This window comes from Nocardia sp. NPDC051833 (assembly GCF_040681225.1).
Taxonomy (GTDB): Bacteria; Actinomycetota; Actinomycetes; order Mycobacteriales; family Mycobacteriaceae; genus Nocardia.
On sequence record NZ_JBFAYK010000001.1, the window covers coordinates 3,032,139 to 3,089,809 of the forward strand.

At 70.6% G+C, this 57,671-nt stretch carries 50 protein-coding genes, 1 tRNA gene and 1 riboswitch (1 of these 52 only partly in view); of the genes, 27 read left to right on the forward strand and 24 right to left on the reverse strand.

Annotated features, from left to right (window positions below; translation table 11 throughout):
• Positions 1-781: 781 nt before the first annotated feature.
• The 5 genes from AB0L91_RS13720 (at position 782) to AB0L91_RS13740 (ending at position 3,413) form a co-directional block, all read left to right on the forward strand.
• Complete coding sequence (locus AB0L91_RS13720) at positions 782-1,570, forward strand: type II secretion system F family protein (RefSeq protein WP_365009858.1); 789 nt, start codon at positions 782-784, stop codon at positions 1,568-1,570.
• 210 nt (positions 1,571-1,780) lie between these two features.
• Positions 1,781-2,401: a type II secretion system F family protein gene (locus AB0L91_RS13725; protein ID WP_365011296.1), complete on the forward strand. Its 621-nt coding sequence runs from the start codon at positions 1,781-1,783 to the stop codon at positions 2,399-2,401.
• A gap of 72 nt (positions 2,402-2,473) precedes the next feature.
• A complete protein-coding gene (locus AB0L91_RS13730; protein WP_365009859.1) occupies positions 2,474-2,683 on the forward strand; it encodes a DUF4244 domain-containing protein in 210 nt (69 codons plus the stop codon).
• 41 nt (positions 2,684-2,724) lie between these two features.
• On the forward strand, positions 2,725-3,039 hold the full coding sequence (locus AB0L91_RS13735) for a TadE family type IV pilus minor pilin (protein ID WP_357346032.1): 315 nt from the start codon (positions 2,725-2,727) through the stop codon (positions 3,037-3,039).
• On the forward strand, positions 3,036-3,413 hold the full coding sequence (locus AB0L91_RS13740; RefSeq protein WP_365009861.1) for an Rv3654c family TadE-like protein: 378 nt from the start codon (positions 3,036-3,038) through the stop codon (positions 3,411-3,413). Before AB0L91_RS13735 ends, AB0L91_RS13740 begins: the two co-directional genes overlap by 4 nt.
• A gap of 299 nt (positions 3,414-3,712) precedes the next feature.
• Here the strand turns inward: AB0L91_RS13740 and AB0L91_RS13745 are convergent, their stop codons facing one another.
• Positions 3,713-6,103: a DEAD/DEAH box helicase gene (locus tag AB0L91_RS13745; RefSeq protein WP_365009863.1), complete on the reverse strand. Its 2,391-nt coding sequence runs from the start codon at positions 6,101-6,103 to the stop codon at positions 3,713-3,715.
• A 434-nt stretch (positions 6,104-6,537) separates the two neighbouring features.
• On the opposite strand from AB0L91_RS13745, the gene AB0L91_RS13750 reads away from it, so the two are divergent.
• The 4 genes from AB0L91_RS13750 (at position 6,538) to AB0L91_RS13765 (ending at position 11,522) form a co-directional block, all read left to right on the forward strand.
• Positions 6,538-6,744, forward strand: coding sequence for a cold-shock protein (locus AB0L91_RS13750; RefSeq protein WP_019044597.1), 207 nt, complete (start codon positions 6,538-6,540; stop codon positions 6,742-6,744).
• A 312-nt stretch (positions 6,745-7,056) separates the two neighbouring features.
• Entirely contained in the window at positions 7,057-9,942 is a 2,886-nt protein-coding gene (gene topA / locus AB0L91_RS13755; RefSeq protein ID WP_357346606.1) for a type I DNA topoisomerase, read from the forward strand.
• Between the two features lie 247 nt (positions 9,943-10,189).
• Entirely contained in the window at positions 10,190-11,389 is a 1,200-nt protein-coding gene (locus AB0L91_RS13760; RefSeq protein ID WP_357346038.1) for a DNA polymerase III subunit delta', read from the forward strand.
• Between the two features lie 57 nt (positions 11,390-11,446).
• Positions 11,447-11,522: transfer RNA gene (locus AB0L91_RS13765), tRNA-Thr, on the forward strand.
• Between the two features lie 49 nt (positions 11,523-11,571).
• Here AB0L91_RS13765 and AB0L91_RS13770 read toward each other — a convergent pair.
• Positions 11,572-12,936, reverse strand: a complete 1,365-nt coding sequence (locus tag AB0L91_RS13770; protein WP_365009865.1) for a DUF1214 domain-containing protein — start codon at positions 12,934-12,936, stop codon at positions 11,572-11,574.
• A gap of 88 nt (positions 12,937-13,024) precedes the next feature.
• A complete protein-coding gene (locus tag AB0L91_RS13775) occupies positions 13,025-13,927 on the reverse strand; it encodes a hypothetical protein (protein ID WP_365009867.1) in 903 nt (300 codons plus the stop codon).
• A gap of 118 nt (positions 13,928-14,045) precedes the next feature.
• Between AB0L91_RS13775 and AB0L91_RS13780 the strand changes: the two genes are divergently transcribed.
• The gene (locus AB0L91_RS13780) at positions 14,046-14,627 is read left to right on the forward strand and encodes a helix-turn-helix domain-containing protein (protein WP_365009870.1); all 582 of its coding nucleotides are present in this window, start codon (positions 14,046-14,048) and stop codon (positions 14,625-14,627) included.
• A gap of 9 nt (positions 14,628-14,636) precedes the next feature.
• Positions 14,637-16,001 carry a prolyl oligopeptidase family serine peptidase gene (locus tag AB0L91_RS13785; RefSeq protein WP_365009871.1) on the forward strand — a complete coding sequence of 455 codons (1,365 nt, stop codon included), beginning with the start codon at positions 14,637-14,639 and terminating at the stop codon, positions 15,999-16,001.
• A gap of 49 nt (positions 16,002-16,050) precedes the next feature.
• Here the strand turns inward: AB0L91_RS13785 and AB0L91_RS13790 are convergent, their stop codons facing one another.
• The 5 genes from AB0L91_RS13790 to AB0L91_RS13810 form a co-directional block, all read right to left on the reverse strand.
• Entirely contained in the window at positions 16,051-16,413 is a 363-nt protein-coding gene (locus AB0L91_RS13790) for a DUF1036 domain-containing protein (protein WP_355280876.1), read from the reverse strand.
• Positions 16,414-16,417: 4 nt separating this feature from the next.
• Entirely contained in the window at positions 16,418-16,603 is a 186-nt protein-coding gene (locus tag AB0L91_RS13795; protein WP_365009873.1) for a hypothetical protein, read from the reverse strand.
• A gap of 5 nt (positions 16,604-16,608) precedes the next feature.
• Positions 16,609-16,878: a hypothetical protein gene (locus AB0L91_RS13800; RefSeq protein WP_365009876.1), complete on the reverse strand. Its 270-nt coding sequence runs from the start codon at positions 16,876-16,878 to the stop codon at positions 16,609-16,611.
• 28 nt (positions 16,879-16,906) lie between these two features.
• On the reverse strand, positions 16,907-17,812 hold the full coding sequence (locus AB0L91_RS13805) for a peptidase M12 (RefSeq protein WP_365009878.1): 906 nt from the start codon (positions 17,810-17,812) through the stop codon (positions 16,907-16,909).
• 185 nt (positions 17,813-17,997) lie between these two features.
• Complete coding sequence (locus AB0L91_RS13810) at positions 17,998-19,050, reverse strand: alpha/beta fold hydrolase (RefSeq protein WP_365009880.1); 1,053 nt, start codon at positions 19,048-19,050, stop codon at positions 17,998-18,000.
• 208 nt (positions 19,051-19,258) lie between these two features.
• Between AB0L91_RS13810 and AB0L91_RS13815 the strand changes: the two genes are divergently transcribed.
• Both AB0L91_RS13815 and AB0L91_RS13820 read left to right on the forward strand, forming a co-directional pair.
• Positions 19,259-19,720, forward strand: a complete 462-nt coding sequence (locus AB0L91_RS13815) for a DUF2752 domain-containing protein (protein WP_355280870.1) — start codon at positions 19,259-19,261, stop codon at positions 19,718-19,720.
• A gap of 38 nt (positions 19,721-19,758) precedes the next feature.
• A complete protein-coding gene (locus tag AB0L91_RS13820; protein WP_365009882.1) occupies positions 19,759-19,944 on the forward strand; it encodes a hypothetical protein in 186 nt (61 codons plus the stop codon).
• On the opposite strand, the gene AB0L91_RS13825 is transcribed toward AB0L91_RS13820, so the two are convergent.
• From AB0L91_RS13825 to AB0L91_RS13855, 7 genes are all read right to left on the reverse strand, one after another.
• Complete coding sequence (locus AB0L91_RS13825) at positions 19,929-21,284, reverse strand: M1 family metallopeptidase (protein ID WP_357346089.1); 1,356 nt, start codon at positions 21,282-21,284, stop codon at positions 19,929-19,931. The genes AB0L91_RS13820 and AB0L91_RS13825 overlap by 16 nt on opposite strands.
• On the reverse strand, positions 21,284-25,210 hold the full coding sequence (locus AB0L91_RS13830; protein WP_365009883.1) for a Pls/PosA family non-ribosomal peptide synthetase: 3,927 nt from the start codon (positions 25,208-25,210) through the stop codon (positions 21,284-21,286). Before AB0L91_RS13830 ends, AB0L91_RS13825 begins: the two co-directional genes overlap by 1 nt.
• Before the next feature lie 156 nt (positions 25,211-25,366).
• Positions 25,367-25,801 carry a MarR family transcriptional regulator gene (locus AB0L91_RS13835; protein ID WP_355280866.1) on the reverse strand — a complete coding sequence of 145 codons (435 nt, stop codon included), beginning with the start codon at positions 25,799-25,801 and terminating at the stop codon, positions 25,367-25,369.
• 199 nt (positions 25,802-26,000) lie between these two features.
• The gene (locus tag AB0L91_RS13840) at positions 26,001-27,374 is read right to left on the reverse strand and encodes a hypothetical protein (protein WP_365009886.1); all 1,374 of its coding nucleotides are present in this window, start codon (positions 27,372-27,374) and stop codon (positions 26,001-26,003) included.
• Entirely contained in the window at positions 27,367-29,304 is a 1,938-nt protein-coding gene (locus AB0L91_RS13845) for a S8 family peptidase (protein ID WP_365009888.1), read from the reverse strand. Before AB0L91_RS13845 ends, AB0L91_RS13840 begins: the two co-directional genes overlap by 8 nt.
• 39 nt (positions 29,305-29,343) lie before the next feature.
• The gene (locus AB0L91_RS13850) at positions 29,344-29,565 is read right to left on the reverse strand and encodes a hypothetical protein (protein WP_365009891.1); all 222 of its coding nucleotides are present in this window, start codon (positions 29,563-29,565) and stop codon (positions 29,344-29,346) included.
• 23 nt (positions 29,566-29,588) lie between these two features.
• Positions 29,589-30,779 (reverse strand): ATP-binding protein, encoded by a 1,191-nt coding sequence (locus tag AB0L91_RS13855; RefSeq protein WP_365009892.1) that lies wholly within the window; start codon positions 30,777-30,779, stop codon positions 29,589-29,591.
• 206 nt (positions 30,780-30,985) lie between these two features.
• A riboswitch (SAM riboswitch) is annotated at positions 30,986-31,100 on the forward strand.
• Positions 31,101-31,147: 47 nt separating this feature from the next.
• Between AB0L91_RS13855 and AB0L91_RS13860 the strand changes: the two genes are divergently transcribed.
• Together AB0L91_RS13860 and AB0L91_RS13865 are read left to right on the forward strand one after the other, a co-directional pair.
• Positions 31,148-32,464, forward strand: a complete 1,317-nt coding sequence (locus AB0L91_RS13860; protein ID WP_365009895.1) for an aminotransferase class V-fold PLP-dependent enzyme — start codon at positions 31,148-31,150, stop codon at positions 32,462-32,464.
• Between the two features lie 180 nt (positions 32,465-32,644).
• Complete coding sequence (locus AB0L91_RS13865) at positions 32,645-33,175, forward strand: excalibur calcium-binding domain-containing protein (RefSeq protein WP_365009897.1); 531 nt, start codon at positions 32,645-32,647, stop codon at positions 33,173-33,175.
• Positions 33,176-33,431: 256 nt separating this feature from the next.
• Here AB0L91_RS13865 and AB0L91_RS13870 read toward each other — a convergent pair whose 3' ends face one another.
• Positions 33,432-33,983: a flavin reductase family protein gene (locus tag AB0L91_RS13870; RefSeq protein WP_355280863.1), complete on the reverse strand. Its 552-nt coding sequence runs from the start codon at positions 33,981-33,983 to the stop codon at positions 33,432-33,434.
• Positions 33,984-34,062: 79 nt separating this feature from the next.
• Entirely contained in the window at positions 34,063-34,539 is a 477-nt protein-coding gene (locus AB0L91_RS13875; RefSeq protein ID WP_355280861.1) for a YbaK/EbsC family protein, read from the reverse strand.
• A gap of 107 nt (positions 34,540-34,646) precedes the next feature.
• Here AB0L91_RS13875 and AB0L91_RS13880 point away from each other — a divergent pair, with 107 nt between their 5' ends.
• From AB0L91_RS13880 to AB0L91_RS13900, 5 genes are all read left to right on the forward strand, one after another.
• On the forward strand, positions 34,647-35,468 hold the full coding sequence (locus AB0L91_RS13880; RefSeq protein ID WP_355280860.1) for a crotonase/enoyl-CoA hydratase family protein: 822 nt from the start codon (positions 34,647-34,649) through the stop codon (positions 35,466-35,468).
• Positions 35,469-35,558: 90 nt separating this feature from the next.
• A complete protein-coding gene (locus AB0L91_RS13885) occupies positions 35,559-36,056 on the forward strand; it encodes a MarR family transcriptional regulator (RefSeq protein WP_365009902.1) in 498 nt (165 codons plus the stop codon).
• Positions 36,053-37,822, forward strand: a complete 1,770-nt coding sequence (locus AB0L91_RS13890) for an MDR family MFS transporter (protein WP_365009904.1) — start codon at positions 36,053-36,055, stop codon at positions 37,820-37,822. Before AB0L91_RS13885 ends, AB0L91_RS13890 begins: the two co-directional genes overlap by 4 nt.
• Before the next feature lie 7 nt (positions 37,823-37,829).
• Entirely contained in the window at positions 37,830-39,080 is a 1,251-nt protein-coding gene (locus tag AB0L91_RS13895; protein WP_365009906.1) for a sensor domain-containing protein, read from the forward strand.
• Positions 39,068-39,727 carry a response regulator transcription factor gene (locus tag AB0L91_RS13900; protein ID WP_365009907.1) on the forward strand — a complete coding sequence of 220 codons (660 nt, stop codon included), beginning with the start codon at positions 39,068-39,070 and terminating at the stop codon, positions 39,725-39,727. Before AB0L91_RS13895 ends, AB0L91_RS13900 begins: the two co-directional genes overlap by 13 nt.
• Positions 39,728-39,731: 4 nt before the next feature.
• Here AB0L91_RS13900 and AB0L91_RS13905 read toward each other — a convergent pair whose 3' ends face one another.
• Together AB0L91_RS13905 and AB0L91_RS13910 are read right to left on the reverse strand one after the other, a co-directional pair.
• Complete coding sequence (locus AB0L91_RS13905; protein ID WP_365009910.1) at positions 39,732-41,237, reverse strand: alpha/beta hydrolase; 1,506 nt, start codon at positions 41,235-41,237, stop codon at positions 39,732-39,734.
• Positions 41,234-42,406 carry a serine hydrolase domain-containing protein gene (locus AB0L91_RS13910; RefSeq protein ID WP_365009912.1) on the reverse strand — a complete coding sequence of 391 codons (1,173 nt, stop codon included), beginning with the start codon at positions 42,404-42,406 and terminating at the stop codon, positions 41,234-41,236. Before AB0L91_RS13910 ends, AB0L91_RS13905 begins: the two co-directional genes overlap by 4 nt.
• Positions 42,407-42,649: 243 nt before the next feature.
• On the opposite strand from AB0L91_RS13910, the gene AB0L91_RS13915 reads away from it, so the two are divergent.
• The gene (locus AB0L91_RS13915; RefSeq protein ID WP_218720726.1) at positions 42,650-42,877 is read left to right on the forward strand and encodes a hypothetical protein; all 228 of its coding nucleotides are present in this window, start codon (positions 42,650-42,652) and stop codon (positions 42,875-42,877) included.
• Between the two features lie 108 nt (positions 42,878-42,985).
• The gene (locus AB0L91_RS13920; RefSeq protein WP_365009913.1) at positions 42,986-45,955 is read left to right on the forward strand and encodes a BTAD domain-containing putative transcriptional regulator; all 2,970 of its coding nucleotides are present in this window, start codon (positions 42,986-42,988) and stop codon (positions 45,953-45,955) included.
• 192 nt (positions 45,956-46,147) lie between these two features.
• Here AB0L91_RS13920 and AB0L91_RS13925 read toward each other — a convergent pair whose 3' ends face one another.
• Positions 46,148-46,636 (reverse strand): inorganic diphosphatase, encoded by a 489-nt coding sequence (locus AB0L91_RS13925; protein WP_355280848.1) that lies wholly within the window; start codon positions 46,634-46,636, stop codon positions 46,148-46,150.
• 205 nt (positions 46,637-46,841) lie between these two features.
• On the opposite strand from AB0L91_RS13925, the gene dacB reads away from it, so the two are divergent.
• From dacB to hpt, 4 genes are all read left to right on the forward strand, one after another.
• Positions 46,842-48,368: a D-alanyl-D-alanine carboxypeptidase/D-alanyl-D-alanine-endopeptidase gene (gene dacB / locus AB0L91_RS13930; RefSeq protein WP_365009917.1), complete on the forward strand. Its 1,527-nt coding sequence runs from the start codon at positions 46,842-46,844 to the stop codon at positions 48,366-48,368.
• A 12-nt stretch (positions 48,369-48,380) separates the two neighbouring features.
• A complete protein-coding gene (locus AB0L91_RS13935) occupies positions 48,381-49,445 on the forward strand; it encodes a zinc-dependent metalloprotease (protein ID WP_365009920.1) in 1,065 nt (354 codons plus the stop codon).
• Between the two features lie 61 nt (positions 49,446-49,506).
• Complete coding sequence (gene tilS / locus AB0L91_RS13940; RefSeq protein ID WP_365009923.1) at positions 49,507-50,577, forward strand: tRNA lysidine(34) synthetase TilS; 1,071 nt, start codon at positions 49,507-49,509, stop codon at positions 50,575-50,577.
• A gap of 48 nt (positions 50,578-50,625) precedes the next feature.
• The gene (hpt, locus tag AB0L91_RS13945) at positions 50,626-51,177 is read left to right on the forward strand and encodes a hypoxanthine phosphoribosyltransferase (protein ID WP_218720732.1); all 552 of its coding nucleotides are present in this window, start codon (positions 50,626-50,628) and stop codon (positions 51,175-51,177) included.
• Here the strand turns inward: hpt and AB0L91_RS13950 are convergent.
• The gene (locus AB0L91_RS13950; RefSeq protein WP_355280841.1) at positions 51,174-51,773 is read right to left on the reverse strand and encodes a TetR/AcrR family transcriptional regulator; all 600 of its coding nucleotides are present in this window, start codon (positions 51,771-51,773) and stop codon (positions 51,174-51,176) included. The genes hpt and AB0L91_RS13950 overlap by 4 nt on opposite strands.
• A gap of 120 nt (positions 51,774-51,893) precedes the next feature.
• On the opposite strand from AB0L91_RS13950, the gene AB0L91_RS13955 reads away from it, so the two are divergent.
• Complete coding sequence (locus tag AB0L91_RS13955) at positions 51,894-52,724, forward strand: SDR family NAD(P)-dependent oxidoreductase (protein WP_365009925.1); 831 nt, start codon at positions 51,894-51,896, stop codon at positions 52,722-52,724.
• On the opposite strand, the gene AB0L91_RS13960 is transcribed toward AB0L91_RS13955, so the two are convergent.
• The 3 genes in view from AB0L91_RS13960 to AB0L91_RS13970 are tightly spaced (at most 45 nt apart) and all read right to left on the reverse strand, a layout consistent with a single transcriptional unit that may run on beyond the window.
• Complete coding sequence (locus tag AB0L91_RS13960) at positions 52,712-54,610, reverse strand: serine/threonine-protein kinase (RefSeq protein ID WP_365009928.1); 1,899 nt, start codon at positions 54,608-54,610, stop codon at positions 52,712-52,714. The two genes, AB0L91_RS13955 and AB0L91_RS13960, sit on opposite strands and share 13 nt — an antisense overlap.
• A 31-nt stretch (positions 54,611-54,641) precedes the next feature.
• Positions 54,642-56,540: a serine/threonine-protein kinase gene (locus AB0L91_RS13965; protein WP_365009930.1), complete on the reverse strand. Its 1,899-nt coding sequence runs from the start codon at positions 56,538-56,540 to the stop codon at positions 54,642-54,644.
• Positions 56,541-56,585: 45 nt separating this feature from the next.
• Positions 56,586-57,671 carry the 3' portion of a serine/threonine-protein kinase gene (locus tag AB0L91_RS13970; protein ID WP_357346128.1) on the reverse strand. 1,320 nt of this gene lie beyond the right edge of the window, so only the last 1,086 of its 2,406 coding nucleotides appear in the window; its start codon lies off the right edge, out of view; its stop codon occupies positions 56,586-56,588.

Below are 57,671 nucleotides of genomic sequence, written 5' to 3' on the forward strand. Positions count from 1 at the left end.
GATCGCGGCGGTGCCTGGTCTCGCTGTGAGCCTGGATTGTCGGCTACGACTACGGGCGTGTGGCCGGTTCGTACCGATACCGCCTTCGCGGTGGATGGCAAGCGAAGTCGGGTGCGGGCCAGGAGGGAGCGGGGTAGTGGCGCACGCAGTACACATCGGTCGAGGCGATCGGTTCACCTGAGCGGTGCGGTGAAGCGTGGGGTGCGGACGTTGAGAGTGTCACTGCAGGAATTACTTTCGAGTCGCGGGCGACAGGGCGGCAGGGAATCTGCTGTCGGGGTCCCTGTCGATGATGTGTGCCCGCCGCCGGCGGTACCGAGCCTGGAACTGTGTGCGACACCGTTGGCTCGGCGTATGCGAGTAGACCCAGGTGATACGTCGCGGCGGTATCACACTGCGTCGCACACGTTCCTCGTCGCTGCGGACGCGAGCCCTCGCCATCGCGGGCGCCGCTGCGGCCTACGCGCCCTTCGTGGCGCAGCGTCGGGATCGCCGATCGAAGGCGGACCGGATCCCTTAGGGGAGTTGGCTTTCGATGTCGCGTTCACGGTGGCAGGAGCGGTGCGGTCCGGCGGGACTACGCGGGGGAGGCTCCCGGCGCGGACAACCCCGCTCGCTCCGCCCCCGACCTGGATGCTTGCCGGTTCGGCCGGTTCGGCCGCGCTGCCGTCGCCGACCGGACCCCTGCCCGTGGCGTCGCGCGATTCACCGCCCTCGTCGGCTGGGGAGGTGACTTCGGTACCGGACGTGGAATCGACGACAGAACGGCACGGAGGTGGCGATGGCGGTCGTACTGCTCTGTTGTGCGGTGGCGGTGCTGCTGCTTCCCGCCGCTGGCGGTCGGCGGCGTTTTCGGCGGTTGTTCGATGCGGGCGGGACGCGCGCGATACGGCGGATACCGGTGGTGTTGGTTGCGGGAATCGGCTTGGGGTGCACGGCATTCGCGCTGGGGATCGGGACGGGGCTGGCGGTGCTCATGGTGGGCGTCACCGTCGCGGTGCGGAATCGGCGCGGTCATGGTGAGCGTGTGCGCCGGACGGAGTGCGGCCATCTCCTGGCCGGTCTGGAGGCGGTCGTCGGTGAACTGCGGGTCGGCGCGCATCCGAGCGCTGCCGCCGAAGCCGCGGCCGCGGAGTCCCGTGGGGAATCGGCCCGGGTGCTCGCGATCAGCGCGGGCCGCAGCAGGCTCGGCGGATCCGGGGCCGACGGCTGGCTGCACCCGGAGTCGCCGGTCGCCGAGGAACTGTCGCGGGTCGCCACCGCCTGGCGGGTCGCCGAGGAGCACGGCCTCGCCCTGGCGGAACTGCTGTCCGCCGCCAGGACCGACCTGCTCGGCCGCATCCGCTTCCGCGACCGCACCGAAGCCGCCCTCGCCGGCGCCCGCGCCTCCGCCACGGTCCTCGCCGGCCTACCCCTGGTCGGCATCGGCCTCGGCCAGCTCATGGGCGCCGCACCACTGTCGGTGCTCTTCGGCTCCGCCGCAGGCGAACTGCTCCTGCCACTAGGCGCAGGCTTGGCCTGCTGTGGATTGCTGTGGACAGATGTCATCACCCGCCGAGGAACCGCGTGACACCCCTGGACCCGGGCTCCCCGAACAGCGGGCGTCTTCTAGCTCCGGCGCGCGGGACTTGCCCACACCGACCACTGGTGTGGGTAGGCGAGTTGAGCGCCGCGTCCGCGCTTTCGATCGTCTCCGCCCTCGCGTAATGCGTTGACGGAAGGAGTGTTCGGGCCCTGGGTTGATTCGGGAAACATCGTGGGGAGGACTGCTGTGCACTACATGGAAGGGCCGCCACCGCCTGCCGCGCTGCTGGTGGCCGCGATGGCGGTGGCCTTGCTGCCGGCACGGGTGGCGGTCAGTCGGCGGGTGCGGGCGCTCGGGCCTGCGCCGGCGGAGGTGCCGGAGGCGGGTCGGGGGAAGGCGAAAGCGGATCCGCTGGGGTCGGCGTCGGCGTTCGATCTGCTGGCGGCGTGTCTGCGGGCGGGATTGCCGATGGCCGCGGCCGCGCGGGCCAGTGCGGGGACCGCGCCGCCGGTGCTGCGGGCCGCGCTGCTCCGGGCAGCCGATCTGCTGGCGCTCGGTGCGGATGCGGCGACGGCCTGGGAGCGAGCCGCGGCGGACGCGGTCGGGTCGGCCGGTGCGGACGAGGTGGAATCACTCGCGAGGTTGGCGCGGCGGTCCGCGCGCTCCGGTTCCTCGCTGGCGGCTGCTGTCGGCGAACTGGCGGGCCAGCGGCGCGAGGCGGTGGAGGACGCCGCGGTCGCGCGGGCGGAGCGGGCGGGCGTGCTGATCGGTGGGCCGCTCGGGCTGTGCTTCCTGCCCGCCTTCGTCTGCCTCGGCATTGTTCCCGTCGTGATCGGCCTGGCGGACCGGGTCCTCGGCGACGGCGGCCTGCTGTGACCGGCCTCGCCGAGGCCGGCGAAACGTCACCACGCGGATCGGCCGGGTGGTGTGGAAGGAGAGGGGATCACGATGACGTTCGTACGCGCCGTATATATAGGAGCGCGGGCACGGATCATGCGCCTGCTGATCGACGACGACGGCATGTCCACCGCGGAGTACGCGATCGGCACCATCGCGGCGGCCGCGTTCGGTGCGGTGCTCTACGGGGTGGTGACGGGGGACAGCATCGTCAACGCGTTGACCCAGATCATCGACAAGGCACTCAACACGAATGTGTAAATCGTTGCGGCACAGGTAGTCTCAGTGATGACGCGGGTGCGGTGACGGTCGAGGCCGCCATCGCCCTTGCCGCGCTGGTGTCGGTGGTGGTGCTGTGCGTCGGAGCTCTGCTTGCCGCGTCGACCCAGGTGCGTTGTGTCGACGCGGCCCGCGAGGCGGCGAGGTTGACCGCCCGTGGCGACGCGACGAACGCTGTCGCGGCGGCCCGGACGGTCGCACCGCCCGGGGCGACGGTCGAGATCCGCCACGAGGGTGACCGTGTGGTGGCGGTCGTCGGCGCGGGCACCGCACTCCTTCCCGGTCTGCGATTGCGCGCCGAGGCAGTCGCGGTCACCGAGCCGGGAGTCGGTCGATGACCTGGGCGCGAGCGCGGTGGCTCGCCGGGGAGGCCGGCGGGGCGACGGTGTTCGCGTGCGTGGCGCTCGCCGGGCTGATCGCGCTGACCCTCGTGATCGGTCAGGTGGGCGTGGTGGTGGTCGCCCGGCATCGGGCGCAGGCGGCGGCCGACCTCGGTGCGCTGGGTGCGGCGAGTGTGTTGGCCGAGGGTGCCGAGGCGGCCTGTGCCGAGGCCGCTGAGGTCGGCCGACGGATGGGTGTGCGGGTGGCGCGGTGTGTGGTCGAGCAGTGGGATGTGGTGGTCGTGGTGGAAGCGAATGCGGCATTCGGAGTGTTCGGCGTGCGTATGGTCGCGGCCGCCGCGCGGGCGGGTCCGGTGGATGAGAGTGTGTGACACGGAAGTGTTATCACTGGTCGGTGGTTGTTCCGCACCGAACTAATCCGTAATTCCGTCGAGCGCTATTCCCGGAATTCCATGCACATTCTTTTATGAGGAGAGAACTAAACGAAAATAATGATGTGGCCTACTCGCGGGCGCCCGTCGGCAATGCGTCAGTTAACAGAAGAGTCATCCTTTTTATTCGAGGGCGACCGACCCGGGGCGGCGTCGTCGCTGGTCAACGGAAAAATGGTCGAGCGACCAGCATTCTCGCAGTGGGGTGTAGCGCCGGTCACGTCACCGGCGTGTCGGTATTACGAATCCGCTGTCGTGCCGGGGTGTGCCCGCAACTCGCCCAGGACGGCCACCAGGAGCCGTTCCGCCGCGTCCTTGTCCAGCGGGTTGTTCCCGTTGCCGCACTTGGGTGACTGCACGCACGACGGGCACCCGTCCTGGCAGCCGCAGCTGCGGATGACGCTGAGCGTGGCGGCCAGCCAGGCGTCCAGCTGGGCGAATCCTCGCTCGGCGAAGCCCGCGCCGCCGGGTTGCCCGTCGTAGACGAACACGGTCGGCGCGCCGGTGTCGGGATGCTCGGCGATCGAGACCCCGCCGATGTCCCAGCGGTCGCAGCCGGCGACCAGCGGCAGCATGCCGATCGCGGCGTGCTCGGCGGCGTGGAGTGCCCCGGGGAGCTCGTCGTCGGTGATTCCGGCGGCGGCGAGCAGCGTGGGCGTGACGGTATAGAGGACGGCCTTGGTGTGCAGGGTCTGGGCGGGCAGATCGAGCTCGACCTGGTCGAGTACCTCGCCGGTGACCAGCGTGCGGAGGTAGCCGACGACCTGATGGGTGACCGCGACCTGCGCGGATGCGGTGGTGACGGCACCGAATACGCGCTCTTCGGTCATCGCTTCGATGGTGATCGAGGTGACCTGCCGTGCGCTGGTGGTGAAGCCGGGGTCCACCTCGTTGACGAAGGCGACGCCGCCGTCGAGGTCGAGTTCGTCGACCAGGTAGGTCTCGCCCTGGTGCAGGTGGACGGCGCCGTTGTGCAGGGTGGCGGGCGCCCGGCCCGCGTCGGCGGTGCCGAGCAGACGCCCGGATTCGGCGTCGACGATGGCCACCGGCGTGCCGAGGCCACCGCGCACATCCACCGCGTCGTGTGGATGGGTGTGTGCGGTGACGTGCCAGCGGCCCGGCGCGCCGCGGGGGCCGGGACGATGCCGGATCAAGCCCTCGTCGGCCAGGTCGGCGAGCACGGCGTCGGCTCTGAGCTCGGTCACCTCGGCGTCGGTGAGCGGCAGTTCCATGGCCGCGCACAGCAGTTGGGGCCCGAGGACGTAGGGGTTGTACGGGTCGGTGATGGTGGCCTCGATCGGCCGGGCGAGCAGGGCGTCCGGATGGTGGACGAGGTAGGTGTCGAGCGGATCGTCGGTGGCGACGAGCACGACGAGCGAGCCCTGCAATCGCCTGCCCGCGCGCCCCGCCTGCTGCCAGAACGAGGCGACGGTACCGGGAAAACCCGCGATGACCACGGCGTCCAGACCGGCGATATCGACACCGAGCTCGAGCGCGTTGGTGCTGGCCGCGCCGAGCAGCGTGCCCTCCGACAGCGATCGTTCCAGCTCCCTGCGGTCCTCGGCCAGGTAGCCCGCGCGGTAGGCCGCGACCCGTTCCTGCAGTTCAGGAGCTCGTTCGGCGAGGACACGCCGGGCGTCGAGCGCGATCAGCTCGGCGCCCCGGCGCGAGCGGACGAAGGTGAGCGTCCTGGCGCCCTCGGCCACCAGGCTCGCCATGATCTTGGCGGCCTCGCCGGTCGCGGTCCGGCGCACGGGTGCGCCGTTCTCGCCGGTCACGGCCGTGCTCAAGGGCGGCTCCCAGAGCGCGACGGTCCTGGCACCGTGCGGCGAGGCGTCCTCGGTGACGGCGGTGACCGGCGCCCCGATCAGCCTGCTCGCCGACGCGCCGGGGTCGGCGCTGGTGGCCGAGCACAGGATGAACACCGGGTCGGCACCGTAGAACGCGGCGAGCCGGCGCAGTCTGCGCAGTACAAGGGCGACGTGCGAACCGAACACGCCCCGGTAGGAGTGGCATTCGTCGACCACCACATAGCGAAGATTGCGCAGCACGCGCGCCCAGCGCTGATGCGAACTCAGCATCCCGACGTGCAGCATGTCGGGATTGGTGAAGATCCACCGGGCGTTGGCCCGGACCCACTGCCTGATCTCGGCGGGTGTGTCCCCGTCGTAGCTCGCCGGATGGGCCTCACGCAGGGGATTGTCGTGGATCAGCGCACCGACCGCGCGCAGCTGATCGGCGCCGAGCGCCTTGGTGGGGGACAGGTACAGCGCGGTCGCGCGCGGGTCGTCGTGCAGCGCGGTGAGCACCGGCAGCAGATAGCCGAGAGATTTCCCGGAGGCGGTCCCGGTGCTGACGACGACGTGCTTTCCGGCCGCCGCCAGCTCGGCGGTCCGGGTCTGGTGGTCCCACGGGCGCTCGATCCCGGCCGCATCCAACGCTGTGACCAGCGCGGATGGCACCCAGTCCGGCCAATCGGTGGTGCGCGCGGGCCGGGCGGGCAGCTCGGCGACATGGGTCAGCGGGTCGCCGCCGGACGCCGCCTCGACCAGGACACGATTCAGCAACGATCGCCCGTAGCTCTCGCCGATAGCTGTCGGCTGGACCTCGGTCCGCTCTGCCGGATTCATCCCATAGCCCTCTCGCGCCACGCCGGAAGTGTGAAACGTGTGTGTGCGGCGAGCGCTACCTGCGATTTCGTAACCCAATAGCGACCTGGGTCACAGCAGGTTTGCTGGAAGCTCACCCGGTTATCGTGAAGCAAACAGACTGGAAGTACGGATTCACCCAATCTCTCCCTCACCTGCGCATTCGCAAGATCAAGAATTTTGCAAATTGTCGGTAACTCGACTGTTGAATTGCTCGTGGACATGGTTCACTGGGTCTCGGTCGCAAGCTTCTGTGTTCGAGGGACGGATCGAAAGTCCAAACCATCAGCAGGATCGATGTTGCGAACGCCGTGCTCAGGCTTTCCTTGCAGGGGGACCAACAGTACAGCGGTCGGAACGGACCCGGTGGACGAACCCAGTTGTCCGCCGTTCCGGTAAGAAAGAGAAGGAACAGAATGGCACAGGGAACTGTGAAGTGGTTCAACGCGGAGAAGGGGTTCGGCTTCATCGCGCCCGAGGACGGCTCCGCTGACGTCTTCGTCCACTACTCGGAGATCCAGGGCACGGGCTTCCGTACCCTCGAGGAGAACCAGAAGGTCGAGTTCGAGGTCGGCCAGGGCACCAAGGGCCCGCAGGCCACCGGCGTTCGCGCGCTCTCCTGAGCTGCGAATCGAATCAACGCCCGTCCCCCACCTCCTGCGCGGAGGTGGGGGACGAGCCATTTCAGGGGTAAGGTCGCCCAGAAGTTCTCCAGGCCGAAGAGGCCGGAAACCCGCGGCGCCAGCCGCCGTGGACGCAGCTACCCAAGTGCGCAAGGTATAAACGTCACTGGTGGCGATGTCCGAACGTCGCGCCGTCTGCCCCAGCCGCGCACCGAGCGGACCTCCCGACGCGCGGATATAGAAGGAAGGTGTTCGCCGGTGGCAACACGAGACCGCAGTTCAGCCGACCAGGGGCGTCCCCTGCGTCGTCTCGTGATCGTCGAGTCCCCGACGAAGGCCCGCAAGATCGCGCCTTACCTGGGTCGCAACTACACGGTCGAGGCTTCGGTGGGCCACATCCGTGACTTGCCGCGCGGCGCGGCCGACGTGCCCGCCAAATACAAGGGGCAGTCCTGGGCGCGCCTCGGCGTCGACGTCGATCACGACTTCGAGCCGATCTATGTCGTCAGCCCGGACAAGAAGGCCAAGGTCTCCGAGCTCAAGAGCCTGCTGGCCGACGCCGACGAGCTCTACCTCGCCACCGACCCCGACCGCGAGGGCGAGGCGATCGCCTGGCACCTGCTCGAGACGCTCAAGCCGAAGGTCCCGGTCCGCCGGATGGTCTTCCACGAGATCACCGAGCCGGCCATCCTCGCGGCCGCCGCCGATACCCGCGAACTCGACAACGACCTGGTCGACGCGCAGGAAACCCGCCGCATCCTGGACCGCCTCTACGGCTACGAAGTCAGTCCGGTGCTGTGGAAGAAGGTCATGCCGCGCCTGTCGGCGGGCCGCGTGCAGTCCGTCGCCACCCGCGTCATCGTGCAGCGTGAGCGGGAGCGCATGGCGTTCCGCTCCGCCGAGTACTGGGATATCGCCGCCAAGCTCGACGCGGGCGTCGACGAGAACTCCGATTCGACCAATCCGCGGACCTTCGGCGCGCGGCTGGTCCAGGTCGAGGGCGACCGGGTCGCCTCCGGTCGCGACTTCGGCTCCGATGGTCGGCTCAAGTCGGCCTCCGGCGTGGTCGTGCTGGACGAGGCCTACGCGCGCCGGCTGGCCGAGGCGCTCGACGGGGCCGACCTGGTGGTCTCCTCCGCCGAGGCCAAGCCGTACTCGCGCAAGCCGTACCCGCCGTTCATGACCTCGACGCTGCAGCAGGAAGCGGGGCGCAAGCTGCGCTTCACCTCCGAGCGCACGATGCGGGTGGCGCAGCGGCTGTACGAGAACGGTTACATCACCTACATGCGTACCGACTCGACCACGCTGTCGGAGTCGGCCATCGCCGCCGCGCGGTCGCAGGCCACCCAGCTCTACGGCGCGGAGTACGTCTCGCCGACGCCGCGCCAGTACACCCGCAAGGTCAAGAACGCGCAGGAAGCGCACGAGGCGATCCGCCCCTCCGGCGACACGTTCATGACCCCGGGCCAGCTGGCCTCGAAGGTCGACCAGGACGAGTTCCGGCTCTACGAGCTGATCTGGCAGCGCACCGTCGCCTCGCAGATGGCCGACGCGCGCGGCACCACGCTGACCCTGCGCATCACCGGCACCGCCCGGACCGGCGAGGAGTGCGTGTTCTCCTCCTCGGGTCGCACGATCACCTTCCCCGGCTTCCTCAAGGCTTACGTCGAGAGTGTCGACGAGGAAGCGGGCGGCCAGTCCGACGACGCCGAATCGCGTTTGCCCGCACTGGAAGAGGGCCAGGGCGTCACCGCCGTCGAGCTCACCCCGGACGGGCACAGCACCAATCCGCCCGCGCGCTACACCGAAGCGTCGCTGATCAAGACGCTCGAAGAGCTCGGCATCGGCCGCCCGTCGACGTACTCCTCGATCATCAAGACGATCCTCGATCGCGGCTACGTCTACAAGCGCGGCAGCGCGCTGGTGCCGTCGTGGGTGGCGTTCGCGGTGGTCGGTCTGCTCGAGGCGTACTTCGGACGGCTGGTCGACTTCGACTTCACCGCCGCGATGGAGGACGACCTCGACGCGATCGCCGGTGGCCGCGAACAGCGCGGAAACTGGTTGTCCAGCTTCTACTTCGGTGGCGATCACGGCGCCGAGGGATCGGTGGCGCGCTCGGGCGGCCTGAAGAAGATGGTCGGCGAGCAGCTCGACGACATCGACGCCCGCGAAGTGAACTCGATCAAGATGTTCGTCGACGAGGAGGGCCGCGATGTCGTGGTCCGCGTCGGCCGGTTCGGTCCGTACCTGGAGCGGATGGTCGTCAATCCCGATGACCCGGACGGTGATCCGGTGTCGCAGCGGGCGAACCTGCCCGACGATCTGCCGCCGGACGAGCTGACGCCCGAGGTCGCCGAGAAGCTGTTCTCGACGCCGCAGGAGGGCCGTTCGCTCGGCGTCGACCCGGTGTCGGGGCACGAGATCGTCGCCAAGGAGGGCCGTTTCGGCCCGTATGTCACCGAGATCCTGCCCGAGCCCCCCGCGCCCGACCCGGCCGCGACCCCGGCGAAGAAGACCACCAAGAAGGCGGCCGAGGTCAAGCCGCGCACCGGCTCGCTGTTCAAGTCGATGGATCTGGCGACGATCACCCTCGACGACGCGCTCAAGCTGCTCTCGCTGCCCCGCGTGGTCGGCAACGACCCGGCCTCGGGCGAGGAGATCACCGCGCAGAACGGCCGGTACGGGCCCTACCTGAAGAAGGGCACCGATTCGCGGTCGCTGGCGACCGAGGACCAGCTGTTCTCCGTCACCCTCGACGAGGCGCTGAAGCTCTACGCCGAGCCGAAGCGGCGCGGTCGGCAGGCGGCGAGCGCGGCCCCGCTGCGCGAACTGGGCAACGACTCGGCGACGAACAAGCCGATGGTGATCAAGGACGGCCGGTTCGGCCCGTATGTCACCGACGGCGAGACCAACGCCAGCCTGCGCAAGGGCGACGAGGTCGAGTCGATCACCGACGAGCGCGCGTCCGAGCTGCTCGCCGATCGCCGGGCCCGCGGTCCGGTGAAGAAGGCGGCGAAGAAGACCACCGCGAAGAAGGCGGCCAAGAAGGCGCCGGCGAAGAAGACGGCGGCCAAGTCGACCGCGACGAAGACGGCGACGAAGACGGTCGCCAAGAAGACCGCGGCGAAGAAGACCGCAGCCAAGAAGGCACCGGCGAAGAAGGCGGCGGCGAAAACCGCTGGTACCGAAGCGGACTGACACCGAGCGGCGCGGGGCGGCACGCACCCGGCGGAGGCTGGTCGATTCGCTGCCGCCCGGTGCGCGTCGGCCGTACAGCCGCTTGCCCTCTGTCCGGCTGTGATTGCGGTGTGTGCGGCGCCAGAGGCTCACGGCTGGCGAAGATGCGGTGGCGCGGCCGGCAGTCCTGGTGCCGAATCCGCGTGTCCGGCTGCGGGCGGTCCGGCCGTTCGGATCGGTGTCGGACCGCGCGGCTAGGGTGTAGCGCGTGGCAGGTGTCTTCGATCGACTGGTCGGCCAGGACGTGGTCGAGGCCGAGCTGACGGCTGCCGCGACGGCGGCCCGCGCGGGCGTCGTGACCGGGGCGATGACGCATTCGTGGCTGTTCACGGGTCCGCCCGGATCCGGTCGGTCGGTCGCGGCGCTGTGCTTCGCCGCCGCGCTGCAATGCACCGACCCCGACACCGTCGGATGTGGTCGATGCCACGCGTGCACGACCACGATGGCCGGTACGCATGGTGACGTGCGGCGCGTCGTCCCCGAGGGGCTGAGCATCAGCACCAAGGAGATGCGCGAGATCGTGCAGGTCGCGTCCCGGCGGCCGAGCACCGGACGCTGGCAGGTCGTGGTGGTCGAGGACGCGGATCGCCTCACCGAGGCGGCGGGCAATGTGCTGCTGAAGGTCGTCGAGGAGCCGCCGGACCGGACCGTGTTCCTGCTCTGCGCGCCGTCGGTCGATCCCGAGGACATCTCCGTCACCCTGCGCTCGCGGTGCAGGCACGTGCACCTGGTGACGCCGTCGGTCCCCGCCATCGCCCAGGTCCTGCGCGAGCGGGATCAGCTCGACGGCAAGACCGCCGACTGGGCGGCCGCGGTGAGCGGTGGGCACGTCGGCCGGGCGCGTCGGCTCGCCACCGACGAGGACGCGCGCAAGCGACGTCAGCGGGCACTGGCCCTGGTCGGCGCCACCGAACGGCCGGGCGCGGCCTACGCCGCCGCCGACGAGCTGGTGAAATCGGCCGACGACGAAGCCAAGCAGATGAGCGCCGAACGCGACGACCGCGAACGCGACGAACTCGCCACCGCCCTCGGCGCGGGCGGCACCGGCAAGGGCGCGGCCTCGGCGACCCGCGGCTCGGCGGGCGTGCTCAAGGAACTCGAGCGCCGCCAGAAGTCCCGCGCCACCCGCACCGGCCGCGACGCCCTCGACCGCGCCCTCATCGACGTCGCCGGGATGTACCGCGACGCCCTCGCCATGCGCTTCGCCGGCCGCGGTGTCCCCATCACCCTCACCCACCCCGACATGGCCGACGAGATCACCGACCTCGCCACCAACGTCCGCCCCGAGGGCCTGCTCCGCAGCATCGACGCCGTCCTGGCATGCCGGGAAGCCCTCGACCTCAACGTGAAACCCCGTTTCGCCGTCGCCGCCATGGTCGCCACCCTGATCGCCGCCCGCTCCACCTGACCACCCGTTTTCGCGTTCCGGCCGTTCCCGCGATAGACTCGCGTCGCCTGACGGCACGCCGCCTTAGCTCAGTCGGTAGAGCGCTTCACTCGTAATGAAAAGGTCGGGGGTTCGATTCCCCCAGGCGGCTCCACAGTCACAGGCCCTTTCCTGGGAATTCCGGGAAAGGGCCTGTGGCGTTTCTAGTCGCGGGTGACAGCGGGTGGGTGCCAGGTGCCGTCGAGGATGGTGTCGTCGGGCCAGTAGGCGCGCAGGTAGACGGTGAATTCGTCGTCGGGGGCGGGAAGCCAGTTGGTGGTGTGGGTCGGGTCGGTGGGGGGTTTGCTGCCGACCGTGAGGGTGAGGGAACCGTCCTCGCCGTAGGACAGGTCCTGGTTCTTGGTGCCGAGGGAGTAACGGTCGAGGTCGTTGGGGTGGAAGAAATGGTGCTTGTTGTAGACGGTCAGTGACCAGAAGCCGCGGACCGGGGGGACCTGGCCCGCGGCGAAGTGCACGGTGTAGGTGTTCGCGCCGTGCAGGCGGTCGCCGTCGGCGTCGAGATCCTGGTAGTAGTAGGCGGTTTCGTTGGGGGTGTTGACGAAGATGTTGGACTTGCCGATCGCGGTGCGGGAGAGGTAGTCGGTGCCGAAGGCGGCGCCGTTGCGCTGGGTGGTCCAGTGGTCGGCGACCGGCAGGCCGATATTGCGGAACTGGAACAGCTCGGTGACCACCTCGTCGGCCGCGAGCGCGGCCTGGGTGAGGGCGTCGGCGACGGCGGGATCGCGGTCGGCGGCGTCGACGATCGAGCGCAGCCACGTGTACAGGGCCTCCTCGCCCGGCAGCGGCGGAACCTCGTCGAGTACCTGCGGGAGGATGGTGAAGAAGGTCGCCGGATCGACCCACTGGGTCTCGGCCTCGCCGCTCGTGCTGCCTCCGCCGCCGAAGGACGGCACAGTCGACCAGTCGGTCACCTTGGTGACGCCGTCGAAATCGGACAGCGGATACATGCTGATCCGATTCACCAGCGGCGCGATGGCCGCGCGGTCCTCGGGGGTGTCGTCGAGGAAGACGCGCGGAATGGCGACGCCGAGCCGGGTGTCGTGGCGGAAGACGCCGGTGATGCCCGCGGGCACCGCGCCGTCCCAGGTGGTGTGGGCGAGGAGGTAGAAGCCCGGCTCGGTCCCGTACATCCGGCCGAGCTCCACGAAGGAATCGGTGCGCTGATCGACGATCTGATAGACCCAGAACCGATCACCGAACTCCGGGATCTGGATCACCGACGGTCCGCGTTCGGCGTCGACGAGGCCGAAGCCGTAGACCACGTCCTGGTTCGGGCAGGCGACGACGCGCTCCTCCGGGCGGATGTAGTCGTGCAGCATCCCGAGGGTGCCGGGCGGACCGGCGGGCACGATGCCCGCCAGCAGGCCGGGGCCGGGCAGCTTCGCCATCAGCGTCAACCGGTTGTGGATGTTGACCAGCGGCCAGCCCCACAGATACGCGGTGCGTCCCACTGTGGCGGCATAGGCCGGGGTGACCTGCTGACTCGCGAAGTTCCGCGGAGCTGACATCCGAACCCCACCTTTCGTGTCGGCTTGCTGGCGATGCTCCGACGGTAGGTGCGCGGCGGTGGGTGCCGAATCATCCGAAACGGATGAGTTACGCCGGTGGCGGGGCTGTTCGGTGGCCGCCGAGCAGCGCCCAGACCGTGTCGCGTTCCCCGGCGAGATCGATCGGGTGACCCGCGAGAGTGTCCAGGAGGGTGGGGAGGGACCAGGTGGCGAGGTGGCCGTAGCGGGCGGAGTAGATGCCCGTGTGGGTGAGGCGGTAGGTGTCGGTGTGGTCGAAGAGGGCGTAGGTGAGGACCTGGTAGAGGTCGGTGGCGCTGAGGGAGTCGGCGCGGACGCCGGTGCGCTGGTTCTTCGGGCCGAGGTGGGTTTTGAGGTCGAGGAGCAGGCCGTCGCTGATGATGTCGGCGTCGGCGTTGCACAGGACCGAGGCGTCGAAGGTGGGGCCGGGGACGGTGGGTGGGCGCAGGTGGGGAAGGAGTTGGTCGTCGGCGATGCCGCGCAGTTCCCAGAGCTGGCGGATCGCGTCGGCGGGGGTGAGAGCGAGCAGGTGGTCGGGGGTGAAGCGGTCGGTGGCAAGGAGATTCGCGAGCGCGGAGTCGCGGAGGAGGCCGCGGCGGTAGACGTCGGTGCACAGGGCCAGGGCCCAGCAGGCGCGGCTGAGCAGGTCGACGTCGCCCGCGGTCGGGGCGACGGCCGCGCCCGCGGTGTCGATCACCGACTCCACGACCGCCGATTCCCGGGGATGGCCGAAGAATCCGAGCAGCGGTAGTACGGGGCGGTGGTCGGGGACGAGCAGGAAACGCATCGCGAAGTCGAAGGCGGCGCCGAGGGTCGCGGGGTTGGCGCCACCGGTGTCGACCAGCAGTGGTCCTGCCCCACGCCGATACTCGGCCTGCACGCCGCGGGTGTGCGGGAACCGCTGGTGCAGGTAGGTGCGCAGCGGCGACGACGTGTCGCGCAGCGCGGCGGAAAGGTTCGTGTAGACGTACACCGGTCTCCGTCCGACGGCCAAGTCGAGCGCTGCCTCGATGGTGCCACGCCGAGGAAGGAGCGCGATAGGTGCACAGTACTCTTTGCACAAAAATCTATGCAAAGAGTACTGTGCAACTATGACCGACGAGGTACCGCCGAGGGAGATCACCGATCCCGCCGCGCTGCGCGCGCTCGCCCATCCGCTCCGGCAGCGCATTCTGCGCGCCCTCGCCGAGAAGGGCCCGGCGACCGCGACGGCGCTGGGGGCGCAGCTGGGCCAGAACACCGGCGCGACCAGCTATCACCTGCGTCAGCTGGCCGAGCACGGGTTCATCGAGGAGGCGCCCGAGCTGGCGAAGGGCAAGGAGCGGTGGTGGCGGTCGCCGCCGAAGGATCTGCGGTATCGGCTGGACAAGGACCAGTCGCCGGAAATGCGCGAGCTGCTGGAAGGGCTGGTCGCGCAGCACATTTCCGAGGATGTCGAGCTTTTCCAGCGGTTCCGCGCCGAGCGCGCCGAGCTGGGGGAGTGGGCCGACACGATGCCGTTCTCGCGCGGCGCGATCTACGCGACCCGCGAGGAACTCGACGCCTTCTGCGAGGAGTACCTCGCGCTGCTCAAACGCTTCCAAGCCACCCATGCCGAAGACCGGCCGGGCGCGCGCCGGGTACTGACCCGGTTCATCGCGTTCCCGGCCCCGGGGATGAACGACAGCCAGTAGGGATCCACCGTGCTCATTCGAATCGCTCTGTTCGCCACCATGATCGCGGCGCTGGTCGCGGCCGCGTCGACGGCCACCGCGGAAAACCGCGTCACCACCGACATCACCGTCACCCGCTCCGACGGCACGACCACGACCGGCACCATCCACGCACCGGCGGGTGCCACCGGCAGGCCGGGCGTCGTGCTCGTGCACGGCTCCGGAACCAGCCCCAGTCCCCATTACGCACAGGTCGCCGATGCTTTCGCGCGTGCGGGCATCGTCGCGTTGCAGTACGCGAAGCGGGCCGAGGACTACACCCCCGCGCATCGTGACTACTCCCTGCTCGCCGATGACGCGCTGTCCGGCATCGCCGCGCTGCGGAGCCGGCCCGAGGTCGACCCGTCGCGGGTCGGCCTCTGGGGACTGTCGGAAGGCGGCTGGGTGGCGCCGCTGGCCGCCTCCCGCTCGGCCGATGTCGCCTTCCTGATCACCATCGGCGCCAACTCCGGCGCGCCCGCCGCCCAGCAGACCTGGGCCAACGAGACCAGATTCGCGGCGGCGGGCGTGCGCGGATCGATGATCGATGTGCTGGGGCGCAACGGAATCCGTCAGCTCGCGGGCGCGGGGCAGTTCGCCCAGGCCGACTACGATCCGGTGCCGGTGCTGGAACGGATTCCGCAGCCGGTGCTCGCGATCTGGGGCGACCAGGACCGGCTGACCCCGCCCGGTGACAGTCTGCGCGACTTCCGCGCGGCCTTCGATCGGGTCGGCAAGACGAACTACACGCTGCGCACACTGCCGAATGCCCAGCACGCGGGCCTCACGACGACCGACGGATTCGACAAGGGCACCGAGCTCGCGCCCGGCTACGCCGAGCTCATGGGCGACTGGGTGAACGGGCTGCCCGGCTCGGCGAACAGGCAGGTGGATCAGCCTGCGGTGCAGGGACATTCGGTGACACCGCTGGCACCGCTGGCCTGGTGGGAGTCCACTCCGGTCCAGCTGATCCTGCTGCTCGGGACCGTTCTCGCCCTCTGCGGCTACGCGGTGAGCGGGTTCAAGAGGGATTGGCGCCTGTCCCAGGCCCGACCCGCGCGAATCTTGGCGGCGGCGACCGGGATCGGCATTGTCGGCACGATCGCCCTGTTCCTGTTCGTTGCCTCCACCAAGTCGACCTCGTTCGGCCCCTTGCTGTTCGGCCGCACGCTGCCCTGGGTGGCGCTGCAACTGAGCGCGTTGTGCGCGGTGGCCGCGCTCGGTGTCGTCGTCGCGCGGCGCGGGCGGCTGCTCGACGGTGTCGGCACGGGCGGGCGGGTCCGCTGGGCGCTGCTGGTGTGCGGCGGTACCGGATTCACGCTGTGGGCGCTGTACTGGGGACTACTGCTGCCCTGAGAAAACGCGGAAGGTCCCGACCTGCTGGTCGGGACCTTCCGGATCGGGGTCAGGGGTTCAGGTTCACGGTGTGCGTGTTGTGCAGATTCGAGCCGACGAACACACGTCGCATGTTCACGATGTCCCACGTGGATGTTCCGATCAGGAGGCAGGAGTCGAACCGGTCGAAGGGATTGACGTAGACCCGAGGGCCGTTCGCGTCACCCCACCACGCACCGTTGCCCGCCCTGGCGTAGTAGTACGCCGCGTCGTATTTCGTCCAGATCGCGGTCTTCGACTCTCCAGGATTCAGATTCCACCAGCCGTGGGTCGCCCAGCCGCCGTACTGGCCGGGGCAGGAATCCGGGTCGACCTGCATGACCGCGACGGACACCACCAGGTGATAGTTGTTGTGGAAGGCCAACCAAGGCATCGGACTACCCTTCCTGCTCGAGTGACGGGGCCGGCAGACTCGCGGCCTCGTGGAACGGCGCGGCCACACTCGCGCCCGCCGGTGGCTCCGGGCTGGCGGCCCGATGATCTTCCGAGGTGTGCGCGGTCGTCTCGCGGACGGCCGGCGCCTGCGCGGGGGCGACCTGCCCCGTTTGTGGTTCGGCGGTCATGGATTTCACCTTTCTTCTGCTTCGGCGACGGTCACCGATAACTCCTGTGGGGTGGCCCCGTGGAAGGGGTCGCCGGTCATCAGCCGCACGGTCGCGTCGCCGGGCATAAGCGCGGCGAGTACCACCACGTCCGGCGGACCCTCGGGTGCGAGCACCCGTCCGTCCGGGAGCGGGGCGGCGTCGCGGTAGACGCCGAGCACCTCGACCGTCGCGCCCGAGGTCACCCGGGCGCCCGCGGCGGGCAGCAGCACGATGTCGCCGGGCTCGAGCGCCAACCGCGCTCCGATCGGATCCGCGCGCAGATCAACCAGCCGTGGCATGTGCTTGCGCGAGTGCGGATTCCACGCTGACGTCCTCCGCTTCGTCCCAGTCCGCCGTCTCGCTGAAGAAGGGCCACAGCGTCGGGTAGATGGAACGCGCGAACGAGCGGTCGGCGGCGTTGATGTCCAGGCCGCCGCGAATCGGCTGCCCATCGGTGGTGATCTTGCCGGGCAGCTGGTAGCACATGATCGAGTCCTGATCGGCGTTCGGCGTCGCCATGATCGAGCGTTCGTCCAGCGGGGTCAGGACATTCGACCGCGTCTGCTGCTCGCTCCACCCGTAGGTGTCGCGGAAGTGGGCGATCGTCTTGGCGACATCGAGCCGCTCGATCAGCGCGCGGCGCAGATGCTCGTGCGGGAAACCGAGGGTGTGCCCCGTCTCGTGGCGCACGACCCGCTTGTACTCGGCCTCCGAGGTGGCCATCGTGAAGCCCTGCAGGTTCATCGTCGGGCGGCTCTGCGGGATCAGCAGGACATCGGTGCCGAGATAGGACCAATAGCCCTGGCCGGCGCGGGAAATGCGCACCTGGCCGGTGCCGTTCGTCAGGACGAAGGTGACGCCGATGCCCCAGGCGTTCATGTGGCCGAGAATGCGCTGCTTCAGGTCGGTGGGGGTCGCTTCCAAGAAGCTGACCGTCAGGGTGCGGCGCTGCATGCCCCAGTACTTCGAGGTCAGCACCGCCAGTTCGGCCACCTGCGGCAGGCCGCCCTCCGTCGCCGCGCTCTGGGTGAGCGGCGCGTTTACCGGATTGAGCAGCGTGGCGACCTCGGCCGCGCGCGCCAGCAGGCGGGTCGGCAGCGCGGGAATCACGCAGCCGGGGTCCTCGACGGGCGCGAATTCCTCGTGGTGGCCGTCGCCGTCGAGTTCGTGGTCGGGTGGGGTACGCATCGGATCCTCCTCATCGAATCAACCGTGGGGTTGTGACTGTGGCACGGCGAATCGATGCGGGTCCCGCGTAGTCGACTACTCGATCAGGGGCGCGAAAAAGGCCCCCGACCTGGTGGTCGAGGGCCTTTCGTTCGCGTTCCTCCCGAGTCGGGCCTCGTTGACCGACTCGGGAGAACCGACTCGGGTCAGCGGGCGGCGACGTTGCGGCGGGTGGCCCGAGAGTTGGTGGCGGAACGCAGGATCTGGTGCAGGATGGCGTCGAAGGCGGCGGTGTCCTCGACATTGCTGAGGTGCCCGTGCGGGAGCACGTGGAAGTCGGCCAGGTGGCCGGTGCGGCGCAGGATGTCGACGATCGAGCGGGACATGCGCTGCGGGAGCAGCCGGTCCTGGGCGCCGGCCAGCACCGTGGTCGGGACGTTCAGGTTGGCGGTGCCCGCCGACAGATCCATGTCGGCCATCGCGGCGGCGTGGCGGCCGCGCGCGAGCGGACGGCAGGAGCGGATGATGCCGACCGCGAAGTCGACCTCGTCGGCGGTGGCGTCCGGGGTGAGGATGCGGTAGCGGAACAGCTGCTCGGTGAACCAGCCACCCGGGATCGGCAGCGGCGCGAACAACAGCGACTCGCTGACCGGCTGCGGCATGCGCACGGGCGCGCCCATGATCGTGACCGGGTACTCGGCGACGGTGAGCTGCTTGTTCAGCACCGGCAGCAGATCGGTTTCCCAGCGGATGTCGCCATTGGCCGTGTTGGCCAGCAGGACGGCGGCGGCGCGCTCGGACACCTGCGCGGGGTGGTGCTTGGCCCAGGCCTGGATGGTGAGGCCACCCATGCTGTGCCCGGCCAGGACCGCCTTCTCACCCGGACGCAGCGTCGCGTCCAGGACGGCGGCGAGGTCGTCGGCCAGGGTGTGCTCGCTGGGGGCGGCGGTGCCGAGGGTGGACTCGCCGTGGCCGCGCTGGTCGTAGCTGACCACGCGGTACTCACCGGCGAAGGCGGTGATCTGCGGGTTCCAGTATTCGATGCTGCACGCCCAGCCGTGGATGAGGACCAGGGTGGGGGCGGTGTCGGGGCCGTAGACGTGGACCCGGAGGTCGGCGCCGTCCGCGGTGGTCACCGGGACGACCCGGTGCGCGACGGAGGGGGTGTTGAGTTTCGCTGTCGCGAAGCTCCGGGTACGCAGTCCGGCACGGAACTGTGCGGTGAGTACGCCTACCGTCATCATCGACTTTGCAAGCATGTCGGCACTCCTTTGTGTCGTAGGCCACCGTACAGTGCGAGCTGGGGTGCTAGCTAGTGTTAGCGGGTCACAGTGTCCCATTTGTTGTGAACTGGGTCACCGGCCGCGTCGACACTGTGAAATCGCCCGAAATCGCCGGAAAATTACAGCGTGCCGTCGCGATCCGGGCATGCTGGCGGCCCCGACCGGGCGCGGCTACCGTAGGAGCGTGGACAGCACACCCGTCATGGCCGATTTCTCCGGCGCCCCGCACCGCGAACCGGCACGCCCGGCTTGGCAGCGCTTCGCCCCGCCGCTGATCGCCGCCGGACTCGGGGTCGGCACGCTCGCGTTGCTGCACTTCCGCGATCCGCACGTCGAGGGTTCCTACGGACTGTGCCCCGTGTACGCGCTGCTCGGGGTGTACTGCCCCGGCTGCGGTGGGATGCGGGCGATGCACAACCTGACCGACGGCCGGATCATCGATTCGCTGCACAGCAATGTGCTGGTGTTGCCGCTGGTCGTCGCGTTCGCGGTGTTCGTCGTCGACTGGCTGCTGCGCGCCCGGCGCGGACAACGCTGGCGGGTGCCCGGGCTGAGCCCGGTGCTGGTGTGGTCGTTCTTCGGATTGCTGGCCGTCTATACCGTTGTGCGCAACACGCCGTGGGGAACGTGGCTCACGCCCGTTTGATACTGGTGCCAGCGCGGATCGGCGGGCAGTCTGGAGGCATGCGCGATTCACTGAAGGATCGAGTCCGGCGGAAGTTGCAGCGTCAGCTCGCCGAGGACGGCCCCGACCCCGAACGCGACGACTCCCGCAGCCTCTCGGTGGCCGACGATCTCGAGGCGCTCGAGATGGTGCCGTCCGACGATCCGCTCGTCGAGGAACTCGCCCAGCGCTACCTGGTCTTCTGATGCGCCTGGCCGCCCAGCGGCGGTAGCTGCGGCAGCGGCTTGGTGCCGAGCCAGACCGCGAACAGCGGACGCAGCGGCGCCACACTGTAATGACCTGCCAGATCCACGAATTCCTCGGTGGTGACCGAGGCGTGGCGATAGCGCGCGGTCCATTCCCGGATGAGTTCGAAGAACAAGTGGTCGCGCAGTTCCAGCCGCAGCGCGTGCAGGGTGAGCGCGCCGCGCTTGTACACCCGGTCGTCGAACATGTCCTTGGGGCCGGGATCGCCGACGATGATGTCCTGCGGCTGCCGGGCCAGATTCGCCCGCGCCGCCCTGGCCAGCTGATCCGCGGTCGGTCCGCCGGCGGCCTCCGACCAGATCCACTCGGCGTAACAGGCGAAGCCCTCGTGCAGCCAGATGTCGCGCCACTGCTTCAGGGTCAGGCTGTTGCCGAACCACTGGTGCGCCAATTCGTGCGCGACCAGCCGCTCCGAACCACGCTTGCCGTCGCAGTGATTGGCGCCGAATACCGAGATGCCCTGTGCCTCGATCGGGATGTCGAGCTCGTCGTCGGTGACGACCACGGTGTAGTTCTCGAACGGGTACGGGCCGAACTTCTCGGTGAACAGCGCCATCATCTCGGGCTGCCGGGCGAAGTCGTGGTCGAAGTTCGCGCGCAGCCGCTGCGGGATGACGGCCTGCATCGGCACCGGCTCGCCGGGCGCGCCGATCCGGTGCTTGCGGTAGTTGCCGATCTGGATGGTCGCCAGGTAGCTGGCCATCGGCTCGGGCGCCTCGTACACCCAGGTGGTCTGGCTGGCCTTGGCTTGCTTGCGGACCAGGGTGCCGTTGGCCAGCGCGTAGAACGGGCTGTCGGTGGTGATCGAGATCCGGTACGACGCTTTGGAACTCGGGTGGTCGTCGCACGGGAACCAGGAGGCGGCGCCGTTGGGCTGGCTGGCGACCAGCGCGCCCTCGGTGAGCTCCTCCCAGCCGACCTCGCCCCACGGCCCGCGCACCGGCCGCGGCGTGCCCGCGTAGTGGACGGTGATCTCCAGGACGCCGCCCGCGGGGATCTTCTGCTGCGGGGTGATCGCCAGCTTGCCCTGCTGATGGCTGAACTTCGCGGCCTTGGCCCCGTTGACCAGCACCTTCGACACCGTCAGCGCCTGCGACAGATCGAGGGTGAACCACCCCCGCACGGTGGTCGTGACCGCGATGATCACCGCGCGCCCCGCCAGCCGGTTGCTGGCGGGGCGGTAGCCCAGCTCCAGCTCGTACCTGGACACGCGGTACCCACGATTGCCGTTCTGTGGCAGGTAGGCGTCGATCGGTTCCTCGTAGAACTTGCTCCGCATCAGGCGGCTCCGCGCTGCCTCGACTCCGGCGTCGAGGCGGTCCCGGACCACGGCGAGATGGGGTTGCCCCACCAGCGGGTCGACGGCGGGACCACGTCGCCGCGCATCACCAGCGAGGCCGGACCGATGGTGGCGCCCGCGCCGATATGGGCGGCGGGCAGGGCGACGCAGTGCGGGCCGAGGGTGGCGCCCGCGTCCAGTGTCACCGTGTCCATGGACATGATGCGGTCGTGGAACAGATGGGTCTGCACCACGCAGCCGCGTTCCACGGTCGCGCCGTCACCGAGTGTCACGAGGTCTGCCTCCGGAAGCCAATAGGACTCGCACCATACCCCGCGGCCGATCTTGGCACCGAGTCCGCGAAGCCACAGATTCATCACGGGAGTACCCGTGGCGGCGCGGGCGAACCAGGGCGCGGCGACGGTCTCGACGAAGGCGTCGGAGACCTCGTTGCGCCACACGAACGAACTCCACAGCGGATGCTCGACGGCCCGAATCCGCCCGACCAGCAACCACTTCGCGGCCACCGCGATGGCACCGGCCAGCGCGCCCGCCGCCATCAGGACCAGGCCGGACAGCAGGGCGGCGACCAGGTAGTCGGAATGCTGGGCGATCAGGGCCAGCACGAACAGCACGCCGAGGCCGATGGCGAAGGTCACCATCACCGGGATCAACCGGCAGGTCTCGACGAACGCGCGTGCCACCTTCAGGCGCAGGGGCGGATCGAATGTGCGTGAGGTGTCGCTGGATTCGGCCGCCCGGCGCAGCCGCACCGGCGGGCTGCCCAGCCAGGACGAGCCGGCCTTGGCCTTGCTCGGCGCGGCCGAGAGCACCGCGACCAGCCCGTTCTTGGGCACCCGGCGACCGACCGCGGTCATGCCGGAGTTGCCGAGGAAGGCGCGCTTGCCGACCTTGGCCTCGCCGATGCGCAGCCAGCCGCCGCCGAGTTCGTAGCTGGCGATCATGGTGTCGTCGGCCAGGAAGGCGCCGTCGGCGACCACGGTGAACTTGGGCAGCAGCAGCACGGTCGAGGCTTCGACGTTCTTGCCGATCCGCGCGCCGAGCAGGCGCAGCCACAGCGGGGTCAGCAGGCTGGCGTAGAGCGGGAACAGGAAGGTGCGGGCCGAGTCGAGCAGGCGTTCGGTGGCCCAGACCTGCCAGCCGGTCCGGCTGCGCACCGGGTGGTAGCCCTCGCGCAGGCCGATGCCGAGCAGGCGCACGGCGATCACGGTGGCCGCGGCGTACACGGCGAGACTGAGCAGGGTCGCGACCGGCAGGATGGCGAAGCCGCGCAGCGCGGCGGCGCCGATGGTGGTCTCCTCGCGGACCCACCAGGCGATGAACGTGCCGCCGACGGCCAGCCCGAGGACCGGCATCGCGGCCAGCGCCATCGAGGACAGGCCGAAGACCACCAGCCAGTGCCGGGCCCGCTCGGGGGCGTGGTCGGGCCAGCGGCGCGGGGCCTTGCCCGCCTTCGTCGCGGGCGAGCCAGCCCATTCCTGTTCGGCCTTGACCTTGCCGGACACCGCGGAACCGGGCGCGATCTCGGCCTTCTTGCCGATCTTGGTGCCGGGCAGCAGGATCGAGCGCGCGCCGATCACCGCGCCGTCGCCGATGGTGATGCCGCCGATGTGCACGAGGTCGCCGTCGACCCAGTAGCCGGACAGGTCCACCTCGGGTTCGACGCTGGCGCCGTCACCGAGTTCGAGCATGCCGGTGACCGGCGGCAGGGTGTGCAGGTCGACGCCCTTGCCGATCTTCGCGCCGAGTGCCCGCGCGAACGGCACCATCAGCGGTGCGCCGGACAGGCTTTCGGCACCACTGGCCTCCGACAGGCGCACGGCCGCCCACAGCCGCAGGTGCACCAGGGAGCCGCGCGGATAGGTGCCGGGGCGCAGCCCGGCCAGCAGCACGCGCGCGCCCGCGACGCACAGCGTCATCCGGCCCAGCGGCGAGATGAACAGCACGAACGCCAGCGCGATCCACCACCAGGACAGCCGCGGCAGCCACGGCAGCGAGCCGGACCAGCCCGCGATCGCCGACACCACGGCCAGCCAGGTGACCCACTGCAATCCGGTGAGGGTGGTCAGCGGGATGGTGGCCAGCACCTGGGTGAGTTGCGCGCGCAGCGGCGTCGGCGCGACGACCCGCTCGTCGACCGCCGCGACCGGCGCGCTGCCGTCGAGCAGTTCGACCAGCGAGCCCAGCCGGGGATGGTCGTAGAGATCGGCGACGGTGACATGCGGGTACCGCTCGCGCAGCGCGCCGACCAGCTGGGCCGCCGACAGCGAGCCGCCACCCAGATCGAAGAAGTCGGCGTCGAGGTCGGTGGCCTCGGCGCCCAGGATGGCGTCCCACAGCCCGGCCACCCAGGCCGCGGTGCCGCCGAGACCGGACTCGGCCTGGTCCTCGGCGCTCGGCAGCGGCCAGGGCAGCGCGTTGCGGTCGACCTTGCCCGAGGTGCGGGTCGGCAGGTCGGGGACGACCGCGAGCCGCGGCACCAGCGGGGCCGGAAGCTGTTCGGCCAGAATCTCCCTGGCCTTCTTGACGTCGAAGTCGGGGCCGGCGCCGGTGAGGTAGCCGACGAGGATCTTGTTGCCCGCCTTGGTGGTCCGGATGGCCGCGGCCGCGCCGCTGACGCCGGGCAGGTGCTGTAGCGCGTTGTCGATCTCGCCGAGCTCGATGCGCCTGCCGCCGATCTTGATCTGGTCGTCGGCCCGGCCGAGGAAGATCAGGCCCTGATGGTCGTTGCGGACCAGATCGCCACTGCGATAGGCGCGTTCCCAGCCGAGCGAGGGCAGCGGGGCGTACTTCTCGGCGTCCTTGGCCGGGTCCAGGTAGCGGGCCAGGCCGACGCCGCCGATGACGAGCTCGCCGGTCTCGCCCTCGGGCACCGGGTTGCCCTGCGGGTCGACGACGGTCAGGTCCCAGCCGTCCAGCGGCAGACCGATGCGGATCGGCATGCCGCCGTCGAGCAGCGCGGCGCAGGCGACGACGGTGGCCTCGGTGGGCCCGTAGGTGTTCCACACCTCCCGCTCGGCGCCACCGGCGAGACGTTCGGCCAGTTCCGGCGGGACGGCCTCGCCGCCGAAGATCAGCAAGCGCACCGAGTCGAGCGCCTCGGCGGGCCAGGTGGCGGCCAGCGTCGGCACGGTGGAGACGATGCTGATCTCGCGGCGCATCAGCCACGGGCCCAGGTCGGCGCCGGTGCGGACCAGGTCGCGCGGGGCGGGGACCAGGCAGGCGCCGTTGCGCCAGGCCAGCCACATCTCCTCGCAGGAGGCGTCGAAGGCCACCGACAGCCCGGCCAGCACCCGGTCGCCGGGGCCGATCGGGGCGCGCTGCAGGAACAGCCTGGCCTCGGCGTCGACGAAGGCGGCGGCATTGCGGTGGGTGACCGCGACGCCCTTCGGCGTGCCGGTGGAGCCGGAGGTGAAGATGATCCAGGCGTCGTCGGCGGGGGTCGGCAGGGTGTTCCAGTCCGAGGCGGGCGTGCGGCCGGCGGCCGCGGTGGCCGACTCGATGCCGTCGCCGGTGGCCAGCGCGCTCACCCGAGCCTCGCCGAAGACCAGCCGGGCCCGCTCCTCGGGATCGTCGGCGTCGACGGGGACGTAGGCGGCGCCGCAGTAGAGGACGGCCAGGATCGTGACGTACAGCGCGGCGCTGCCCGAGGGCATCCGCACGCCGACCCGGTCGCCGGGGCGGACGCCCGCCGCGGTCAGCTCGGTCATCCTGGCCTCGATCGCGGCGATCAGCTCCATGTAGCTGAGGACGACGGTGCCGTCGTCGATGGCCGGTGCGTCGGGGTGGGCCAGGGCGGTGCTGGTCAGGATGTCTACCAGGGTGCGCGGCGGCGCGGCCAGGTCGGCGCGCAGGAGTGGATCACGCAACCGGCTCGCCGGGTCCTCAGTGCGTGGCTCGAGCATGGCGCTCAGTCCACCTCTCATCGGTCGACCCCCATCGGTGGTGTTTGTTGTTTCACGGGCGGGTTACCGGAGGGCAAACAGGATGGTCACCAGATGCCAACGGTACTCGGAGAAGGTGTGGCCGGACGGCAGCGCGAGGCGTGCCGTCGGCGCCGATCACGACGGTGCGTCCGGTGACTCGCCGAGCGCGGTCAGCGTCAGCCGGTGCAGCGTGCGCTGTTCCTCGGGGTCGAGCCGCTCGAGCACGCGCGCGGTGGCCTCGGCGATCAGCCGGTCGGTGCGCTTGCACTGCTTGCGCCCGGCCTCGGTGATCCGCAGCCGGTATTTGCGGCGATCCGTGCCGTCGCGGGTGCGTTCGACCAGGCCGGCGCGTTCCAGCGCGTCGACCAGCCGGACGACTTCGCTGCGGTCGATGCCGAGGGCGTCGCCGACCTTCTTCTGCGTCAGGTCGGCGTTCTCCTCGATGAAGGTGAGCACCCAGTGATCGCGCAACGGGACATCGATCTCGGCGTGCAGTGCCTTGGTGAGCCGTCCGAGCGCGTACACCGGATAGCGCGGCAGGCCGCGGACGGAGTTCGAGTTCGTGGACATGACGGCCACCCTAACAGATAGTGGGGGAACTCAATCATTTGGGTGATCCACAATGGGGTGCGGAGATGGTTGTGTGGTGAACACGTGAGGGCAACACATCGGCAATCGGCGGTGCGCGTCGATGATGGTGCGGGCGTTGGGGTTACGGTCCGCACGGCGATCGAGTTGGCGTGCACCGGCCTGCCGACGCCGACTCCGATCAGGGATAGCCGACCACGTTGCGAGCGCCCGGTTTCCGCGCTCCGACGTAGTCGTTGGAACGCTGCGCGACCTGCCGATACGTGGCGGAGTCGGGGGCCATTTCGGTGAGCTCGAAGGAGACCTTGCCGTCGTGATCGTGGTGGATGACCAGGGAATCGTCGACGACCTGGTAGATCGCGCGGAGCTCGCCCTCTGCCCAGGCCGCCAGGTACCGCACGGCGACGGCGCGGGTGAGTGCGAGACGCCAGTACATGCGCGCCGAGTCACGCAGGCGTTCCGTGGTGATCCCCGGGTACCAGCCGTATCCGTCGCGGTCGCGGAGGGCGTCCGGGTCGGCGGCATCGGCGTCGGAGTCCGCCGGTACCCAGTCGCCGAGGTCGACCCACAGGATCTCGCCGTCGTGTACTTGGTGCCCACCGCGGGTCACTCGCCCGGAAGGTGGCCGCCGTGGCGGTTTCGCGCGCTTGCTCAAGACTGTGACGGCGGGGATTTCCGGCAATGCGGATCCGGCGGGGACGCCGAGCGATGGTTCATCGGTGGCAGGTGCAGCGCCGGGCCGTATGCGATCAGCGACGCCGACCGGCTGATAGTCGGGGGTGTCCTCGCGGACGAATCCGAGTGCGCGATCGAACGCGGACAATCCGGCGGCCGGGGTGCAACCGTCGAGGCACATCAGCGTGCGCCCCTGCGAGAACACCGATTCCGCTGGGACCGAGCGCTTTCCGTTCTCGTCGAAGGCGCGCCGGAGCACCTGCGCGGCGACGATCACGATGGAGGTGTCCGACGGGCTGGTGTGTTCCGCGCAGCGGGTGATGTGCCCGACGTGCGCCGATGCCGACTCGGCATAGAACAGGTAGTAGGCGGTGGCGCCGAAATGCGTTGCGGCGTCGATCAGATCGGCGCGCTGGGCGGCGGGCAGGGCGCCAGCTTTGACGAGTTCGCCGCGGCGGGCCCGCTTGGCCTGGATCAGCAGGCGTACCTCGCGGTCACCTGAGGGATCCTGCACGCGGTAGATGAAGTCGGCGCCGACGCCGCGCCTGCCGCGTGCCCGGTTGCCGCCTTCCTCGGGCCGGGTCAGCAACCGCACGCTCCGCCGGTCGCCCTCGTCCGACCTGGTCAGCAATCGCACTCCGGCCGGTGCGCGGCTCGCCGAGCCCCACGCCGAACAGCGCCGGGGCGGCTCGCAATCGGGGCAGGCCGCGTCGATGCGGTAGTCGACGCCGGTGAGGTGGCCGAGCAGGATCTCGGTGAACGTCTCCTCCTGCCAGGGGAACTTCCGCGCGCCCAGGTGCTGCAATCGGTACACGCTCTGGCAGCTGAGCCTGCGTGCCGCGATCGGGTCGACGAAGATCTCCGCGGGGAACTCAGACATCGAGCGGGATGTCCACGGTCGGGCGCAACGCCTCCAGCTGGGTGACGTAGGCGCTGAGCACCCGCTCGTACAGGTCGTCGACCTTGGCGTGGCGCACGGTGATGACCATCGAATACCGGATCGGCTGCGCCGAGGTCGTGGCGTGACCCGACTGCCGCGCGGTGTGGTGGATGTCGAAGACGGGATTGCGCAGGCTGGTGACCCGCTTGCTGCGCTCGGCGTGCAGCACCGTGTCCCACTTGTGCGCGTCGCGGCGCAGGGACTCGGTCTCCGGCTCGGTGGCACGGAAGAACGGCGCCGAGTCCGGGTGGATTCTGGTCGGTTCGGCGAACTTCTCGTCGTGCGGGCGGAAGGTGACGTCAAGGCCGCTGCGGGTGTAGCTGCCGGGGTCGGCGGGGTCCACCGGGGTGGCGTAGACCAGCGTCGCCCGGATGCGCACCATGCCGGCGGGCAGCGCGGCGGGCAGTGGGATCTGCGCGCGCAGGTACTTGGCGGGGGTCAGTTCGCCCTGGTAGAGCACCCTGGCTTCGCCGTCGCCGCACAGCACCAGCTCGGCCAGCGTCGCGGCGATCCGGCCGTGGCCGGAATCGGAATCCGGTGAGCTGACGCGCCGTTCGGCGGTGTGCACGAGCAGCGCCTTGAGGTCGAGCGCGCCCAGCTTCGGCCCGAACAGGGTGCGCGCGCCGAGGGCAGCGCGCAGCGCCATCGGCGCGGCGAAGCTCGTGCCGGAATCGGGGATCGCGGTGCCGTCGGGTCCGACGACGTGGAACGGCTCGTGATCGCTGCCACCGAAGGCGAGGAGATCCGGCTTCACCGTGCCGGGCGAACGGCCCGGCCCGATCGCCGAGTAGGGCGCGCGATTCCACTGGGCGCCACTGCGATCCGAGGACCCGATCGCGAGCGCGTTGACGCTGTCGGCGGGTACCTGCACGCGGGCGTTGCCGCTGGGCCGGTCGGCCTCGCCGTTGTTGCCGACGGCGATGGTGGCCAGGGTGGTGCCGTCGCTGAGGTAGTCGTCCCAGAACGCGGTCCAGGCGTGCACCTCGTCGTCCTCGATCGGCAGTTCGGGGCCGATGCTGACGTTCACGAACTCGTATTTGCGCTGGCGCAGCACCGTATCGATGCGATCGATCGCGGCGTAGAGCTCGCACTGGTCGTCGTCGGTGTCCTCGTCCAGGACCTGGTAGTGGTCGACGTAGCCGTAGGGCACCGGAACCGGCTGCGTGGGATCGACACTGCCGAACAGCAGCGCCGAGGTGACCCGGTGGCCGTGGTCGAGGTAGTTGCGGTGCGGCGGCGCGCTGTCGGCGAAGGTGTGCGCGTCGACCCAGCGGGTGAGCGGGGTGCGGGCGGGCAACCCGCCGTCGAACACCGCGACGGTGAGTTCGCGGTCGGTCGGCTCGGCCGTCGGCAGCTCGGGCCGGAAGCCGGACAGCGTTGCGGTGGCACGGATGTCGCGGCCGAGTTGGGTGCGCATCCGCGGCATCCGGCGGATCACCCTGGTGTAGGAGTAGCCCGCCAGCTCGGCGATTGCGGCGTGCGTGCCGGTGACCGGGACGAAGGCCAGCCCGCCGTTGTCGAGCCTGCGGTCGATCGCCACGGACAGGTCGAGATCGCGGGAGAAATCGAGCAGGCCCTGGAGGGCGATATCGCGGTCGGAGTGCAGGACCAGCTCGGCCACGGTTTCCGAATCCGGCTGGGCGCCGGTCAATCTCAGGCGGTCGGCGGGGGAGTTGAGCCGGAAGTCCGCGAGGCTGACGATGCCCAGCTCGCCGCCGCGCAGCGGATCGTCGGCGCAGATGCGCGCGGCCAGCAGGCGCAGGTTGGCGCGGGTGGTCGCCAGGAACAGCAGGGTGCTCGCCCTGGGCGGGTGACCGTTGCCGGACGGGGCGATCGTCACCGGCCTGCTGCCCAGCGGGTCGAACTCCATCGACGCGAGCAACCTTGTCGGATAACCACTCTTGGACACTTACTGCGGATGCAGGGTGACGGCGGTGACCGTCTCGTCGTCCGGACAGGCCACCTTGGGCAGCGCGATCGCGGTCTCGCTCGCCGTGCGTACCAGCGGCGCGAGCCGGACCCGCGCCTGCGCGACCGTATCCGGCGGCGGTGGCGAACCGCCGCCTCTGCTGGGGACGATCGGTGCGGTCAGCCGTTCACCGAAGCCGATCAGAAATCGCGGTCCGGCCACCCGAAATCCCCCCAGCGAGCACGTTATTCCCGTCGGTGCGTGAAGCCACGGAGGGTATCGCGCGACACCCCCGTCAGCGCGCTGATCTGGCGCTGAGACAAGCCTGACATGCCGACCAGGGTCTGTGCCAGCTGTAACCGATCGGTCCGCGGAAGTTCAGCTACCAGACGCGCGGAGTGCTCGGCCAGCATGCCGGGCAGTGGCTGGTCCTCGAGCAAGCAACGCCGCCGCAACCGCAGCATCGTGCGTTCGATGTCATTGAACGACAAGCCTTTCGACGCGATTGCGGCCGCGTCGACGGCGGCGTCGGGCAGCGGTTGCCCGGCGAAGCGGCGGATCGCCTCGCCGCGCTGCGATGTCTCCGGCAGATCGAAGGTGACGGCGACGTCGAAGCGCCGCCACACCGCCGGGTCGAGCAGGTCGGCGTGATTGGTCGCGCCGATCACCAGGCCCGCGCCGGTGGGCCAGTCGTCGATCTGCTGGAGCAGCACCGTGACCAGCCGTTTCAGCTCGCCCACATCGCGGTCGTCGTCGCGTCGCTTGGCGATCGCGTCGAGTTCGTCGAGGAGCAGGACACACGGGCGCTGCTTGGCGTAGTCGATGGCGTGGCGCAGGTTGGTGCCGGTCTTGCCGAGCAGGCTGCTCATGATCGTGGCCAGGTCGAGCACCACCAGCGGTAACGACAGCTGGTGCGCCAGCCAGGCCGCGGCCATGGTCTTGCCGACCCCGGGCGGACCGACGAACAGCAGGCTGCGCGCCGGGGCGAGATCGGCGGCGGCGAGCCGGTCGGCGTGCTTGCGTTCGTCGACGATCTGGGTGAGCACGCGGTAGGTCTCGGCGGGCAGGATCGGCACCTCGGCGGTCGCGTCGGGCGCCACCACGCGCAGCAGCGGCAGGCGGCTGTCGCCATCGACCGGGATCGGTGAATCGAGTTCGGCGCGTAGGGGATTGGCGCGCGTCGGGTTCTGCCGCAGCAAGCCGATCAGGGCCTCGGCCAGTTCCGGGCAGTCGGTCCGGTGCCGTCGCGCGGCGCGGCGGACGAACATCGTGACGTCCTGTTCACGGCCGGCGAGGGCCACCCGGGCCAGGTGGACGAATTCGTCCGCCAGATCGGCTTTCACGTCCGCCGGTGTGGATCTTATGGCGTGTGACATGGTGTTCTTCCGATCGAAGGCATGGACTGATTTTGCTTCACTCGATCGTACGGCGTCCATTGCGGGCAAAGTTCACCCCTTGTGTACCGGTTTGACATCGGAACCCACCCGCAGCGCCACATTGATCTGCCGAGTCGTCGGCGTAGCTGTCGCCTTTCGTCGGATGCTAGTGGCGCGCGGGGTGCGCGTCGGCGATTCCCGTCGGCTCGGGCGCGCCGATCGGGGGTGGTTGACAGCGCGCGGGATCGTCTGCCACTCTCGGAACAGGTCACGAGTACCAGCGACAAGCCCCGGCTAGCTGGTCGGCAACCCTCCTCCGCGGTGGGGTGCTCCGGGTGACGACCAGGCCGCCGTCCGCAGTGGGCGCGGCAAGCGCGGACTCGCAGCACCCTTTCGGGAACGAGTCCCTGAGCCGACGGGATTTCGTCATGACCGCAGTTATCGACCCCACCTGTGCCCTGGCCACCGTGTCCGGTGCGGACCTGCGGGTTCCGCTCGTGCAGGGCGGGACCGAGGCGTACGCCAACTTCGACTACGCGGCGAGCGCGCCGGCGTTGCAGCAGGTCACCGACCGGATTTCGCAGCTGCTGCCGTACTACGCCAGCGTGCACCGCGGTGCCGGGTACGCCTCGCGGATCTCCACCGAGTGCTACGAGGCCTCGCGCGGCGCGGTCGCCCGGTTCCTCGATGCCGCCGACGACCAGGTCGTCGTGTTCACCCGCAACACCACCGATTCGCTGAACCTGCTGGCAGGCTGCGTGCCGGGGGAGACCGTGGTGCTCGATATCGAGCACCACGCGAACTTCCTGCCGTGGACCGCGCACGGGCGCCGGGTGGTGCGGGCCGCCGACACCGTCGAGGAGACCATTCGCCGGGTCGTCGCCGAATTGTGCAGCAAGCCCGCCGCTCTGCTCGCGGTGACCGGGGCCTCCAATGTCACCGGTGAGGTGCTGCCGCTGGAGCGGCTCGCGACCATCGCCCACCAGTGCGGCGCCCGGATTCTCGTCGATGCGGCGCAGCTGGCGCCGCATCGCCGGATCTCCCTGCGCGAGACCGGGATCGACTATCTCGCCTTCTCCGGGCACAAGCTGTACGCGCCGTTCGGTGCCGGGGTGCTGGTCGGCAGACGGGACTGGCTCGATGCCGGTGAGCCGCACCTGGCCGGTGGTGGCGCGGTGCGCAAGGTCGGTGTGGCGCAGGTCGACTGGGCCGCGGCGCCGCAGCGGCACGAGGCCGGGTCGCCGAATGTGCTGGGGGCGGCCGCCATCGCCGCCGCCTGTGACGCGCTCGCCGCGATCGACGCGGACGATCTCGTCGCGCACGAGCGGTTCCTGGCCGACCGGCTGCGAGATGGGTTGTCCGCCATCCCCGGTGTCGATCTGGTGCGGATCTGGTCCGACAGCCCCGACGCCGTCGGCATCGTCTGTTTCACCGTCGCCGGTCGCGCCCCCGGCGAGGTCGCCGCCTACCTCTCCGCCGAACACGCCATCGGCGTCCGCGACGGCCGCTTCTGCGCCCACCCCCTCCTCGCCGCCCTCGGCCTCGACGCCGCCCTGCGCGCCAGCATCGGCCTCGGCACCACCGCCGCCGACGTGGACCGCCTGATCGCCGCCATCACCACCCTCGTCGCCGCAGGCCCCACCTGGACCTACGCTACCACCGACGGCCTCTGGAACCCCACCCCCGAAACCCGCCCCCTCACCCCCGACACCCTCACCGGCGCCGCCCCCTGCCTGCTCGGCTGATCCCGCCGGTTCGGCTCATCCGAGATGTAGAACCCCCTTGACGCGGCCGACCCGTTTCTGGTCGGCCGCGTCGGCCTGCCCGCCCTCGAGAATGTTTGGCACGCCGTGGAACTGGGTAACGGGCTTTCGGCCGGTCGCGATGAGCCCCGAAAGCAGTGCTCAGACACCTAAGGGGAGATAGTGACTCGACCGATTCAGCCGCCCGATCCGTGGGCTCGTCCGCCCCGGCCGCAGGACAAGAAGCGCCGCTGGCCCCTGGTGGCCGGGATCGGAGTCGCCGGTGTGGTCGGTCTAGCCGCGATCGGCGGTCTCGCCGACGGCGGGTCCGCGCCGGCGGCGGAACCCTCGGCGACGTCGACCACCCGGGTCACCGCGTCCTCGACCACCACGCAGTCGACGACGACCGCCTCGTCGACAACCGCTGTCGCGCCGACCACGACCACCACGGTCGAAATGCCGGTGGCTCCGATCGTGCCGACGACCACCGCCCTGCCCCCGCCGGTCATTGTTCCTACGTCGATAACCACCGTGCCGGTACAGGCACCCCGCGTTGCGGTTCCCGAACCGGAGGCGCCGCCCACTCCCAGCGCCTACTACAAGAACTGCGCCGCGGCTCGCGCTGCGGGCGTCGCCCCACTCCACCGCGGAGAGCCCGGCTACCGCTCCGGTCTGGATGCCGACGGTGACGGCGTGGCCTGCGATCGGGGCTGATCCATCGAGCGGATGACATCACCTGCCCGGACGTGCTGGGAGATCGTGTCGCAGAAGGTGAATGAGTACTCACCGGCAGGAGCGCGGTGGAACGCGATGTGCTCCAGGACTCCGTGGGCGATGACCGCGTTCGCTCGTCCGAGTTCAACCGATTGGCCGACGTCGACAGTGCCGACTAGGTGCCCGACGACGTGGGGATTCCGTTGGTAGCTGACAGGGAAGACCCCGGTGACCCGGAACTCGCTCACCACCGCCATCAGGTGTCGAGGGCGGTGGGGCGGTGGTATTTGCCGTTGTAGTAGAGGAGGGGGGCGGCGGTGGGGGATTCGTGGGTTTGGTCGTGGACTCGGGTGACCAGGCCTACGGCGAGGGTGTGGTCGCCGATGTCGATGAGCTGGTGGAGGGTGGTGCGGAGCCAGAGGGGGGTGCCGTGCAGGACGGGCTCGCCGGTGTCGAGGGTGGTCCACAGGGAGCGGTCGGTGAAGCGGTCGGCGGCGGTGCGGGAGAAGCGGTGGGCCAGGTGGTGCTGGTGTTCGCCGAGGAAGTGGATGACGACCGAGTCGGCGGCGCGCAGGGCCTCGATGCTCGACGAGGTGTGGGCGATGTTGAACGACACCAGGGGCGGTTCGAGGGACAGCGAGGCGAAGGAGGTGGCGGTGAAGCCGACCGGGCCGTGCTCGGCGCCGATCGTCACCACGGTGACACCGGCCGGATAGTGCCGCATCGACTCCCGGTACTGCTCGGCCGTGATCCCGCTCAGATCGTCGGGAACCACCAGCTCGGACGGAGTACGTCGCACTTCACTCACCCGCCCCAAACTACGCCCGTGCCGCGACCGCGCCCAGGGTCCGGTCGGCCCGGTGGGCGCACATCACACAGGCTCCGGCTCAGTCGACCTCGATCGGCAGCCCGGCGGTGATCCGCACGAGTTCGCGGAAGTTGGTGCGGAACACCGTGTTCGGATGACCGCCCGCGGCCCACACCTCGGTGTGCTCGGCCAGCGCGGTGTCGACCCAGGTGGGCAGGTTGGTGGGGTGGCCGACGGGGGCGGTGCCATCGATCGGCTGACCGGTGATGCGCTCGACCAGGGCGGTGGGCGCGGGCGTGAGGGTGCCCTCCAGGCGTTTGCCGGTGCGCGTCAGGTCGACCTGGTGGTGGTCGGCGACCAGCAGCAGGACGGGATCGTCGTCGAGCAGGAAGACCTGGGAGGTGGTGATTGCGGTGGGATGGGCGCCCATCGCGCGGGCGGCATCGGCGGCGGTGGCAGCGGGCGTTTCCGGCGAAACGATGACGCCGTGATGCCCGCGGGCGATGAGCGTATCGGCGACGCGGCATGCGACCGCCGGAAGAGACGACCTGCGCATGAAATCCAGAGTAGGACGATTGCGGGAAATATGCCGGGGGAGTGGATTTTTGGGGTCGACCCCAGGGGCTGCGCGCATCCCTGGCGGCGCGCCAATAGACTCGGCACATGACTGATTGGCAGGCCTTCACCGTCGAGATCGCCGACCACGTTGCCCAGGTCACACTGACCGGGCCGGGTAAGGGCAACGCGATGGGACCCGACTTCTGGCGCGAGCTGCCGGAGATCTTCCGCGAGCTCGACGCCGACCCGCAGGTGCGGGCCGTGGTGCTCACCGGCGCGGGCAAGCACTTCTCCTTCGGGCTCGACCTGGCGGCGATGGGCGGCATGCTCGCGCCCGTGCTGGCCGACGACGCGAAGGCGGCGCCGCGCACCGAGTTCCTCAAGGTGGTCCGCGGGATGCAGGACTCGGTGACCGCGGTCGCCGAGTGCACCAAGCCGGTGATCGCGGCCGTGTCCGGCTGGTGCATCGGTGGTGGCCTGGACCTGATCGCGGCCGCCGACATCCGGCTGGCCAGCGAGGACGCCAAGTTCAGCCTGCGCGAGGCCAAGGTCGCGATCGTCGCCGACATCGGCTCGCTGCAGCGCCTGCCCGGCATCATCGGCGAGGGCAACCTGCGTGAGCTGGCCTACACGGCCAAGGACATCGACGCCGCGCGCGCCGAGCGGATCGGCCTGGTCAACGAGGTGTTCGCCGATCAGGAGGCCGTGGTCGCGGCCGCGCACGCGATGGCGCGCGAGATCGCCGAGAACCCGCCGCTGGTGGTGCAGGGCATCAAGGATGTGCTCGAGCACCGGACCGCGCCCGCGGTGGCCGACGGCCTGCGCTACGTGTCGACCTGGAACGCGGCGTTCCTGCCGTCCAAGGACCTCACCGAGGCCATCACGGCGGTCTTCCAGAAGCGCGCGCCGGAGTTCAAGGGCGAGTAAAGGTAGTTCAAACGGTTGCCCAGGTGACCGTTCTGTCTACATACTTGCATCACACAACTAATTGATTGATGCAAGTAAAGGTGAAGAGCATTGGTTGAGAACGAGCCCTCGATCGACGCGATCGCGGTCCAGCTCGTCCGGCTGCACCGGCTGCGGGACCGCACGCTGGCCCAGATCAAAGACCGCTCCGGCATCGACCCGGCGGGCTTCGTGGTGCTGTTCCGGCTGGTCTGCGACGGGCCGATGCGCTCGGGCGCGCTCGCCGAGGCGGTGCACTCGGACGCGTCGACGGTGAGCAGGCAGGTCGCCCAGCTGGTCGAACGCGGGCTGGTGCGCCGGGTCGCCGATCCCGACGACGGCCGCGCCACCGTGCTGGAGGTGACCGACCAGGGCCGGGAGGTCGCCGAACGCATCCGGACCCGCCGCCGCGAGTCCGTCGCCATCGTCACCGAGGACTGGTCGGGCGAGGACCGCGCGACCTTCGCCGCGCTGCTGACGCGCTTCGTCGACGACTACGACGCGGCCCGCCCGACCCTGCTGACCCGCTCGACCGCACTGAGCACTACCGCGATGGAGAACGATTCGTGACGACAACCGCGGCCCCGGTGGAATCACCCGCCGGCTTCACCCACCGCCAGATCCTGACCATCCTGTCCGGCCTCATGCTCGGCATGCTGCTGGCCTCGCTCGATCAGACGATCGTGTCGACCTCGATCCGCACCATCGCCGACGACCTGCACGGCTATTCGCTGCAGGCCTGGGCGACGACGGCCTACCTGATCACCGCGACGATCAGCACCCCGCTCTACGGCAAGCTCTCGGACATGTTCGGCCGCAAGCCGTTCTTCCTCACCGCGATCGGGCTGTTCGTCATCGGCTCGCTGCTGTGCACGTTCGCCACGTCGATGTACCAGCTGGCGGCCTTCCGCGCGTTCCAGGGTCTGGGCGCCGGTGGTCTGATGTCGCTGGCGCTGGCCATCATGGGCGACATCATCAGTCCCCGGGAACGGGCCCGCTACCAGGGCTATTTCCTTGCCGTGTTCGGCATCTCGAGCGTGCTGGGGCCGGTGCTCGGCGGTCTGCTGGCCGGGCAGGACACCATCCTCGGCATCACCGGCTGGCGCTGGGTGTTCCTGGTGAACGTGCCGCTGGGCCTGCTCGCGCTGGTCGTGGTGACCCGGGTGCTGCAGCTGCCGCGTAAGCCACACGCCACCCACCGCATCGACTTCGCCGGCGCGCTGGTGCTCGCGATCGGTCTGGTGCCGCTGCTGATCGTGGCGGAGCAGGGGCGTGAATGGGGTTGGGGCAGTACCGCGTCGGTGATCTGCTATCTGATCGGCGCGGTGGGCGTCGTCGGGTTCGTCGCGGTGGAGAAGTACATGGGTGACGCGGCGCTGATCCCGCTGCGCATCTTCTCGAACACCACTTTCGCGCTCGGCGTGGTGATCTCGTTCGTCGTCGGCGCCGCCATGTTCGGTGGGATGCTGCTGCTGCCGCAGTACCTGCAGGTCGTGCGGGGCGCCGGGCCGACCGAGGCGGGTCTGCAGATGCTGCCGATGGTGCTCGGCCTGATGCTCGGCTCGATCCTGTCGGGCAGGCTGATCTCGAAGACCGGCCGGTACCGGGCCTTCCCGGTGATCGGAGCGATCACGCTGACCATCGGCCTGTTCCTGCTGCACCTGCTCGACGCCGACAGCCCGCTGTGGCTGGCGATGATCTTCATGGCGCTGACCGGCTTCGGTCTCGGCAATCTGCTCCAGCCGATGACGCTGGCGCTGCAGAACGCGTTGCCGCCCAAGGACATGGGCGTGTCCACCGCGTCGGCCACGTTCTTCCGGCAGATCGGCGGCACCCTCGGTGCCGCGGTCTTCCTGTCGATCCTGTTCTCGCTGCTCACCCCGAACATCACCGAGCAGATGCAGCAGGCGGCCACCGATCCCACCTACCAGCAGGCCGTGGTCACGGGTGCGCAGAGCGCCAACCCGGCCGACGCCGCGCTGGCCGAGGGGCTGCTGGCGCACGACACCTCGGCGGCGGGCCAGGTGCTCGAGGACAGCTCGATCATCCAGCAGCTGAACCCGGTGCTGGCCAAGCCGTTCCAGGTGGGCTTCGCCGACTCGATGTCGACGGTGTTCCTGGTGGCGACCGCGGTCGCGGCGCTCGCGCTGCTGCTGGTGCTGTTCTGGAAGGAGGCCCCGCTGCGGATGCAGGGTGGCATCCAGGCGGCCGGTGACACCAAGGCCGCCGATGCGGCAGGCGCGCTCGCCGACACCGCGGCCCAGACGACCGAGTCCGGTACCGATCGCAGCGACGACGCGGGTGGCCGCGTCCGCGCCGGGGCACCCCCGGCATGATCGAGGGATGAATCGAACCGGCAGCGGCGGAGCGGGACGGCGGATACGCCGCCTGCCCGCCGCTGTCGGCTATCTGCTGGTCGGCGGGCTGACCGGGGTCGCGGCGCTGTTCGCGGTGGTCGCGCTGGCCATCGTCGCCGCGGCGAGCCTGATCGGGATCGGGATCCCGGCGCTGCCGGAGGCGGTGAAATTGATCCGCCCGCTGCTCACCCTGGAACGGCGCAGGGCGGGGAAACGACTCGGCACCCCGATCGTCCCGGCCTACCGGCCGCTGACGGGTGACCTGCGCGACCAGCTCGCGACCCTGGCCGCCGACCCGGCGAATCGCCGCGACCTCGCCTGGCTGGTGCTGCACGGCACGATCGGACTGCCCCTGGCCGGCCTGGCGGTGGCCCTCCCGGTGAGCGCGGTGCAGCATCTGGTGCTTCCGGTGCTGTGGCGGGCGGGCGTGGACGGGTTGGAGGGGAGCAACGGGCTCGTCGTGCACTCCTGGCCGACGGCCGCGGTGTCCGCGCTGATCGGACTCCTCTTCGGCGCGCTGACCCTGCGCACGCCCGACGCGGCGACGGCCCAGGCGAAGGTCGCTCGCTCCCTGCTGGCCCCGGACGAGCAGGCGCTGCTGGCCGACCGGGTCGCCGAGCTCACCGCGACCAGGGCCGCCGCCCTCGACGCGCACGGCGCCGAACTGCGCCGCATCGAACGCGACCTGCACGACGGCGCCCAGGCCAGGATCGCCGCGGTGATCATGCAGCTCGGCCTGGCCGAGCAACTGCGCGACCGCGACCCCGACGCCGCGGCCCGGATGGTGCGCACCGCCCAGGACACCGCGTCGGCGGCGCTGGCCGAACTACGCGACGTGGTCCGCAGCGTCTACCCGCCGGTGCTCTCCGATCGGGGCCTGGCCAGTGCCGTCTCCGCGCTGGCCGCGCGCAGCCCGATCCCGTGCGTGGTGGAGCTGAACGGGATCACGCGCAGGCCGATGGCGGTGGAGGCGGCGGCCTACTTCGTCATCGCCGAGGCCGTCACCAATGCCACCAAGCACTCCGCGGCCGGGAATCTGTCGATCGAACTGAGCGGACCGCCCGCACTGCTGACCGTGGCGATCCGCGACGACGGCGTCGGCGGCGCGACGGTCACCGAGGGCGGTGGCCTGGCGGGCATCCGCCGCAGGGCCGAGGCCCTCGACGGCCGGATGACGCTCGACAGCCCCGCCGGTGGGCCTACCCTGGTGCGCGTGGAGTTGCCGTGCGGGTCGTGATCGCCGAGGACGACGCCCTCCTCCGGGAAGGCCTGGTCCTGCTGCTGAAGACCGCCGGGATCGAGGTGGTCGCCGCTGTCGAGGACGCCGAGGACTTCCTCGCGGTGGTCACCGCCGATCGCCCGGACGCGGTGGTGGTCGACGTGCGGCTCCCGCCGACCTTCACCGACGACGGCCTGCGCGCCGCCGTGCGGGCCAGGACGGTGCACCCCGGCCTGCCGGTACTCGTGCTCTCGGCCTATGTCGAGGACAGCTACGCCGCCGAACTGCTCGGCGACGGCGCGGGCGGGGTGGGCTATCTGCTCAAGGAGCGGGTCGGCAAGGTGGACCGATTCCTCGATTCGCTGCACCGGGTCGCCGCGGGCGGCACCGCGATGGACCCGGAGGTGATCGCGCAGCTGCTGGTGCGCCGACGCGTGGACGACCCGCTGTCGACGCTCACAGCCAGGGAACGCGAAGTGCTCGCGCTGATGGCGGAGGGCCAAGACAACTCCGCCATCGCCGCCGGCCTCGTCGTCACCGAAGGCGCTGTGCTCAAACACATTCGCAGCATCTTCGCCAAGCTCGGCCTGGCCGCCGACGAGTCCGGTCACCGCCGGGTGCTCGCGGTGCTCACCTATCTCAACGCCCGGCCGGGACGGCCGTGAGCGGTCACCGCACCGCGCCGGACCCGGCCTCGTCGCGGCAGGTCAGGTCGGTAGCGGGCAGCGTCCCGTCGAGCAGGTAGGTGTTGACGGCGGCGCTGACACAGTCGTTCGGATAGTTGCCGTAGATCCAGTGGATCGGCACGTCCGGCAGGGTCACCAGCCGCGAGCCGCGCAGCGCCCGGTGCATGCCGAGCGCGCCGGGGTAGGTGGTGCGGGTATCGCCGGTGGACTGCACGATCAGGCTCGGCACCGCGTTGTCGACCACGGTCTTCGGCTCGGCGGGCGGCGCCCAGAACGCGCACGGCGTGATGTTGTTCGTGAACGCCCCGAACAGTGGCTGATCGGCGCGGCTGTCTTCGATATTGCGCCAGTACCAGGCGGGATCGCGCGGTGTCGCCGCGTCGCCGCACAGCACGGCGGTGGCGGTGGACAGGTCGCGTGGCTCCGCTTTCAGCATGAAGGCCAGGGTGGCGGCCAGCTGCGGGTCCGGCGGCACGGTCGCGCCGTCGGCGGCGTCGGCGAGCTGACGGAGCTGCCCGGCCAGCATCGGATACTTGCGCGGATCGTCCAGCCCGGCGAACAGGATGTTCGGCAGGCTGTGCTGATCGACGGTGAACTCGCCGATCCGGATCGGCCGGTCCTTCGCCCGGCGCACCATCGCCTGGACGAACTCGCGCACCGCGAAACGGTCGGTGCCGAAACGGTATTCGTCGGCGTGCGCGGCGGCCCAGGCTGCCCATAGATCGAAGGCGGCCTCGTTGGCCGGGCCCATGTCGCGCAGCAGCTCGGTCGCGCCGTAGCGCTCGGGGTCGACCGCGCTGTCGAGCACGAAGCGGTCGGCGCGCTCGCCGAAGAGCTGGGTGTACACCGCGCCCAGGTAGGTGCCGTAGGAGGTGCCGTAGTAGCTGATCCGGTCCTCGCCGAGGACCGAGCGGATGAGATCCATGTCGCGGGCGGTGTTGCGGGTGGTGATGTGGCGCAGGCGGGCGCCCTCCGTCGTCGCGCACCGGGCGGCCAGCTCGGCCTGGCGGACGGTGCTCGCGGCGAAGTCGGCCGCGTCGAGTCCGGCCGACTGGGTCCAGAACCCTTCTTGCCAGCGGCAATTCACCGGTGTGGAGCGGCCGATGCCGCGCGGGTCGAGGCCGATCAGGTCGTAGCGGGCGGCGACCTCGGGGGTCATGCCGCCGCGGATGTCGACGACGAAGTCGAGGCCGGGGCCACCGGGACCGCCGGGGTTGGACAGCATCACCCCGCGCCGCTGTGCCGGATCGGTTGCGGGCAGGCGGGAGATGGCCACGGTCATCGTCGCGCCTCCCGGGTCCGAATAGTCCACCGGCACCGTGACATCGGCGCACTGCGCGCCCGCCGGGTCGAGGCGGGGATCGTCGCAGGATCGCCAGGACAGCGCCTGGTGGCGGAAGTCGTCGAGCGGGTCGGCCGACGCCGGTGCGGCGGTGAGCAATCCGAGGGTGGCGGTGGCGGCGAGCGCGGCGGTGATCAGGCGCTTCACGACGCGCACACGATCGTGTCGAAGGCCTGATCGACCAGTTTCGCCTGCTCCTCGCTGCGGGGCAGCTCGTTCACCACGAGGGTGACGGCGACGCCCTCGGCGGTGACGCCGGTGTGAGTGCCGAAACCGGGGATGCTGCCGCCGTGCCCGGTCACCTGGTCGCCGCAGGAGGCGGTGCGCTGGATCAGGCCCAAACCGTAACCGGCCGTTGGCATCCGGTCGAAGGGCACGGTGCGGCGCATCTCGGCGAACTGGGCGGCGGGCAGCAGCTTGCCGTCGAGCAGGGCGGTGAAGAAGCGATTGAGGTCGGCGCCGGTCGCGATCATGTCGCCCGCGGTGTCGGCCCACGAGGGATCGAGCTCGGTGAAATCGACTCGGGTGCCGTCGATCTCTTGATAGCCGCGCGAGTGCGGGGCGCGCAGGCCGGAGTCGCCCGCGGCGGGCGTGTAGGTGTCGCGCAAGCCGAGCGGTTCGAGGATCCTGGTGGCGATCTCGGCGGCCGTCGGGCGGCCGGTGACCCGCTCGATCAGCATGCCGAGCAGCACGTAGTTGGTGTTGGTGTACACCGCGCGGGCGCCCGGCTCGTACTGCGGCGGCATCGTCATCGCGATGCGCACCAGCTCGGCGGGGGTGAAGTGCGCTCGCCGCGCCGCCTCCGTGGCGATATCGAGCTGCGGGGAGCCGGGATCGGTGGGCTTGCTCGGATCGCCGCTGGCCAGATACTCGGGCAGACCGCTGGTGTGCTGGAGCAACTGCCGCACGGTGACGCGATTGCCGTCGTTGCCGTTGCCGTGCACCACGCCGGGTAGGTACCGCTCGACGGGCGCGTCCAGCTCGACCCTGCCCTCGGCGACGAGTTGCAGCAGCACGGTCGCCACGAAACTCTTGGTATTGCTGCCGATCCGGACGAACGCGCCGTCGGGAATCGGCGCGCCCGAGGCGAGATCGCCGACGCCCGCGGTGACGGTCCGCTCGCCCGCGGGCGAGGTGATCACGGCCTGGGCACCGGGGAAGCCCGCCCGCACCAAGGTTTCGAGGGCCTGGCGCACCTCGGGCGCCGGTGCGGCCACCGGGGTGGTCGCGCTACCGCACGCGGGCACGGCGAGCAGTGCGGCGGCGCAGGCACCCACGGCGACGAGGCGAAGGGACCTGCTGCGAAATAGCTTCATGAGCTGCGCTTTCCTCCTGCTGGAACGTGCTTTTCGGTGACTGTTCCGAGCGTAGGAAGACGCGCGCCTCGCGCCCATGCCGCGCGCGCCCGAATCGAAGGTAGTGCCAGCACTACCGACCCAGGGGTGGGGAAGGTGAAACGCCCATGGTGGGGCGGGAACTCCCCCTAGGGGTGGCTGTTTCGGCGCTCGCGCGCCCATACCGTTCATCTCGTCGAAAACGAACACAGAGGAGCGAACGACATGCGCATCAAAACCACCATCGCCGCCGGACTGCTGGCTGCCGCGACCGTCGCCGGGGTGTCGACGGTCGCGGCGGGCAACGCCGCCGCCGGCCCGTACGGCACCTACTACGGCACCTACGCCACGCTGGCCGCCTGTCGCGCCGACGGCGAGTCGTCCTACACCGGCGGCTACTACTGGGAGTGCACCGAGAACTGGGACGGCTGGGACCTCTACATCTGGTACTGAGTTACCCGCACGTCCGACCCAGGGGCATCCGGCGACGCCGGGTGCCCCTTCTCGGTGTTCGGCTAGATTGTCGGTCTGAGTTCCCCCAGTGAGAGAGATTGGCCGCGCATGCTGACGTTCGCCGTGCTCGGTGAGATCCGTGCCTGGCGCGACGCGGTCGAGCTCGACCTCGGCTCCCGGCAGCAGCGGGCGCTCCTGGCCGCCCTGCTGCTGCGCACCGGCCGCTCGGCCACCGTCGACGAACTGATCGACGACGTCTGGGGCGAGAACCCCACCGCCAGCGCCGTCGGCGCGCTGCGCAATCACATCCTGCATCTGCGCCGGATCCTCGAACCCGACCGGGCGGCGGGGGAGCCGCCGCGGGTGCTGGTCGCGCTCGGCGGTGGTTACGCGCTGCGGGTGCCTGCGGGCTGCGTGGACATCGAACAGGTCGACGACCTGATGGACTCCCCGCACACCGACCCCGCGGCGGCGGGCGACACCGTCGACGCCGCGCTGCGCCTGTGGACCGGCACCCCGCTGGCCGGACTGCCGGGCCCGTTCGCCGAGCGACAGCGTGCCCACCTCGCCGATCGCAGGCTCGTGCTGCTGGAACAACGCGCCGAACTCGACCTGCGCCGCGGTCGCTACGCCGAGGCCGTCGCCGACCTCACCCCGCTGTGCGCCGAGCATCCCCTGCGGGAGCGCCCGCGCGCGCTGCTGATGACCGCGCTCTACCACTCCGGCCGTCAGGCCGAGGCGCTGCGCGTCTACGCCGACACCCGGCGTGAGCTCGTCGACCAGCTCGGTATCGAACCCGGCCGCGAGCTCGCCGACCTGCACCGGCGCATTCTGGCCGGTGAGCTGAGCACGCCGCGTGAGCCGGTCGCGCCCGCCCGGCCGCAGACGCCGCAGCGGGTCGCGCAGCTGCCCGCCGACGTCGTCGACTTCACCGGCCGCGCCGCGGTGGTCGACCGGCTCGCCGCCCGGCTCACCGCGACCGGGACCGGGGTGCCGGTCTGCGCGATCGGCGGCATGGGCGGGATCGGCAAGAGCGCGCTGGCCGTGCATGTGGCGCACCTGGTGCGCAAGCGGTTCCCCGACGGGCAGCTGCACGTCGACCTGCGCGGTTTCGCCGCGGACCGCGACGGCGGGGCCACCGCCGCCGACACCCTCGGCGACTTCCTGCGCGTCCTCGGCGTGCCGGAGGGCGAGCTGGCCGCTGGCGCCGCCGAACGCTCGGCGCAGTTCCGCAGCAGACTGGCCGGGAAGCGAGTGCTCGTCGTCCTCGACAACGCCCGCTCGGTCGACCAGGTCGCGCCGCTGATCCCCGGGACACCCGGGTCGGCGGTGCTGGTCACCAGCCGCTCGGCCCTGCCCGAGCTGCCGGGCACCACCGCGGTGCGCCTGGACGTGCTCACCGCCGCCGAGGCGCACAGCCTGCTCGCCGGCATCGCGGGCGCCGACCGGATCGCGGCCGAACCCGAGGCGGTCGCCGCGGTGCTCGGTGCCTGCGGTGGGCTGCCACTCGCGGTCCGCATCGTCGGGGCCCGGCTGGCCGCGCGTCCGGCCTGGACGGTGCGGATCGTGGCCGAGCGGCTGCGCGACACCGCCCAGCGGTTCAGCGTCCTGCGCACCGGCGAACTCGCCGTCGAGCTGGCCTTCCGGATCAGCTACGACCAGCTCGACACCGGGCACGCGCGGGCGTTCCGGATGCTCGCGGTGCCCGAGGTCGGCGAGATCTGCGCCGAGGGCGCCGCCGCCATCCTCGAGCTCGACATCGCCGCGGCCGAGCAGGTGTGCGAAGACCTCGTCGACCTGAACCTGCTCGAGACCACCGCGCCGGGCCGCTACACCTATCACGACCTGCTGCGCCTGTTCGCCAGGGAACTGCCGGTCACCGGCGCCGCCGACCCACCGCTGACCGCGCTGCGCAGGCTGCTCGACTTCTACCTCGCCACCGTGAAACACGCTGTCGCGATCTGCAATCCGGGGACCCGGCTGCCCGAGCACCTGCGCCCGACCGCGGCGCCCGGCGTGCGGTTCGCCGACGAGCACGCGGCCCAGGCGTGGCTGGCGGGCCAGCGGCACAACCTGGTCTCGCTGTATCGCCAATGCGCGCAGGCGGGCGGCCCGATGCTGGCCCCCGCCGCCGATATCGCCTGGGCCACCGCCGAACTCATCGACGGCGGCGCGAACTGCATCGAGGTGGCGCGGGCACTGGAGGAGCTGCTCGACGCCGCGCTGTGCGCGGGGGACCGCTCGGTGGAGTGCCGGGTGCGGGTGGCACTGGGCGCGCTGTTCGCCTACTCGCTCGGCGCGCTGCGCCAGGGCCGCGACCATCAGCGCATCGCGCTCTCGCTGGATCGCGGCACCATCAGCGACGCCAGGCTCACCGCGTTCGCCGCGCAGCTGCTGTCGTCCTCGACCCGGCGCGGGACCGAAACGGCCGCGCCGCTGGCCCATTCGGCGCGGGCGATCCGGCTGGCCCGCCGGGTCGGTGACCGGGCGATCGAATGCGCGTGCCTGGTCCACGAGGTGAAGACCTACTCCGACGCGGGCGATTTCCCGGCCGCGCGCGAGCGCGCGATCACCGCGCGGGCGCTCGCCGCCGAGCTGGGCAACCGGTCGCTCGAGGTGATGGCGATGCACGAACTCGGGGTCACCCTGGTCTATCAGGGCGAGACGGCCGAGGGCGTGCGGCTGTGCGAGGAGGCGGTCGCGCTCGGCCGGGCGGGCGGGATCGAACTGCGGCTGGGCTGGGCGCTGTCGCGGCTGGCGCACGTGCTGTTGATGGCGGGCCGGGCCGCGGACGCGGAACCCGTTGTCGACGAGGCGATCCAGGTGCTGACCCGCGCGATCGGGCCGCTGACCAGGGCCAGGGTGCTCGTGCTCCAGGGTCTGATCAAGCAGGCCACCGGGCAGCCGGGGGAGGCGGAGGAGTCCTTCGTCGCCGCGGCGGAGGCGTTCGAGTCGATGCAGGACCCGCAGCTGACCCACGAGCGGCTCGACGCCGAACTGGAGGCGCCGGTGCTGGCGCTGCTGCACGACCACCTCGCCGCGCTGCGCGCTCGTCGCGGCATCATCGCCGCGTCATAGCGGCATCATCGCCGGGCACGAAAAATCCTGGGACGCTGGCGAACACAACTGTTCACGCGATAGATTGCCCTATGTACCCGGTTGTCGCGCCAGCGCGCCGCGTCGTCGCCGGGGGGTCGGCGGTTCGGACCGGGACAACGAGAACGGGATGTCCGAACTGCTCCGGACATCCCGTTCTTCGTGCACGTCAGCTCAGTGGCCGGCTTCCTTCAGGCGGGTGAAGGACTCGTCGATGACCTTCTCGGCCTCGGCGCGGCCCAGCCACTCCGAACCCTGGACGAACTTGCCCGGCTCCAGGTCCTTGTAGCGCTCGAAGAAGTGCTTGATCGCCGACAGCTCGAACTCCGAGACGTCGGCCAGTTCCTGGATGTGGTCCCAGCGCGGGTCGCCCGCGGGCACGCACAGCACCTTGTCGTCGCCGCCGGCCTCGTCGGTCATGCGGTACACGCCGATCGGACGGGCTTCCACGATCACACCGGGGAAGACCGACTCGGGCAGCAGCACCAGCGCGTCCAGCGGATCGCCGTCCTCGCCGAGGGTGTTCTCGATGAAGCCGTAGTCGGCCGGGTAGCCCATGGAGGTGTACAGGTACCGGTCGAGCTTGACCCGGCCGCTCTCGTGATCGACCTCGTACTTGTTCCGAGAGCCCTTGGGGATCTCGATGGTGACGTCGAACTCCACGCCATCTCCTTGCTCGTTCGAGTGCTTCTCTGCCGAATCGCCAGATCGTTCTGGGGAACCGTTGCGCAACGAGGATAGTGTGGTGTGCTGGTACACCGGTGCGGCAGGCGGCTCAGCGCGCAGTCGAGGCGTGTCGGGCGGAACAGTCGAGGATCGGTGAGGCGTTGATGTCGAGGTTCGAGATCCCGGTCGGCCGGGTGGCTTGATGGATCAGCGCGGAACGGGTCATCCGCCCTACGGCACGGGTCATCCGCCCTATGGCAACGAAGCGCCGACCGTGGCGCTCGATCGAAACGCCGAGCAGCCGGGATCGAAGAGTGGTCGATCGTCGCTGTGGATCTGGCTGTCCGCGGTCGTGGTCGCGCTGCTGGTGATCGCGGGTGGGTTCGCGGCGATCGCGAAACCGTGGACCCCGGAGTTCCGGCACGGCGGGCTCACCGTGGCCCCGCCGCCTGCCACCGAGCAGCCGATCGCCGAGGTCACCCCGGCCCGGTCGGACGCGCCCGCGCCGACGCCCGCCGGGATCGCCGCCGCGCTGGCGCCGGTCGTCGGCAGCCCCGATCTGGGTAGTTTCGCCGGTCAGGTGAGCGATCCGACCAGCGGTGCCGTGCTGTGGAGCCAGGACCCGGCCAAGTCGATGATCCCCTCCTCGACCGCGAAGGTCATGCTCGTCGCGGCCGCGCTGCTCACGCTGCCCGACGATCAGCGGGTGGCGACCAGGGTCCTCGCCGGCGCGCCGGGCGAGCTGGTGCTCGTCGGCGGCGGCGACCCGACGCTGACCACCAGGGCCGACGGCGGCTACTACACCGACGGGGCCCGGATCGCCGATCTGGCCGCGCGGATCAAGGCGACGGGCAGGCAGGTCACCGCGATCGTGGTCGACACCTCCGCCTATCGCGGGCCGACGATGGCCTCGGGCTGGGACCCGGTCGACATCCCGGAGGGCTCGATCACCCCGATCGAACCGATCATGCTCGACGGCGGCCGCTTCGATCCGTCGGCCGACTACTCGCCGCGCACCTCGACGCCCGCCCTGGACGCCGGGCGCGCGCTGGCCGCCGAACTCGGCGTCGACCCGGCCGCCGTGCGGGTCGGCCCGGCCGCGCAGAACGGTGCCGAGATCGCGAAGGTGGAATCGGCGCCGCTGCGAGTCCGGCTGCACGACATGATGATCCACTCCGACAACGTGCTCGCCGAGACGATCGGGCGGGAACTGGCGGTCGCGACCGGCCACGAGGCGTCCTTCGCCGGTGCCGTCGCCGCCACCACCGGGGCGCTGACCAGCGCCGGATTCGACGTCGCCGGACTGCATTTGGCCGACAACAGCGGGCTGTCCGTCGACGACCGGGTGCCGCCGCGGCTGCTCGACTCCATCATCGCCACCGCCGCCGAGCCCACCGGCGACGCGGCCGTGGCACCGGCCGGAACCCAGGCCAGGCCCGAGAACGACCCGCGCGCAGCGGCTCTCGCGCCGTTGCTGGACGACCTGCCGGTCGCGGGCGGCACCGGGACGCTGGCGCCGCGCTTCGTCACCCAGAACCGCCAGGGCGCGGGCTGGGTGCGGGCCAAGACCGGAACTCTGAGTGTCGCCAGCGCGTTGGTCGGATATGTGCTCGACCGGGACGGCCGGGTACTGACCTTCGCGCTGATGTCCAACGATCGGTTGCCGGAGGTCAGCAGGCCCGCCCTCGACGCGGTGGCGGGCACCCTGCGCAACTGCGGATGCTCCTGAGAGCGGGTGGCGATGACCGACGACAAGACCGGGCGCACGACCTCCGGGTTCAGCGGCGCGGTGGACTGGCGGCTCGCCGCCCGCACGGGCGCCGTGCTCGCGCCCGCCGGGCCGCGGACCTCACGGCAGACCGCCGAACAGGTCGTCGCCGAGCTGGCCACCGCGTCGGTGCGGGCCGAAGGGCCGGTGCGTGAGGTCAGCGGACTGCTCGACGACCGGCCGGTGCCCGAGGCCAGGATCGTCGACCGGCCCGGCTGGATCGGCGCCGCCGCCGAGTCGATGGCCGTGCTCACCGGCACCGAGGCCGTCTCGACGACCGGCAAGCTCGTCGGCAAGCCCGCGGGCTTGCAGGCCGGGACCATGCTGGCGTTCCTGTCGACCGCGATCCTGGGCCAATACGACCCGTTCACCGGCGAGGACGGCACGCTGCTGCTGGTCGCGCCCAATATCCTCAGCGTGGAGCGGGCGCTCGGGGTCGACCCGTCCGACTTCCGGCTCTGGGTCTGCCTGCACGAGGTGACCCACCGGGTGCAGTTCTCCTCGGCCCCGTGGCTGGCCGACTACATGCGCGCCAATGTCGACATCCTCAGCGAGGTCGGCGAGGAGCCGATGAGCGAGATGCTGAGCCGGTTGCTCGCCGAGGTGCGCTCTCGCCGCGACGGCGACACCGTCGACGACCCGAACAGCCGTGGCGTCGTCGGCCTGCTGCGCGCCGCCCAGGCACCGCCGCAGCGCGAGGCGCTGGACCGGCTGCTCATGCTCGGCACGCTGCTGGAAGGCCACGCCGACCACGTCATGGACGCCGTCGGACCGGCCGTCGTCCCGACGGTCGCCGATATCCGGCGCGCCTTCGACCAGCGCAGGAAGAAGCCGACCAATCCCGTGCAGCGGTTGCTGCGCGCGCTGCTCGGGGTCGACGCGAAGGTCGCGCAGTACGTGCGTGGGAAGAAGTTCGTCGACGCCGTGGTGGAGCGGGTGGGCGTCACGGAGTTCAACACGGTGTGGACGAACGCGGAGACCCTGCCCCGCCTCGACGAGGTGGATGATCCGGGCCGCTGGATCACCCGCGTGCTGTGACTGTTCCGCCTCTCGGGGATGCGCGTGCCGCTGGGGTTTCGTCGGCGGCCGGCGGTGCTCGATGACGGGTCAGGTGCGGCTTCCGGAGACTCCCGCTGTGCTGGCGGTGCGGCGGGGTGTGCGGGAGTGGGTCGCGGCGCGCGGTGGGCCGATGCCGGTGGTGGTCGGGCTCTCCGGGGGCGCCGATTCGCTGGCGCTGGTCGCGGCCGCTGTCGTCGAGGCTGGAGACGTGACCGCGATCGTCGTGGATCACCGATTGCAGGACGGGTCGGGGGAGGTGGCCGCGCGAGCTGCCGAGCAGGCGCGGGCGCTGGGGTGTGTGGCCGCCGAGGTGGTCGCGGTCGAGGTCGGGCGCGACGGCGGGGTCGAGGCGGCGGCGCGGGTGGCCAGGTACGCGGCGCTGGAATCGGTGCGGGGGGAGCGGCCGGTGCTGCTCGGGCACACCCTCGACGACCAGGCCGAGACCGTCTTGATCGGGCTGGCACGCGGGTCGGGCGGGCGTTCGATTCAGGGCATGGCGGCATGGAACGAGCCGTGGGGGCGGCCGTTGCTGGCGGTGCGGCGGGCGCAGACGCGGCAGCTGTGCGCCGATCTCGGAATCGAACCGTGGGAGGACCCGCACAACCTCGATCCGGCCTACACCCGGGTGCGGGTGCGCACCGAAGTCCTGCCGCTGCTCGAGGACGTGCTCGGTGGCGGCGTCGCCCAGGCGCTGGCCCGTACCGCCGACCAGTTGCGCGCCGACGGCGAGGTGCTCGACGCGCTCACCGCCGACCTGCTGCGCGCGGCCACCGTGGGCGTCGACGGCCGACGCGGCTCGGATCGGCCCGCTGGTACCACCGGCAATCGCGGCAGTGGCCCCGGCGACAGTGATCGACCCGCGCTGTCGATCGAGATCCTGGCCACTGCCGCCCCGGCGCTGCGTCGCCGGACGATCCGGGCCTGGCTCGCCGACCAGGGCATCGGCGGCGTGCTGAACGCACATTTACAGGCGATCGACGAACTCGTGAGCAACTGGCGCGGGCAGGGTGGGGTGGCCGTGGCCGGGGGCAGCAGGGACCACAGGTTGGTCGTGACGCGCGCGCATGGCACGCTGACGGTACGCGCGCAGCCGCGAAACGATGCCACATAATGGATCGGCCCGGTCGGGATCGACACCACTGAAGGGAAACCCACTTCCGTGTACGGAGACGACATCGCATCGGTGCTGATCACCGAAGACGAGATCAAAGCCAAGATCGAAGAGCTGGCCGAGATCGTCGCCAAGCGATACCCGCCGGATTCCCCCGAGGGCGACCTCCTGCTGGTCTGCGTGCTCAAGGGCGCCATCTTCTTCATGACCGACTTCGCCAGGGCGCTGCCGATCCCCACCCAGCTCGAGTTCATGGCCGTGTCGTCCTATGGTTCGTCCACCTCGTCCTCGGGCGTCGTGCGCATCATGAAGGACCTGGACAAGGACATCGCGGGCCGCAATGTGCTGATCGTCGAGGACATCATCGACTCCGGCCTGACCCTGTCCTGGCTCAAGCGCAACCTGTCCACTCGCAACCCGGCCTCGCTGGAAGTGGTGACCCTGCTGCGCAAGCCCGACGCGCTGCGCACCCCGGTCGACGTCGCGCACGTGGGCTTCGACATCCCGAACGAGTTCGTCGTCGGCTACGGCCTCGACTACGCCGAGCGCTACCGCGACCTGCCGTTCATCGGCACGCTGGACCCGAAGGTCTACTCCTAGTCCGCCGGCCCGAAGGCACGCAGCACCGACTCGACCAGGGCGTCGGCGAAGGCCGCGTCCAGCGGGCCGGAGCGCGGTAGCCAGCGCTGGGTGATCGGTCCGTAGAGCAGGTCGACGACCAGATCCAGGTCGGCGTCCGCCCGCAGCTGCCCCGCGCGCTGTGCCGCGGCCAGCCGCCGGACCTTGGCCGCGTGCACCGGCTGTTCCAGCTTCTCGCGATAGAGCGCGGCCAGCGCCGGGTCGTTGATGACCTCGGTGAGTACCGCCCGGATCGGCGCGTCGAACGCGGGATCGGCGAATTCGGCGACCGTCGCGCGCAGCACCGTCTTCAGGTCGGCCGCGAGGTCGCCGGTGTCCGGCAGTTCGATGCCGCCGCCGTCGGGGTCCTCGCTCTGCGCGAGCAGGGCGTCGAAGACCACCGCGCCCTTGGACGGCCACCACCGGTAGATCGTCTGCTTGCCGACTCCGGCACGCGCCGCGATGGCCTCGATGGTCAGCTTCGCGTAAGCGGTCTCGCCGACGAGTTCGCGGGTCGCGTTCAGGATCGCCGATCGGGACCGTTCGCTGCGGCGGGCGCTGTCCGGGGTTCGTGCCATGGGGAGAGCCTAGCCCGAAAATAAAACGAGACGTTTCGTCTTGACAATCGATCGATCATGGCCCATCCTCGTATTCAGCAAACGAGACGAACCGTCTCGTCGCACTAGAAGGAGGCGCACATGACCCGCGCAGACAACGAAGCCCGCACCTGGTTCATCACCGGCGCCTCGCGAGGGCTCGGCCGGGCGTTCGCCGAGGCCGCCCTCGCGGCCGGTGATCGGGTCGTCGGCGTCGCCCGTGATGTCACTCCGCTCGACGATCTGGTCGCCGCCGCCGACGGGCGGCTGGTCACCTTCGCGCTCGACGTCGCCGATCGCACGGCGGTCTTCGCCGGGGTGCGGCGGGCGTACGACGCGTTCGGGCGGCTCGATGTCGTCGTCAACAACGCGGGCGGGGTGGTGCTCGGCATGCTCGAGGAACTCACCGAGCGGCAGGCCCGCGACCACCTGGACGTCAACTTCTTCGGCGCGCTGTGGGTGAGCCAGGCGGTGGTGCCGCTGCTGCGTGAGCAGGGCTCCGGGCACATCCTCCAGGTGTCGTCCATGGGGTCGGCGGGCGGCTTCGCGGCCACCGGCGTCTACAGCGCGGGCAAGGCCGCCCTCGACGCGATGACCGAGGCGCTGGCCATGGAGGTGGAGCGGTTCGGCATCGCCGTCACCATCGTGCAGCCCGGCGGCTACGAGACCGGCCTGTTCACCACCGGGCTCACCATGACCGAGCAGAACCCGGCCTACGCCCCGGTGCGGGCCTGGCTCGAGGAGATGTGGAGCGAGTCGAAGGACGCCGATCCGGCCTCGGCCGCCGCCGTCGTCGTCCGCCTGGTGGACATGGCCGAGCCGCCGAAGCGGATCATCCTGGGCGACGCGGCCTTCGACATGGTCGCCGACCTCGGCGCGGCCCGCACCGCGGAGCTCGCGAAGTGGGAGGAGCTCAGCCGTCAGGCGGGCTGAGGCCGGGTGCCGACCACCCGCAGCAGGGCGCGGGTATCGCCCTCGATGACGCGGAACAGCGCGTAGGAACCGGCGAAACCCAGCGCCCCGCCCACGCAGATCGCGCGGAGCGGGGTGGTGGTCGTCAGCAGGTCCGGGATCGATAGGAAGGTCGCGCTCCCGATGGCGAGCAGCGGAATCGACGCGGCCGTCATCAGATAGCGGTGACACCGCGTGACCAGGCCCGTCAGTGCCGCGCCGTCGGCGCGGAAGTCCTGTCCGTGGTGCACGAACAGCGGATAGACACAGCGCGTGAGGTAGAGCGTGATCAGGAAGAACGGGTAGGTCGTCGCGATGGCCGCGCTGATCGCCGCCGCGATGAGGAAGTGCACCGCCGTGCGCAGCGTCAGGTTGCCCGCCAGCGCGATCGTGGCGGCGAAGACGACGGCCGCCGACAGCCACAGCACGACGGCCACCACCACGGCCTGGTTGCCGAACCGCAGCGAGTCGCGGCGGGCGCGATCGAGCGCACCGGGTGAGCAGCGCAGGCCCGCGCGGAGCCGCCGGGGCACGATCAGCAGCCGCCGGGCCAGGTAGATCAGGGTCGCGGCGCCCGCGGAGAAGAAGAGCACGTTCGTCACGCCCGCGACCGTCAGCAGGGTTTCCCTGGTGGCCGGGTCGAGCCGGTCGACGATCAGCGCCGTGTTCAGCTGGGCGTTGTAGATCGCGGCCAGCAGATTGGGGATCGTGATCGACAGCGCCAGGATCGCGAACAGGTACGGCCGCAGCCGGATGCGCCAGCTGTTCGGTGGCGGGTCGACCAGGTCGCGGGCGTGCGGGTCCAGGCAGAGATCGAACTGCGCGGCGAGGACACCCGCGTCGGGCCAGCGGTCGGCGCGGTCGGCGGCCAGGCAGGCCAGGAGGACCCGGCGCAGCGCGGCCGGGCAGTCGGCGGGCAGCTGGGCGAGCGCGGCGGCGGTGACGCCCTCGTCGCGGCGTTCCAGGGCCGCGTCGAGGGCGATCTCCGGGCGCAGTTCGTCGAGGGGGACGGTGGTGTCGTCGAAGGGTTTCGCGCCGGTGAGCAGTTCCCAGAGCAGGACGCCGAGGGAGTAGATGTCGGCGCGGGTGTCGAGGTCGGCGGCGGTGCGCTCGTAGCCGGGGTGGCAGGCCTCGAGCTGCTCGGGCGACATGTACGAGAGCGAGCCGCCGAAGTACGAGACGGGATTGGTGTCGGTCGCGCGGCTGAAGCTGATGTTGAAGTCGGCCAGCTTGGGCACGCCCTCGGCGGTGAGCAGGACGTTGGCCGGTTTGACGTCGCGGTGCAGCACGCCGTTGCCCGCCGCGTGGTGCAGGGCGGCGGCGAGCCTGCTGCCGAGCCAGGCGACGGTCTCCGGCCAGCTGAGCCGGGCCAGGTGGGCGCGCACGGCCGAGTCGGCCGGGCGGATCTCGCCCTTCTCCTCCATCGCGGCGTCGACGGCGTCGAGCAGCAGCCCGCTGGTGCGCTCGGCGAGCGGGGTCGCGCGGACCCAGCGAAGGACGTCGAGGAGGGTGCCACCCGGCAGGAACTGCATGTACAGCAGCCGCAATCGGGGGGAGCTGTCGGCGGGGTCGTCGAGCACCTGCTGGTCGAAGACGCGCACGATGTAGTCGTGGTCGAGCTGGGCCAGCGTCTGCGGCTCGCTGCCGCTGTCGGCGGAGATCTTCACCGCGACCAGTCGCTGCATCGAGCGCTGCCGGGCCAGGAAGACGCGCGCGAACGCGCCCGCGCCGAGCTCGGTGAGCAGCTCGAAGTCACCGATTCTGGTACCGACCGCGATCCGGTCGAGTCCACGCCGATCGGTCGGATGCGCCGCGCCGGTGCGGTCGAGTGCGGGCCTGGTCGCCTCGGCGGTGCGTGTGGAGCTCACGCCGGGGGTACGGGCGCGAGCGCCGGGTGGTTCATCGCGATGTCGGCGGACCCGCGCGCGGATAGCCGGACCCGGTCACCCGCAGCAGCGCTCGGATATCGGATTCGATGATCCGGAACAGCACATAGGAGGCGACGAAACCGATCAGCCCGCCCACGCAGATGGTGCGCAGCGGGGTGAGCGTGGTCAGCAGGTCCGGGACCGGCAGGAAGGTCGCGCTGGCGACGACCAGCAGCGGAATCGACGCCGCGACCACCAGGTACCGGCGGCACCAGGCGGCCAGCGCGATGAGCGAGGCGCCATCGCCGCGGAAGTCCTGGCCGTGGTGCAGGAACATCGGATAGACGCAGCGCAGCAGATACAGGGTGATCAGGAAGAACGGGTACGTCATGGCGACGGCGGCGCAGATCGCGGACACAAGCAGCAGGTGCACGACCGTGCGGACCGGCAGCACGCCGTCCGCGACCCCGATGGTGATCGCGTAGATCACCCCCGCGACGACCCACAGCACGAACACCACCGCGACGGCCAGATGCCCGAGCCGCAGACAGTCCTGTCTGGCCCGCTCGAGGGCACGGGGTGAACAGCGCCGGCCCGCGCGGAGCCGATGCGGGATGGTCAGCAGCCGCCTGCCCAGGTAGATCAGGGTGGCGCCGCCCGCGGAGAAGAAGAGCAGATTGGTGAGGTCGGAGACCTCGCGCTGGGTGGCGCGGGTGCCGGGGTCGAGCCTGCTGTGCAGCAGCGCGGTGTTCAGCTGTCGCTGGTAGTAGGCGGCCAGCACGTTCGGGATCGCGATCGAGAGCGCCAGGATGGGGAACAGATACGGCCGCAGGCGGATGCGCCAGCTGTTCGGCGGCGGGTCGACGAGGTCGCGGGCGTGCGGGTCAAGGCACAGGTCGAACTGCGCGGCCAGGATCGCGCCGTCGGCCCACCGGTCGGCGCGGTCGGGGGCCAGGCAGGTCAGCAGGATGCGGCGCAGCGCGGCGGGGCAGTCGGCGGGCACCTGGTCGACGGCCGTCGCGGTGGCGCCCGCGGCGCGGCGTTCCAGGGCGGCGTCCAGGGCGATCTCCGGGTGCAGGTCGTTGTCGGGGACGGTGGTGTCGTCGAAGGGTTTCGCGCCGGTGAGCAGTTCCCACAGGAGTACGCCGAGGGAGTAGATGTCGGCGCGGGTGTCGAGGTCGGCGGCGGTGCGCTCGTAGCCCGGATGGCAGGCCTCCAGCTGCTCCGGGGACATGTAGGCCAGCGAGCCGCCGAAATAGGACACCGGGCTGGTGTCGGTCGCGCGGCTGAAGCTGATGTTGAAGTCGGCCAGCTTGGGCACGCCCTCGGCGGTGAGCAGGACATTGGCCGGTTTGACGTCGCGGTGCAGCACGTCGTTGCCCGCCGCGTGCTGCAAGGCCGACGCCAGCCTGCTGCCCAGCCACGCCACCGTCTCCGGCCAGCTCAGCCCGGCGAGCTCGGCGCGCACGGCCGAGTCGGTCGGGCGGATCTCGCCCTTCTCCTTCATGGCCGCGTCGACGGCGTCGAGCAGCAGCCGGCTGGTGCGCTCGGCGGGCGGGGTGGCGCGGACCCAGCGCAGTACGTCGAGGAGGGTGCCGCCGGGCAGGAACTGCATGTAGAGCATGCGCAGCCGGGGTGAGCCGTCGAGTATCTGCTGGTCGAAGACGCGCACGATGTAGTCGTGGTCGAGCTGGGCCAGGGTCTGCGGCTCGGTGCCGGTGTCGGCGGAGACCTTCACCGCGACCAGCCGCTGCATCGAGCGCTGCCGGGCCAGGAAGACCCGGGCGAAGGCGCCGGTGCCGAGTTCGGTGAGCAGCTCGAAATCGCCGATCCGCGCGCCGACCTCGATCCGGTCGAGGCCACGCCGGTCGGCCGGATACGCGGTCTCGGGCGCGGGCCGGGTCGCCTCGGTCGTGCGTGTCGAGCTCACCTCAGGTGGTACGGCCGCGCACCGGCGCGGGGTTCATCGCACCGGTCAGCTGACGACCCGCTCCAGGGCGGCCAGGTCGGCCTCGAGCTGACGGAACAGCAGGTAGGAGCCGACGAAGGCGACGATGCCGCCGACGCACAGGACCCGGACGGCGACGATCACCTGCGGGATGTCGGTGGGCGGCAGGAAGGTCACACCGGCCACCGCGAGCAGCGGGATCGACGCGGCCACCGCCAGGTACCAGGTGCTGCGGCGGCTGAGCGCGCGCAGCCAGACGGCGTCGTCGGTGCTGATCTCGCCATGCCGCAGGAAGATCGGGTAGATGCAGCGGACCATGTAGAAGGTGACCAGGAAGAACGGGTAGGCGACCGCGATCGCGCCGCAGACCAGTAGCGAGGCGAGGAAGTGGACGACCGCGTGCGCGGGAACGTCGCCGGAGGCCAGCTGCAGGGCGATCGGGAAGGTGACCCCCGACAGCGCCCACAGCGAGAACGCGACGATCACCGAGCGGTCGCCGAGGCGCAGGGTGTCGTGTCTGGTGCGGCGCAGCGTCGCCGGGTCGTAGCGTTTGCCGTGGCGCATGCCCCGTGGCACCGAGAGCACGAACCGGGCCAGGTAGATGAGCAGGACGGTGCCTGCCGGGAAGAACACGAGGTTCACCCCGGCGGTGATCACCACGAACGATTGCTGCGCGGACTCGCTGAGCCTGCTCACCACCAGCGTCTGGTTGTGCACGATGTTGTACCAGGACGCGAGGGCGTTCGGGATGCCGATGGCGATCACCATCACCAGCAGCGGCAGCCTGCGCAGCACCATCCGCCAGCTGTTGGGCGGTGGGTCGACCAGATCGCGGGCGCGCTCGTCGAGGCACAGGTCGAACTGCTTGGCCAGCACCGCGCCGTCGGGCCAGCGCCGGGAGCGGTCGGGTTCCAGGCAGGTCAGCAGGACCCGGCGCAGGGCGGCCGGGCAGTTCGCGGGTACCCGGTCCAGCGCGACCTGGTCGACACCGCCGGTGCGGCGTTCCAGCATGGCCTCGAGGGTGGTCTCGTCGCCGCCGCCCGCCGCCTCGGCGGTGCTGTCGTCGAAGGGCTTCGCGCCGGTCAGCAGTTCCCACAGGACCACGCCGAGGGA

Coding starts and splice junctions, on each gene's coding strand:
- AB0L91_RS13795 (WP_365009873.1), bottom strand. CDS start 16,603: ATGACCGCCGAACCACAAACGGGGCAGGTCGCCCCCGCGCAGGCGCCG.
- AB0L91_RS13950 (WP_355280841.1), bottom strand. CDS start 51,773: ATGGCACGAACCCCGGACAGCGCCCGCCGCAGCGAACGGTCCCGATCG.
- AB0L91_RS13845 (WP_365009888.1), bottom strand. CDS start 29,304: ATGGAGTTCGACCCGCTGGGCAGCAGGCCGGTGACGATCGCCCCGTCC.
- AB0L91_RS13915 (WP_218720726.1), top strand. CDS start 42,650: ATGCGCATCAAAACCACCATCGCCGCCGGACTGCTGGCTGCCGCGACC.
- AB0L91_RS13725 (WP_365011296.1), top strand. CDS start 1,781: ATGGAAGGGCCGCCACCGCCTGCCGCGCTGCTGGTGGCCGCGATGGCG.
- AB0L91_RS13750 (WP_019044597.1), top strand. CDS start 6,538: ATGGCACAGGGAACTGTGAAGTGGTTCAACGCGGAGAAGGGGTTCGGC.
- AB0L91_RS13730 (WP_365009859.1), top strand. CDS start 2,474: ATGACGTTCGTACGCGCCGTATATATAGGAGCGCGGGCACGGATCATG.
- AB0L91_RS13810 (WP_365009880.1), bottom strand. CDS start 19,050: ATGCTTGCAAAGTCGATGATGACGGTAGGCGTACTCACCGCACAGTTC.
- AB0L91_RS13830 (WP_365009883.1), bottom strand. CDS start 25,210: ATGCTCGAGCCACGCACTGAGGACCCGGCGAGCCGGTTGCGTGATCCA.
- AB0L91_RS13790 (WP_355280876.1), bottom strand. CDS start 16,413: ATGCCTTGGTTGGCCTTCCACAACAACTATCACCTGGTGGTGTCCGTC.
- AB0L91_RS13855 (WP_365009892.1), bottom strand. CDS start 30,779: ATGGACGCCGTACGATCGAGTGAAGCAAAATCAGTCCATGCCTTCGAT.
- AB0L91_RS13895 (WP_365009906.1), top strand. CDS start 37,830: ATGAATCGAACCGGCAGCGGCGGAGCGGGACGGCGGATACGCCGCCTG.
- AB0L91_RS13805 (WP_365009878.1), bottom strand. CDS start 17,812: ATGCGTACCCCACCCGACCACGAACTCGACGGCGACGGCCACCACGAG.
- AB0L91_RS13955 (WP_365009925.1), top strand. CDS start 51,894: ATGACCCGCGCAGACAACGAAGCCCGCACCTGGTTCATCACCGGCGCC.
- AB0L91_RS13720 (WP_365009858.1), top strand. CDS start 782: ATGGCGGTCGTACTGCTCTGTTGTGCGGTGGCGGTGCTGCTGCTTCCC.
- AB0L91_RS13860 (WP_365009895.1), top strand. CDS start 31,148: ATGACCGCAGTTATCGACCCCACCTGTGCCCTGGCCACCGTGTCCGGT.
- AB0L91_RS13780 (WP_365009870.1), top strand. CDS start 14,046: ATGACCGACGAGGTACCGCCGAGGGAGATCACCGATCCCGCCGCGCTG.
- AB0L91_RS13910 (WP_365009912.1), bottom strand. CDS start 42,406: ATGAAGCTATTTCGCAGCAGGTCCCTTCGCCTCGTCGCCGTGGGTGCC.
- AB0L91_RS13745 (WP_365009863.1), bottom strand. CDS start 6,103: ATGAATCCGGCAGAGCGGACCGAGGTCCAGCCGACAGCTATCGGCGAG.
- AB0L91_RS13840 (WP_365009886.1), bottom strand. CDS start 27,374: ATGTCTGAGTTCCCCGCGGAGATCTTCGTCGACCCGATCGCGGCACGC.
- AB0L91_RS13820 (WP_365009882.1), top strand. CDS start 19,759: ATGCGCGATTCACTGAAGGATCGAGTCCGGCGGAAGTTGCAGCGTCAG.
- AB0L91_RS13770 (WP_365009865.1), bottom strand. CDS start 12,936: ATGTCAGCTCCGCGGAACTTCGCGAGTCAGCAGGTCACCCCGGCCTAT.
- AB0L91_RS13935 (WP_365009920.1), top strand. CDS start 48,381: ATGACCGACGACAAGACCGGGCGCACGACCTCCGGGTTCAGCGGCGCG.
- AB0L91_RS13920 (WP_365009913.1), top strand. CDS start 42,986: ATGCTGACGTTCGCCGTGCTCGGTGAGATCCGTGCCTGGCGCGACGCG.
- AB0L91_RS13880 (WP_355280860.1), top strand. CDS start 34,647: ATGACTGATTGGCAGGCCTTCACCGTCGAGATCGCCGACCACGTTGCC.
- AB0L91_RS13825 (WP_357346089.1), bottom strand. CDS start 21,284: ATGCGGAGCAAGTTCTACGAGGAACCGATCGACGCCTACCTGCCACAG.
- AB0L91_RS13740 (WP_365009861.1), top strand. CDS start 3,036: ATGACCTGGGCGCGAGCGCGGTGGCTCGCCGGGGAGGCCGGCGGGGCG.
- tilS (WP_365009923.1), top strand. CDS start 49,507: ATGACGGGTCAGGTGCGGCTTCCGGAGACTCCCGCTGTGCTGGCGGTG.
- dacB (WP_365009917.1), top strand. CDS start 46,842: ATGGATCAGCGCGGAACGGGTCATCCGCCCTACGGCACGGGTCATCCG.
- AB0L91_RS13875 (WP_355280861.1), bottom strand. CDS start 34,539: ATGCGCAGGTCGTCTCTTCCGGCGGTCGCATGCCGCGTCGCCGATACG.
- AB0L91_RS13835 (WP_355280866.1), bottom strand. CDS start 25,801: ATGTCCACGAACTCGAACTCCGTCCGCGGCCTGCCGCGCTATCCGGTG.